We start from the raw sequence: 56,829 nt of genomic DNA on the forward strand, positions 1-56,829 counted from the left end.
CGGGGCGGCGCTGATCGCGGACTGTTCGATTACTACGGACACGTTCATCCCACCAATCACTTCAGCCGACGAGCGCATCGACGGTGGCCGACATGACGCCGAAAATCATTCCGGACGCGGTCGGCACGAAACAGATCTTGGAACCCTTGGGTATTTCGCCGCGCGAAATGTAGTCGTACAGCGCGAGGAAATGCGTGCTGGCACCGGTATTGGCGTATTTGTGCACGGTGGCCAGGCGCGGCGGCATCTCGGCCTGGTGGATCTTGCTGCCGGATTCGGCGAGTTTCTCGGTGAAGGCGACGCCGAGCTGATGGAAGACGATGAAATCGAACTTCTCCTCGGCGAAGCTGCTGCCGCGCTTTTCCAGCAGATCGCGATGCAGTTTCGCCCAGGTTTCCCGGCGCGGGGCGGCCTGCATGGTGATGTTGTCGGTCAGCATGATCATGTTCTCGCTGGCGTCGCTGGGCTTGGCGATGCACAGCGGCGAGAATTCCGCGCTGCAGATCATGTCCACGTAGTGGATGCGGTCCTGCTCGTCCTCGGCGCGGTCCACCAGGATCGCCACCGCGGCGTCGGCCAGGGTGAGCGCCGGGAACTGGAGATCGCGCGGATCCTTGGCCTCGGCGAGCGCGCCCTCGGTGACCGGGGAGATGATCTCGGAGGTGACGACCATGCCGGTGCGCACGATGCCGGCCCGAATCATGTTCTCCAGCAGGTAGATCGCGGTCATGGTGCCGCCGCAGGCATTGACCACGTCGTAGCCGGTGGCATTGTCGGCGCCGATGCGCCGGGCGATCTCGTGTGCGGCGGCGGGCTCGAAGACCATGTGGAAGCCGTCGTGCACGGTGGTGCCGGCGCTGATGATGATGTCGAGATCGGCGGCCTCGTACTTCGACCGGGCCAGGCAGTCGAGGGCGGCGCGTTCGCCCAGCGACAGCGTGTCCTCCCCCGCCGACCGGTCCACCATGCGCCGGGTGCGGATGCCGGTGATCCGCTCGACCTCGAATTGCCCGCCGCTGGACATTCTTTCCAGCACTTCGTCCGTGGTGTATTCGCGCCGGGGCAGGGCGGCTCCGAGCGCACCGAGGCGTGCAGCACTCACAATCGTGACTCCCGCTTCGTGAGTAGAAATGGCGTCGGCGAAATACGCCGTCCATGGGAAGAACCGAGGCGATCAATGGCTCGGGCTCGTATTTCACGGACGGTAGGAGCCGGAACCGTACGCTGTCAAGGAAACCGGCGGGCCGGAGCGACCCACATCACCGTGATAGCCGTATTCGTACTCCTCCGATAGCAATTGCCGCAGCGCTTTTTGGTGCGGGTGACAAAACCCTTCTCGTGGTTGCGACTTCGGCGAATCCCTGAGCTAACCTGGCCGCAACCGGACTTCGTGGCCATTCGGCTATTCGCCTGTAGCGCAGCAGATTTGGAGCTTGTTCGCGATGACACTCATTGGTACGGACACGGCACGGTCCACCACCGGATCCAGCCGCCCGGCGGCAGGATCCCCCGCCACCCGCCGGGCGCCCACCGCGCCGGGCGCGCTCCCGCTGCTGGGGCACTGGCCGCGCTTCGGCCGCCGGCCCTATCGCTTCCTGTCCACCCTGCCGGCCGTGGGTCCGGTTGTGCGCGTGCGAATTCCGGGCTACGACACCTACGTTGTCACCGACCCCGAACTGGTGCGCGAGTCGTTCGTGGCGCTCTCGGATCAGGGCATGATGATCGAACGGGCCGAGGCGCTGCTCGGCGAGGGCGTGACCGTGCTGCAGGGACAGCGGCACCGGCGGGAACGCCGCATGATCGCGCCCGCCTTCGCCAAGGCCCGCATCGCCCGCTACGCCGAGGTCATGACGAGACACGGTGCGGCGCGGGCGGATTCCTGGCGCGTGGGTCAGGTGCTGGCCGTCAACGAACAGATGCACGATCTGGCGCTGCGAACTGTCGCCGGGGCGCTGTTCAGCGGCGAGCTGGGCGCGGAGACCGCCGAGCACATCCATCGACTGCTGCCGCCCGTCATGACGTTGCTCTCGCGCCGGGTCACCCGTCCGGCCTGGATCGACCGACTCCCGCTGCCCGGCAACCGTCGCTTCACCGCCCTGGTCGCCGAGATGAAAACGGCGACGGGCACCATTATTTCGGCCTATCGCGCCGAACTGGCCGCCGACCCGGAGCTCGATCACGGCGATCTGCTCGACACGCTGCTCAAGGCCCGCGACGAATCCGGGGCCGCGCTCACCGACTCGCAGGTGCACGACGAGCTGATCAACTTCCTGGTGGGCGGCACCGAGGCCATCGGCGCCACCCTCGCCTGGGTGTTCCATGAACTGGGCGCCAACCCGGCGGTGGAAGCCGCACTGCACGCCGAGGTCGACGCGGTGCTCGACGGCGGGCGCGCGGCGGAATTCGCGGATCTGGCCCGGCTGGAGGTGACCAAGCGCATCGTGCTCGAGACGCTGCGCAAGTACTCACCGTGGTTGACGGTGCGGCATGTGCCGGAGCCCTATGTGCTCGGCGGGGTCGAGATACCCGCGGGCAGCATGCTTTTCGTGTGCCCGGTCGCGGTGCACCGGGACCCGGCCGTGCACGCCGATCCGCTGCGCTTCGACCCGGATCGCTGGCTGCCCGAACGCATGGCCGACCTGTCCAAGGGGGCGCACCTGCCCTTCGGCATGGGTGCGCGGCAGTGCCCGGGCAATATCTTCGCGCTCACCGAGATCGCACTCCAGGTGGCGACCATCAGCGCTCGCTGGCGGCTGCGGCCGATTCCCGGAATCCCGGTGCGGGAGACCGTGATCGGTGCGCTCGTGCATCCGGAGCAGCTGCCCATGCAGGTGGAGGCGCGCTGACCGTGCTGGACTTCGTAATGCGCCGGCACCGGCTGGTGCTGACGATCGCCGCCGTCTTCGCCCTGCTGGCGGGGGCGGCGGGCATGACCCTGTTCGACAGGTTGCAGGGCGGTGGCTACTTCGATCCGGGCGCGGAATCCACGGCCGCGAGTGCCGCGCTGCGTGAGCATTTCGGGCAGGGCGCACCGAATCTGGTGCTGCTGGTGGACACCGGCGGATCGGTGAACGACGCCGAAACCACCCGTGCCGCAACCGCACTCGTCGATCGACTGCGCGGTGAAGCGGATGTCACGGGGGTGATGTCCTACTGGACCTCCGGTCAACTGCCCGCGCTGCGCGACAAGCAGGGCGGCAAGGGGCTCGTCGTCGCCACCATCCTCGGCGACGAAATGCACATCGACGACCGGATCGCCGCGCTGGCACCGGAATTCGGCGGTCGCCACGACGGCCTCGACGTGCGCGTGGGCGGCTACGCCATGATGGCGCACGAGACGGTGAAACAGGGCGAGAAGGATATCGTCGCGGGTGAGGCGATCGCCTTCCCGCTCACGCTGATCGCGCTGCTGCTGGTGTTCGGCAGCGTGCTGGGTGCGGCGCTGCCGCTGCTCACCGGGACCGTCACCACCATGCTCACCATGGGTGTGCTGTGGCTGATCGCGGCGGTCACCGACCTGTCGGCCACCGCCTCGAATGTGGCCTCGCTGCTGGGGCTGGGGCTGGCCATCGACTACAGCCTGCTCATCGTCAACCGGTACCGCGAGGAGCTGTCCGGTGCGGCCGAACCGCGAGATGCCTTGCGCGCCACCATGTCCTCGGCCGGTCGGACGGTGGCGTTCTCGGCGCTCACCGTGGCGGCGGCGCTGTCGTCCATGCTGTTCTTCCCGCTGCTGGCGGTGCGGTCCATCGGGTATGCGGGCATCGCGGTCGCGGCGACCGCCGCACTCGTGTCGCTGACCGTGCTTCCCGCCGTGCTGCTGCTCGCGGGCCCGCGCATCCGGCGGTCACGCTTCGGGCGGAAAGGGCTGTCCAGCAAGGATTCCCAGACCTTGGACGAGGGATTCTGGCATCGGCTGGCGACCATGGTGATGCGGCGGCCGGTGCCGGTCGCGACCCTCACCGTAGTGGTGCTGCTGGCGCTGGGCCTGCCGTTCCTGAAGTTCCACGCCGGATTCCCGGACTACCGCTCCATGCCGGCCGACACCTCCGCGCGGCAGGTCGCCGAAACCGTGCACGACGACTTCGACGCGGCCGAGCTCAGCGGGCTGTTCGTCGTCCTGCCGGACGGCAAGGACGGCCTCGGCGCGTATGCCGCCGCACTGTCGGCGCTCGACGGCGTGCAGCGGGTCGACACCGCCACCGGGAGTTACACCGCGGGCGCACCGGCGATTCCGGCGACGCCCGCGCACGCTCGATTCCAGAACGACACGGCCGCATACCTTTCCGTCGTGCCCGAGACCGCCGACCCAGATGCGGTCGGTGCGGTCGTCCGCGAGATCCGCGACACCGCGGCCCCCTCGCGCGCACTGGTGGGCGGTGTGGACGCGGCGAACCTGGACGCCATCGACGCGCTGACCGGCCGCGCCCCGATCGCGCTCGGCTATGTGCTGATCCTCATGGCCGTGCTGCTGTTCCTGCTGACCGGAAGCCTTTTCGTGCCGGTGCTGGCGCTGGTGCTGAGCGCCTTGAGCCTGACGGCCACCTTCGGTGCGCTGGTGTGGATCTTCCAGCAGGGGCATCTGTCCGGGCTGCTGGGCTTCACCGTCACCGGCGACATCTCGGCGGTCGTGCCGGTCATGTTGTTCGCCGTGGCCTTCGGGCTGGCCATGGACTACCAGGTGTTCCTGCTGGCCCGCATCCGCGAGGAGTACGAGCTGTCCGGTGACCCGGTGGGCTCGGTCGCCATCGGACTGGAACGCATCGGCCGGATCGTCACCGCGGCCGCCATCCTCATTTCCATTGTGTTCCTGGGATTCCTGGCCTCCGACATCACCTTCATGAAGGCGTTCGGTATCGGGCTGCCGCTGGCGGTGCTCGCCGACGCCACCCTGATCCGCGGCTTCCTGCTGCCCGCCGCCCTGCGTCTCGGCGGCCGCTGGACCTGGTGTGCGCCCGCGCCGCTGCGCCGCCTGCACGACCGCATCGGGATTCGCGAAAGCGCCGCGCCGCCGGTGACGGCCGCCGTCGGCGCATGAATCCGCCTGCCTCTCAACCGTTTCGAGGAGTCGCATGACCACCGCTTCCGACCATTACGACGTCGCCATCATCGGCTCCGGCTTCAGCGGACTCGGTGTTGCGATCAACCTGCGCCGGTTGGGGATCGACAACTTCGTCATCCTGGAGCGGGCGGACACGGTCGGCGGCACCTGGCGCGACAATGTGTATCCCGGTTGTGCGGTGGACGTTCCGTCGGTCCTGTACTCCTACTCGTTCGCGCCGAACCCGGACTGGACGCGGCTCTACGCCACCCAGCCCGAGTTGCGCGAGTACACCGAGAACGTGGTCGACAGTTTCGATCTGCGCCGCCACGTGCGATTGCGCAGCGAGGTCGGCTCGGCCGATTTCGACGAGTCCGCCAAGCTGTGGACGATCCAGCTCACCGATGGCCGCGAGATTCGCGCCCGCGCCGCCGTGATGGGGTACTTCTCGCTGCACGAGGCCACCGTCCCGGATATCCCCGGCCGCATGGAATTCACCGGCCCGCAGATGCATTCGAGCCGGTGGGATCCGGCCTTCGAGCCGGAGGGCAAGCGCATCGCCGTGATCGGCTCCGGCGCGAGCGCGGTCCAGATCGTCCCGGCGCTGGCCCGCACCTCGGCCCGCGTCCTGTCCTTCCAGCGCACCGCCGCCTGGGTGCTCCCCCGCGGTGACCGCCCCATCCCGCCCGCCGTGCGCACCGTGCTCCGCCGTATCCCACCGCTGCGACTGGCCGCGCGCGCCTTCGTCTTCACCTTCCTGGAGGCGCTGCACTTCGCCGAATTCCACCCGCGCCTGGTCTCGCTCTACGCGCGGGTCTGCCTGGCGGCCCTGAAACGCCAGGTGCCCGACCCGGAAACGCGCCGCAAGCTCACCCCCGACTACAGCTTCGGCTGCAAACGGCCCATGGTCTCCGACGAGTACTACGCCGCATTCGCCCGGCCCACAGTGGATCTCGTCACGGAGAAGATCATCGAGATCACGCCGACCGGCCTGCGCACCGCCGACGGCGCCCACCACGAAGTGGACGCCATCGTCTGGGCCACCGGCTTCCACGTCCAGGACTCCATCGCCCGCTTCCCCGACTTCCGGACCCCCACCACATCGACCCGCCGCAAGTTCGCCGAAGACGGCTTCACGGCCTACCGCGGCATAGCCTTCGCCGGCCTCCCCAACCTGTTCGCTGTGACGGGCCCCAATACGGCCCTCCCCCACACCTCGCAGTTCCTCGCCATCGAGCCCACCGCCCGGCTGATCGCCCGCACCATCGCCCACATGCGCGCCCACCACATCCCCCGCTACACACCGAGTGCGGGTGCCGAGCGTGAATGGGTGACGCGCGCACGGGATCTGCTGAGTTCGCGGGTCTGGTCGACCGGTGGCTGCACCAACTACTTCACCACCGCTGACGGCACCAACACCCTCACCTACCCCGGAGGTACCTGGACGCTGCGGCGGGATCGCCGTCAGCTGCGGCTCGAAGACTGGCAGCTGGGGTAGTGCTCAGGCCAGGAGGGCGAACAGGAGGGCGGCTACCGCGAAACTGACCACGGAGAGCACTGTTTCGAGGACCGTCCAGGTTTGCAGGGTTTGCTTCACCGTGAGGTTGAAGTACTTGGCGATGATCCAGAATCCGCCGTCGTTGACGTGGCTGAGGATGATGGAGCCGGCGGCGATGGCCATGGCGATGAGGGCGAGAGCCAGTTGGGAGTAGCCCTTGTCGGCGATCAGGGGGGCCACGATGCCGCCGGTGGTGACGATGGCGACGGTGGCGGAACCCTGGGCGATGCGCAGGCCGCAGCTGATGATGTAGGCGAGGACTATGACGGGGAGGCCGGCGGCGGACATGGTTTCGGCCAGGGCCGCGCCGATTCCGGTGGCGGAGATGACCTTTCCGAAGAAGGCGCCTGCGCCGACGACCAGGAGCAGCATGCCGACGGGGCGCAGGGATTCGGCGGTGAGGGTGCTGAGTTCCTGGACCGAGGAGCCGCGGCGAACGCCGAGCACGTAGAAGGCGATCAGGACCGCGATGAGCAGCGCCACCGCCGGGGTGCCCAGGAAGGTCAGCACCTGGAGCGGTTTCGAGTTCGCCTCCAGCAGCTGGCTGCCGAAGGTGGCGCCGAGGATGAGAACCAGCGGGATCGCGATGATGCCGCCGATCAGGCCCACCGACGGGGGACGGCGGACGAGCGTGGCAGCGGTGCTGGACACGTCGGTCGCCACTCCAGCTCCGGAAGGCTGGGCCGAGACCCCGCCACCGGGCTGTGCGGCCGAATCGCTCGGGGAGCCGGTATCGGTGATGCCGTTCGCGCCATTGTCCTTGCGGACCAGGAACTCGTCGGGCACCTCGACGTACACCCGCTTGCCGATCCAGCCGCCCCACACGATGCCCGCCGCGACGAATCCCGGTAGGCCGCAGACGAATCCCATGAGGATGAGCCAGCCCAGGCTGACGCCGAGCAGGCCGCCCAGCGACACCGGGCCCGGGTGCGGCGGGAGGAAGGCGTGCGTCATGGACAGGCCCGCGAGCATGGGCATGGCGTACAGGACCAGCGAGCGGCCACCGCGTTTCGCGGCCACGTACACCAGCGGCGCGAGCACGAAGATGCCGATGTCGAAGAAGACCGGGATGCCGAAGATCAGGCCGAGCAGACCCATGGCGAGGGGTGCGCCCTTCTCGCCGAAGATGCTCAGCAGTTTCTCGGTGAGGATGTCCGCGCCGCCCGAGCGTTCCAGGATGGCGCCGAGCACCGTGCCCAGGCCGATGATGACGGCGATGTGGCCGAGGATGCCGCCGAAGCCGGTTTCCAGCAGGGATTCACCGGCTTTCAGCGGGGTGCCGACGATCTTCGACACCGGCAGCCCCGCCGCCAGCGCCAGCCCGAGGCCGGTGAGCAGCAGGGCGATGAACGGTTCCAGTTTGAACCGGATGATCGCTACCAGCAGCACGGCGATGGCGAGACCGCAGAGCAGCAGCAGTCCTGGCGTGGTGGTGCGCAGCCAGTCGACGGTGGCGCTCATGTTTACCTCTCAGAATTCAGCGATCGAACGAAAGCCGCCGCGCGAGCGGCGATTTCCGACCAGTTCCCGGCCGCGACCGCGGCGGGCGGGACGACATCGGTTCCGGCGGTGACCGCCACCGCGCCGTGCGCGAGGAAGTCGGCGGCATTGCCCGCATTGACCCCGCCGGAGGGGATCAGTCGAGCGTCGGGGAAGGGGCCGCGCAGGTCCTTCAGATAGCCGGGGCCGAGAGCGCGGGCGGGGAAGATCTTGACCGCAGCCGCGCCGAGCGTCGTGGCCCGCATCACCTCACTGGGCGTGAAAGCGCCCATGACAACCGGAATTTCATGGCGAGCGGCCACCTCGGCGACCGGCTCGGTCACACCGGGGGTCACCAGGAATTGCGCGCCCGCGTCGATGGCCGCCACAGCCTGGTCCGCGGTCAGCACGGTGCCCGCACCGATCACAGCCCGGTCGGCGCCGGACGCCTTGCGCAGACAGTCCAGTACGCCCGGCGTGGTGAAAGTCAGTTCCACAGCGCGGATTCCGGCGCCGGCCAGCGCCTCGGCCAGCGCCGCCGGATCCGGAATCTCCGGTGCGCGAACAACAGTCAGCGCACGGTCGGCCAGCACGGCCGCCATGGCGGTGGTCATCGAGTCTCCTGACGGTCGGAATCCATGCGGAGGGTGCGGCCGGCGCGAATGCCGGTGGGTTTGCCTGCGTCCAGGGCGAATTCGCCGTTGACGAGCACATACGGGATGCCGTGGGCCTGCTGCTTCGGTTGTTCGAAGGTGGCGGTGTCGCGCACGGTGGCCGGATCGAAGAGGACCAGGTCTGCGGCGTGGCCGGGCCGGATCAGGCCGCGGTCGCGGAGGCGCAGGCGTTCGGCGGGGCGGCCGGTCAGGTGGTGGACGCAGTCTTCCAGGTCGAGGACGCCGAGGTCACGGGTGTAATGGCCCAGGTAGCGGGGGAAGGTGCCCCAGGCTCGGGGGTGCGGGCGGTCGCCGACGAGGAGGGCGTCGCTGCCGCCCATATGGCGGTGGTGGCGCATGATGGCGCGGACGTTCTCCTCATGGCCCACGTGTTGCAGGATGGTGGTGGCCAGCTGATCTCGGGTCAGCAGGTCGAAGAAGACCTCCACCGGGGGCAGGTCACGGTCGACGGCAAGCTGGGCGATGGTGCGGCCGACGTGCGGGGTGAGGTCGGGGTTGGCTACGCCGCTGATCTGAATGGTCTCCCAGTCGACGGTGACGCCGTGGCAGCCGTCGGAGCCGTGCACATTCACATCGAGGGCGATGGCGAGGCGGGTGTCCAGGTCGGCGATGCGGGTCAGGGCCGCGTCGGGGCCGCCGGACATGGCCCAGCTGGGCAGCAGCGCCGACAGGGTGGTGGAGCCGGGAAGATAGGGGTAGGTGTCGAGGGTGATGTCGCACCCCTCGGCCAGGGCGGCGTCGATCATGGCCAGGAATTCCGGTGCGCGGCCGCGGTTCTCGCCGAAATTCATGGTGGCGTGGGTGAGGTGCAGGGCGCAGCCGGTGCGGCGGGAGAGGTCGATCATCTCGGCGTAGGCGTCGAGCGCGCCCTTGCCGTAGGAGCGGGTGTGCGGGGCGTAGAAGCCACCGAACCGGGCCACCACCTCGCACAGGGACGCCAGTTCGCCGGTGTCGGCGTACATTCCGGGGGTGTAGGTGAGGCCGCTGGACATGCCGACCGCGCCCTCGGTGAGGGCCTGAGCCAGGAGCTCACGCATGCGGTCGATCTCCGACGGTGTGGCCGAACGCTTTTCGGTGCCGACCACCATCAGGCGCAGGGTGCCCTGCGGGACCAGGTAGGCGGCGTTCGGGGTGATACCGGCGGTGTCCAGGCGGTCCAGGTATTCGGCGACGGTGCGCCAGGAGAAGTCGAGGTCGGCGGGATTGCCGTTCCAGCCCGCGATCTGGCGGCGCACGAGGTCGAGTGCCGTGTCGTCGATGGGCGCGTAGGACAGGCCGTCCTGGCCGATCACCTCGGTGGTGATGCCCTGGCTCAGTTTCGGGAAGTGCCCGGGTTCGGTGAGCAGGTGCAGGTCGGAGTGGGCGTGCATATCGATGAAACCGGGTGCGAGGACGAGGTTTTCGCCCTCGTCCAGGATGCGGCCGGCGGTCGCCACCGTTCCGGGGGCGGCTATCTCGGTGATGCGGCCGTCATCCACCACCACGTCCGCGCGATACCGCTGCGCGCCGGTGCCGTCGATGACGTCGATGTCACGAATGAGCAAGTCGGGCATGATGTTCCGCTCAGATGGATCAGAAGAAGGTGTGCAGGAAATCGACGACGCGGGGCCGCGCGGCCGCGGCGTCGTCGAGCACCGGGATCAAGCGCCACTTGTCGAAAGCGGTGCAGGGGTGCGAGAGACCCAGGCGCACAGTGCTTCCCACCTGGACATCCGCCGCTGACGCACCGGGCAGGCGCAGGAAGGCGTGCTGGTCGTTGAGCGCCGAGACGTGCGCACCCTCGGGCAGAGGTTGCGCCGCCGGTCCCGAAACCTGTTGCGGGACCGGCAGCCCCTCATCGAACGGGAGATCGCGCTTGCCCGCATCGAGCAGGGCGAGCTCCCCCTCCGGGCGCGACACGCATCGCGCCCAGCCGTGCATGGCCGAACGCAGGGGGCGTTCGGCACGCCCCTGCGCCAGCGGGGAGATGCTGGAGTAGAAGCCGTCGTCGTGGATCAGGTAGGCGCCGGAGCGCAGCACGACCGTGGTCGGAACGCCCTGTGCGCCGGCCTCATCCGCGAGTGGGGCCAGATGTTCCACCACGAGTTCGGGGTATGCGCTGCCACCGGCGGTGATGAGCGCGCCGCGCGTGGGACCGGACCGGGCCGAACCGGGCTCGGCCGTGGCCGATTCGGCACCGGTCGACGCGACGGCGGAAGGGGCCGCAGCGTCCTCGTACCAGTCCGCCGCGGCGAGTTGCCGGTGCAGTGCGGCGATTTCGTCGAGGTAGTGCCGGACCGCCGCCAGGCTCTCCGGGGTGCGGTCGTGGGCCAGCGCGCCCTCGTAACCGCCGATTCCGGCGAGACGCAGTCGCGGCGACTTGTGCACGGCCTCGGCGACTCCGAGCGCGGCGGTCCGGTCGCGGGCACCCGTGCGGCCGTGCGGCCCACCGAGTTCCACGAGCACCGACAGGCGCACGGCCTCCGGGGCGGCTTCGAGGTGGCGTTCCATCTCGCGCACCGAGTCGACCCCGTCGACCCAGCTGAAGAGTTCGAAGCCGGGGTCGCGGGCGATTTCGGCTGCGGCCCAGCGCAATCCGACCGGATCCAGCAGCGCGTTGGCGAGCATGATGCGGTTCAGGCCGAAGGAGCGGCCCACCTGCGCCTGCCAGCCTGTGGCCAGGGTGATGCCCCAGGATCCGGCGGCCAGCTGTTCGGCCCACAGCTGGGGTGACATGGAGGTCTTGCCGTGCGGAGCCAGGCGTACGCCGGCCGCGGCGGCCCAGTCCGCCATGACGGCGCGATTGTGATCCAGGGCGGCTCGGTCCATGGTCAGCACCGGGGTTTGCAGGTCGTCCAGACGCGGTGCGGTGGCCAGGTATTCGCGCACGGTCAGGCCCCAGGCCGCGGGCGGGAGCGATTTGTGCTCCGGTCCGAGGATCCGATCGTGCAGGGCCGCGATGAGCGCGTTGTCGATGGCCACGACGCTCCTTCCGAAATCGATTGAGCCGCGGTCGTACCGGCTCGATTGCCAACCAGCTGTGTTCAATAGCATGTCTGCATTGCATAATTTGCAACGCTTGTTGCGCAATGTGTTTCTGCTGGTTATTCTGCACACGTTGTCCGAAAGCCGCAAGCATTCGAAGGAGATTGGTGTGATCCAGCCGATCCGGCGGGCGGTGACCGTCGGGGAAGGACTCGCGGTCCTCATCGCACGGCCCGGCCCGCTCGAGGACTCACCCGTCTTCGAACGCGGAGCGGCGGGGGCGGAAGCGAATGTGGCGGGCGTGCTGAGTCAACTCGGGGTGCCCACCGCGTGGCTGTCGCGGGTGGGAGACGACGGGTTCGGGCGGTATCTGGTACGGGAACTGAGTGCGCGCGGCGTGGACACCTCCGCGGTGAGCGTCGATTCGCTGCGGCCGACCGGGGTGTACGTGAAGGAACGCGGGAGCGGCTCCGGGCGGTCCGGTGATCTCGCGGCGGGCACGAGCCGAATGCTGTACTACCGCACCGGATCCGCGGCCAGCGCGCTGTCACCGGCCGATCTCGCGGAGGCGAGCGGGCTGCTCGACGCGGCGGGATTGATCCACTGCACCGGCATCACCACCGCGCTCTCGCCGTCGGCCACCGACCTGACCGAGGCGCTGCTGACGCTGCGCAGGCCCGGGCGATTGATCAGCTTCGATCTCAATTACCGTGCCGCACTGTGGAATCGGCCCGCCGATACCGTGGCCGATACCCTGGCGCGGCATATTCGGGGCAGCGATATCGCGTTCCTGGGGGCCGATGAGGCCGACGCGGTGTTCGGGACCTCCGAGCCGGACGCGCTGCGGGCCCTGTTCCCGCAACCCCGGCATCTGGTGGTCAAGAACGACAAGCATTCGGTCACCGGGTTTCTCGGAGCCGAACGGGTCGAGGTGCCCGCATTGAGCCTGGAGGTCACCGAAAGCATCGGAGCCGGAGATGCTTTCGCGGGCGGCTATCTGGCCGCACTGCTCCAGGGGCGTCCGCATGAGCAGCTGCTGCGCTTCGGGCACCTGTGCGCGGCCGCCGCGCTCACCGGCGCCGGCGATGTGGCCGAGCTGCCGCCGGTGCGCACCCTCGAAAACCTTGCCGCCGTCGCGGCTTCCGAATGGGCGGGTATGCGCTATCGCCCGGCCGCCGTCCCCGAGAATGTGAGCTCATGAGCCAGAGCCTGCAGCGCGCCCTCACCCTGCTCGTCGAACTCGGCGAGGAGCCGAAATCCCTGGACCAGCTGGCCACCGGGCTGGGCGTGCACAAGTCGACGGTGCTGCGGCTGTTGCAGACCATGGAGGGCGAACGGTTCGTCACCCATGACAGTGAGCATCGGTATCGGCTCGGGACCCGGCTGTTCGAGCTGGCCAACCGGTCACTCGAGGGACGGGATCTGCGGACCGTGGCGCGGCCGCACCTGAGCGCGCTCAATGCCGCCACCGGGCAGACCGTGCACCTGGCCACCTACGAATCCGGCGAAGCCGTGTACATCGACAAGCTCGATGCCACCCACAGCGTGCGCATGTACTCGCGCATCGGGCGGCCGGCGGCGCTGCACTGCACGGCGGTCGGCAAGGTGCTGGTGGCCGCGCTGCCCCGCGAACAGTGGGCGGCCATCGCGGAACGGCTGGACTACCGCAAGTTCACCGAACGCACCATCCAGAGCCCCGAGCAATATCTCGCGGAGTTGGAACTCGTTGCGGCCCAAGGGTTCGCCGAGGATCACGAGGAACACGAGAGCTTCATCAACTGCGTCGCCGTCCCGATTCGCAATGGCACCGGCGCGGTCGTCGCCGCACTGTCGGTGTCGGTGCCGGACATGCTGCTCGATCACGACCAGGTGCTCGGCCTGCTGCCGCGGGCACGCGCGACGGCCGACGCCGTATCCACCGAGCTCGGCTGGAGCCCGAGCCCCGACAAGTGAAAGGCCCGTCCATGAGTGAGAAGATCGCCGTCCGCACCGAGCTGGCGCCCGCACCCGCGCACACGTTTTCGCAAGGGGTGCGCAAGGGGCCGTTCGTGCAGGTGTCCGGACAGGGGCCGGTCGACCCGGTGACCAACGAGTACCTGTACCCGGGCGATGTCGCGGCGCAGACCATTCGGACGCTGGAGAATGTGAAGGCGATCGTCGAGGCGTCGGGGGCGAGCTTCGACGATGTGGTGATGCTGCGGGTGTATCTGACCAAGCGGGAGGACTTCCCGATCATGAACGAGGCGTACGGGAAGTTCGTCGAGCAACACACGAACGGTGGGGTACTGCCCAGCCGCACAACGGTTTTCACCGGTCTGCCACGGGAAGAGATGCTGGTCGAAATCGACGGCATCGCCATCGTCGAAAACTGAGCAGCCGCCGCCCGATTCGCTCAGCCGCGGGCGGCGTTGCGGGCGGTGCCGCGATGCGGTTGCACCGTCGTGGGGTCTTCCGGCCAGGAATGCTTGGGATAACGCCCGCGCAGTTCGGCGCGCGCCTGCGGCCAGCCGGTGCGCCAGAACGACGGCAGGTCGGCGGTCACCGCGATGGGGCGCTGCGCGGGTGAGAGCAGGTGCAGCAGGATCGAGGCGCGCCCGTCCGCCAGGCGCGGCGGCTCCGTCCAGCCGAAAATCTCCTGCACCTTGACCGCAAGAACCGGCGGATCCGCCGAATAGTCCAGGCGCACGTGGCTTCCGGAGGGCACCGGCAGGCGCTCCGGAGCCAGTTCGTCGAGCCGGGCGGCCTCGGGCCACGGCAGCAGCCGGCGCAACGCCTGACCGGCGTCGATGCGTTCGAGGTCGGCGCGGCGGCGGGCGGTCCCGAGATCAGGAGCCAGCCAACGGTCGAGGGCGGCGAGCAGCGACTCGTCATCCACCGCAGGCCACGGCTCCCCCAGCGTGCGATGCAGGAAGTCCAGCCGCTGCCGCAACGACACCGCATCGGCACTCCAGCGCAGCAACGACAAGCCCAGCTCCTGCAGTCCTCGCCGCAGCGCGGCCTCCAGCAGTTCCGGCTCCGGCTCCCGAATCGGCTTCTCCGACAATACGATCGCCCCGAGCCGCTGCACCCGCCGGGCCACCACGTCCCCGTCGACCCAATCCACCTCGTCGCCGCCGGTGAGCAGCGTCGGCGCAGCCCGCCGCGCGAGCTCCTCATCCGCGATGGCAGCCAACCGAATTCGCCCTTCGGAGCGCCCCGGATCACGCGTCGCCACGGCGACGGCCAGCCACTCGGCATCCCCCAACCCGGATCCGGGCGGCAAGGTCACCGCGGTCCCGCCCGCCATCAAGTAGCTCGCCGACCCCGGTCCACGCCGCCGCGCCAACCGCTCCGGATACGCCAGCGCGACAACCGATGCCGGATCATCCGCCTGCCCCGAGAGCGCAGTCCCCCTGCGCTCTGCTGGGCCGGACTTCCCATCACCGGTGCTGGATCCGATGTTCCGGCTCCGATCTGGTTCGGCCGTCGATCCGTCGATCAGACGGGTCAGGCGGTCCACCTCTCGGAGCCAGCGCTGTGGGCGTTCGCGGCGCAGGGTTCGGAGTGCGGAAACGAGATCCACACCGGGAGAGAGGGACTCGTCGTCCAGCAGAGTCACCACCTCTGCCGCTGCGCGGGGGCCGACCTCGGCGGCGCCGTCGAGGAGAGCGCGGGACAGGCGCGGGTGCAGGCCGATCGCGGCCATGCGGCGGCCGCGCGGGGTGATGCCATTGCGGTCTTCGGCGGCCAAGGCGCGCAGGACTTCTCGGCCTGCGGCGAGACCGCCCGGGGGTGGGGCGTCCCACCAGGAGAGGGCGGAGCCGTCGGGGGTGCCCCAGCAGGCCAGCTCCAGGGCGAGGCGGGTGAGGTCGGTGGTGCGGATCTCGGGTTCGGGGTAGGCGGGGAGGGTGGCGTGCTCGTATTCGGGCCAGCAGCGCCAGGCTCGGCCGGGGGCCTCGCGGCCCGCGCGGCCCGCGCGCTGCTCGGCTACGGCGGACGAGACTCGCACTGTCGCAAGGCCGGACAGGCCACGAGCACGGTCGATGCGGGGGACTCGAGCGAGGCCGGAATCGACGACGGCTCGCACACCAGGGACTGTGAGACTGGATTCGGCTACGGCCGTGGACAATACGACCCGGCGGCGGGCGCCGGGACGCAGGGCGGTGTCCTGGGCTGCGGCGGCGAGGCGGCCGTGCAGGGGGATCACATCGATGTCGTGCAGGCCGGAGAGTTGTTCGGCGGTGCGGCGGATTTCGGCAGCGCCGGGGAGGAAGACCAGGATGTCGCCGTCGGTTTCGGCGAGGGCCGTGCGGGTGGCGCGGGCGACCTGAGTCTCGATGCGTTCGCGGGGCAGCGGCGGGACGTAGGCGATATCGACCGGGTAGGTGCGGCCGTGCACCTCCAGCACCGGAGCGGGTTCGTCACCATCGCCGAGAAGGGCGGAAAGTCGTTCGGCCGCAACCGTTGCCGAGGTCGCCAGCAGGCGCAGATCGGGTCGCAGCCCGGCGCGGGCGTCGAGCAGCAGGGCCAGCAGCAGATCCGCGTCGAGGTGGCGCTCGTGACATTCGTCGAGGACGACCACATCGACACCGGCCAGCTCGGGATCGTGCTGGAGACGGCGCACCAGCAGGCCGGAGGTGACGACCTCGACCCGCGTGTCCCGCCCCGCCTTCCGATCGCCACGCACGGCGTAGCCGACCGTGGCCCCGACCGGTTCCCCGAGCAGCGCGGCCATGCGCGCCGCCGCAGCCCGCGCGGCCAGCCGCCGGGGCTCGGCCACCAGCACCCGGCCCGTCACCCCGGCCGCCAAGGCCAGCGGCACGAGCGTCGTCTTGCCGGTGCCCGGCGGCGCGACCAGCACGGCCGTCTCACGCTCGGCCAGCGTCGCGACAATGCGGTCGAGGGCGGCACGAACGGGCAGATCGGGGAGTTCAGGCAGTTTCATTGCCGACCAGTCTGCCCGCCTGCGGCACGCGATCGAAATGCCACCACCCCGATCGCCACAACGCGGACCGGCTCCCCGAATCGCCCACCGAGCCCCCGCCCCGGGCGGAGCGGTCCCCCCAACCGGCACGAGGCTCCTACACTGGGCGGGGTGCAGATTCGACGGCTGATCGCCCTGTCCACGTTCGCGGTGCTGGTTCCGGTGGGAGCTGTGGCCTGCACGGCCGAGGGGCCGGGGAGCAAGTCCGAGTGTGATGTGAGTGGATGCACCATCACGTTCGATCGGGGGGTGAATGCCAAGGCCAGCGTGCTCGGGGTGGATGCGGAGCTGGTGGCCGTGGATGGGAACAATGTGACATTGAAGGTGGGCGGTCAGCAGGTTGTGGTGCCGGTGGGGCAGTCGCAGCCGACCGACGGGCTGAACGTGAATGTGCAGCAGGTGACGCAGGACAATGTGGTGGTGCGGATCGGGACCGGGATTCAGACCGGGAACTGAGACGCCTGCTCGGGTGCCTGACGACAACCCGGTCATTCGACAGAGGCGAGCATCGACGGGTGGTACCTAGCGTCGGTGGCATGACTACGACGTATTCCGCCGATGTGCTCGAATGGCTGCGGGCCGCGGCGCACCCTGTAACAGGTACTCGATCAGATGACACCGGGGCGGATCTCGAGTGGCTGACCGGCGGGCTCGGGGACGCCACGGTGGTCGGGCTCGGCGAGTCCACGCGCTTCTCGGCGGAGACCTTCGGCGTGCGGGCGCGGATCTTCCGGCTTCTCGTGCGGGAGTACGGATTCCGCGCGCTCGCGGTGCAGGACGGGGCTCGGGCCGGGGAGCGGATGGATCGGTTCGCGCTGGGCGGGGCGGAGACGGCCGAGGAGGCGCTCGCGCAGGCTTGGGCGCCGCTGCGGACGCGGGAAATGGCGGAGACGCTGCGGTGGATTCGGGAGTTCAATCTCACGCATGCGGCGGATCCGGTGCGGGTGTTCGGGATTCAGCCGCCGCACGCGGAACCGTCCGATTACGACGCGGTGCTCGAGTTCGCGGGGCGGGCTGCTCCGGAACGGCTGGCGGAGTTCACTTCCCGGCTCGAGACGATCCTTACGGCGCATCGGATGGACGAGCATGTGCAGCGCCACAATGGAATTCATCCGGGTCGGCCGTTCGCCGAGCAGGCGCGTGAGGTGGTCGAACTACTCGAGACGCTGCCGGTCACCGCGGAACGGGATGCCGCGCTGGCACATGCCCGATTGATCCGGGAGTTCCACGAAGGCAGCGTCGCGGGCCGGGGTGGTTTCGCCAAAGATGAACGGGCGGAGTCTGATCGGATCATCGATTGGCACGAGCGCACCGGAGCGCGCATCGCCTACTGGGACGGCATTTCGCACACCGGTGTGCTGGCCGATGGTCTGGGCGGGCACTTGCGCGGGCGGTTCGGCGATGGTTATGCGGCCGTCGCCATCGGGTTCCATCACGGAGATCTGGGCCTGACCGTGGTTCCCGAGCCCGCCGCGGATCTGGTGGACGCGCAGTTGGGTGCGGTGGGACTGGATGCCTTCGCGGTGGATCTGCGTTCTGCCGCACCGGAATCCGTCCTGGCATGGCGGGCGGGACCGGCGGCGCTGCGGGTGATCAGCGGGGTGTACGACCCGGCACAGGATGCGGCGGCACGGATGACGGTGCCCTCCCTCGCCGGGGCGTTCGATGTGCTCATCCACATTCGCGAGGCCACGCCGGTCGACTGGCTGCCGGTCGGCGAGCAGTGATCACACCGTCGCGGCGACGCGCTCCACGATCGGCCGCCACCATTCGACGGGGTGCACGGCGAGGCCGACGACCTTGCCGGCGTCGTCGGCGCGGCGCAGGTACAGGGCGGACCGGAAATCGGGATCCGCAGTCGAGATCGCCTTCATGGGCAACACTCTGGCGAATCACCGTGAACGCGGCGTGACAGGGACCGAAACACTGCGCACCGTCCCACTCGATGAATGATTGACTCTCAATCGCTCTCATCCTCCGCGCTTTCCGGTTATGGTCGGACACGTTGTCACGGTGGGAGGGAGCCCGCGGAATGGGCAGGTTCATCAAGAGTTTCGGCTGGGACGTGTCCGCGCCACTGGGCCCGGAATCGCTGACCTGGAAGCACTTCGGCGATATCCGCTCCATGTTGATCCTGGGCCGCGCCGGGACGCTGCAGAATATGCACCCGGTTCTGGACAAAGCGCTGCAGGAGCATTCGAACTTCTTCAGCGATCCAATGGACCGGTTCGATCGCTCCATCAAGCCGATTCACGCCATGATCTATCAACCGCGCGCGGGCGAGAACGCCGCCACCGTGCGGGATTTCCACAAACCGATCAAGGGCGTGGACGAGCAGGGCGAGCGGTATCACGCGCTGGATCCGGACGTGTTCTGGTGGACGCACGTCACCTTCTACGAGTCCATCATCGCCACCCAGGAGTTCTTCGGGACACCGCTCAGCGAGGACGAGAAGCGGCAGCTGATCGCGGAGGGGCTGACGTGGTGGCGGCTCTACGGGATGAGCGAGCAGCCCGCGTTCGGGGATTACGAGAGCTACCAACAGTATTGGCGGCACATGTTCCAGGAGGTACTGGGCAGCAATCGCACCACCGACTTCGCGGCGGCCATCCACCGGGCGAAAGTGCCCGCACCGCCGGGGATTCCGGAGCCGGTGTGGCGGCTGGCGCGGTTTCCGGTGATGAGTATCGGGGTGTGGATCTCGAACGCCACCATGCCCGCCGAGGCGCGGGAAATACTGGGCTGGAAGTGGACTCGCGCGGATCGAGCCGCGTTCGGGGTATTCCGGCGGGTGGTGCGGTTGACGTGGGAGATCGCGCCGAGGCGGCTGCGCTACATCCCTGATTCGTGGGCGGGCATGCGGCGCTACGACGAAGATCCTGCGGCCTACGCGGAGAGCGCCGCGGGCTGAGGACGGCGGTCCCGGGCCGACCCGGACACCGCGTTGCGGCTTCGCCGCCGACGCGACCCGCCTCCCCATCCGGTGTGACTCAGCGTTTCCGACGCCGAGACGGCATTGGTTGCTGCCAGGATGCTGTCCATGGCGCATGCAGGACGGACCGCAGCGGCCGAACCCATGACGGCTCGGCAGATCACGGTGCTGGCCATCTGCTGCACGGCCGTGCTCATGGCCTATCTGGACACCACGGCCATCAATGTCGCGCTGCCGGCCATCGGTCGCGACCTGCACGCCTCGCTGTCCGGTGCGCAGTGGACGGTCGCCGCCTACACCGTGGTGATGGCCTGCTCACTGACACTCGCGGGATCACTGGGCGATCGGTTCGGGCGGCGCACGGTATTGCAAACCGGCTTGGTCCTGTTCGCCGCGGGATCGCTGGCGTGCAGTCTCGCGCCCTCGCTGGGCTGGCTGGTGGCCTTCCGCATGGTGCAGGCGATCGGCGGGGCCACGCTGAGCCCGGTCGCCATGTCCATTCTGAGCGCGACCTTTCCGAATCCGGCGCAGCGGGTGCAGGCCATCGGATTGTGGAGCGGCACCATGGGAATCAGCATGGCCGCCGGGCCCGTGGTGGGCGGATTCCTGGTGGATGCCATCGGCTGGGAGGCCGTGTTCTGGATGAACGCGCCGATCGCGGCGGTCACGCTGGTGCTGACCGCACTGTTCGTGCCGCAGTCCCGGGCCGCGCGGGCGCGGGATCTGGATCCGGTCGGGCAGGTGCTGGTGATCGGATTCCTGGGTGCGCTGGTGTTCGCGATCATCGAAGGGCCGCACCGGGGATGGGATTCGGCGGTCACCCTCGGCTGCCTCGGGTGCTCGCTGGTCTGCCTGACAGCCCTGATTGCGTACGAGTCACGGCGGGCCGAGCCGCTCATCGATGTGCGGGCCTTCCGCTCCCCCGCCCTGCGCGGCGCGACCGCCATCGCGGTGTGCGCTTACGCGGCAATGGGCGGGTTCCTGTTTCTGAATACGTTCTTCCTGCAGGAGGTTCGCGGCGATCGGCCGTTCCGGGCCGGGCTGGAACTGCTGCCGATGGCGGCGGCCATGTTCGTGTTCAGCCCGCTCTCGGGGCGGATCGTCACGTGCTGGGGTGCGCGCACGGCGCTGGTGGCCGGGGCGGCGACGGCCGCGGTGGCGAGTGCGGTGCTGGCGTATACCTTCGACGGCGGCGGGCAGCTGGTCCTGCTCGCCGGGTACGCCTTGTTCGGCGCCGGAATCGGTTTGGTGAATCCCCCCATCACGGACGCGGCAGTGTCCGGATTACCGCCGGATCAGGCGGGTGTGGCCTCGAGTCTGGCCTCGACATCCCGGCAGATCGGGCAGTCGCTGGGTGTGGCGGTGATCGGGTCGATCCTGGCCGCACACCACGGCGCTCTCGACTCGGCAGCCGCGTTCCATACGCCGGCGCTGCTGAGCTGGCTCACCATTGCCGGGGTGAGCCTGATCGCGCTGGTAATCGCTGTGATGACCGGTCGGTCCGCTACAGCTCGTCGGTAGGTGGAAGTACAGGCAGGACAGGGTCTTCCAGATCTTCCAGCGCCGCCAGCTGGAGGTGGATGAAGGCGGCTACCCGATGCCGGGTCGATGCGGGGAATCCTTCGAGATCCGCTGCGGTGAGCACCTTTTCAGCGGACGGATAATTCTGCAGATCATCGGGCACTTCGCCGACGAGTTCTAGGTGTGGCCGCGGTGTGGACGTCGGACCTTCGGGCTCGTCCGGGTCTTCCGCGGCGACAGCGGTTCGCGCCATGGTGTGACCATAACCCCTCACCGGCCCGCTCGGGAGCCGTTGGCGCACTTGGGCCTTCATTACACCATTCGTATTTCGCACCGGCATGGGGTGGGTCACATCCGGCACGGCTCGTCAGGCGGGGCGGCGGGCGATGGTGTAGAGATCCCGGGCCGGACCGGTGGGACGCTGACCCTTCGGCCATACCGCGCGCAGCGAACGGTCCAGGTCGAGGCCGGTGACGGCGGGCGAGATCAGCGAACCGTCGGCCAATTCGCTCGCCACCGCCAGCGAACTGAGCACCGCCGGGGCGACGCCCTCGGCCACCGCGGTCTTGATGGCCGTGGTCGAGGACAATTCGAGCAGCACATTGGGTTTCCAGCCCGGAATCCCCCGAATCATGGCTTTCTCGAACGAAATTCGGGTGCCGGAACCGCCCTCCCGATAGATGAGCGCGGTGTCCGCCAGCTCCTGCGCGCTGATCTCGGAACGCCGAGCCCAGCGATGCCCCGGCCCGACCACCACCAGCAGGCGATCCCGCGCCACCACATGACTCTCCAGATCGCGTGGCACCGACGGGCTCTCCACGAATCCGATCCCGGCCCTGCCCTCCAGCACGGCCTTGCCCACCTCCGCCGAATTCCCGGACACCAGCGCGATGGAGGTGTCGGGCATGCGCGCCCGCAGCGCCATGAGCCATTTGGGGAACAGATACTCGGCGATGGTCTGGCTGGCCGCCACCCGCAGCCGCGAATCCCGCTGCGCGCGCAGGGTGTCGATACCGGCATCCAGCCGCGCCGCCGCCTCCACCACATCGCGCGCCCACTCGGCGATCAACGCTCCCGCCGCCGTGGGCCGCGACCCCAGCGTGGTGCGCTCCAGCACCGGCACCCCCACCAGCTGCTCCAGATACCGGATCCGCGAACTCGCCGACGGCTGACTGATCCCGTGCGCCTGCGCCGCCCGCCCCAGACTGCCCAGTTCGATCACCGACAGCAGCAGGTCGAGCGCACCCAGATCCGGAACCCGCGGGGACAGTGGCATAGGCCGAGTCTATGTAGCCGACCGGTCGCCATGCCCGCGCGCCGACCCGTGTCCGGAAACGTGCAGCAGTGCCACCACCGATCCGAGAACAGACCGCGATGGCTCAGCGGCGGAATTCCTCCACGGGCTGGAATTCGGCGGCGCGGTCGCCTACCTCGTTGCGGTACCACTGTTCTCTTCGACGGCGTTGGACGCGGTCGGCGACGGTGTTCAGGGCGGGGAGGGTGCGGCGGAGGGTTTCGGCGGCGAAGACGACGGGGGCCTGGGCGAGGGGGTGCAGGATCCAGGGGAAACGGGTGGGCATGCGGTGGCGGGCATAGGTTTTCGGAGGAAGCCAGAAGGCGGTGTAGCCGATCTGGACGCGGTAGTTGAATTCGTCGCGGATGCGCTTGGGCCAGGGGGTGTTCGGGGCCGGGGCGAAGGCGGGGAGGTAGGACTCGACCAGTTCTTCGCCGTCGGGGCCGGCGGTGTGGGCGCGTTTGACGAAGGCGGCGAACATGAGCTGCACCGCTTCGCGGAAGTCGCGGGGGTACCAGGCGGGCTGGACGCCGAGCAGATGGCCGACATAGCGCCAGAAGTGCAGGGTGGCTTCGATTTCGGGCTTGGTGGTCTGGTGGCCGACGCTCCACAGGGCCAGACCGGGGACGACGCTGCCGCCCATGAGGGTGAGGGTGGCGTCGCCGACACTGATGGGGACACCCCAGGCGTCGTAATCCCATTCGGGGCGCTGCATGAGCTTGCGGCGGATGAAGACGTGCATGATGCGCACCCGCATGGCGGTCTGGCGACCGCGCGCGCCGGGAGCCAGGCCACCCGGATCGGAGACGTCGATCCAGAAGCGGACGGTTTCCAGTTGCCGCTTGTGCGCCTTGTCGCCGGCGTAGCCGCCCGCATAGGACAGCGGCTTGGCGATCGAGCTCTCCGAATACATTTCGAGGGTGCTGGTGGTGGCGAAGCTGAACACCGAGGTGCCCCAGCGACGGAAGACTCGCGCGCCCTGCTCGACCAGGTCCAGGTCGAGCCAGTCGGGGGCGGTCTCGAATTCCTCGAACAGGCGGATGAGCGAGGGCGGGGCGTCGGGCACCGAGTCCACGCCGTGCGCCAGGGCCTGATCCAGCATGGCGCGACCGGCTTTGGGGCCGATGTCGCCGAGGTACACCTCGTCGACGAACGCCTCGGCCACCGGATCGGCCTGGTAGTAGGCGGCGGCGAAGGAGTCGACGAGTTCGCCGGAGGGCTGCGGATCGAAGCCGAAGGCCAGGCGCGCCGCGCGGCGGGCCCATTGCACGCGTGGGTCCCAGACCTTCTCCCAGTAGCGGAACTCCGTCGGAATCTTGCCTGCCGCAGCCGTTTCCAGCGTCGCGGGCGCCTTGCCACTCATGTCTGCGGAGCCTAGGCGAGCCGGCGCAATTTTGGCAGGGGTTCTTGCCAGATTTGCTCGGCGAATTCCCCGCTCGCCGGTCCGCCCTACACCGAAAGGGTTAGCCGATCGTGTGCTGTCGGCCGATGGCCGCGGCACCCGAACCCGGCATCGTCGGTACGGACAGCGTCACCACCGGCGCGATCCACGAACGAGGGGAACGAGAGATGATCCAGGCGCGCGGCCTCAGCAAGCACTACGGCGACGTCCGCGCCGTCGGCAATCTGTCCTTCGATGTCCAGCCCGGTGTGGTCACCGGATTCCTCGGGCCCAATGGCGCGGGCAAGTCCACCACCATGCGGCTCATGCTCGGACTCGACCACGGCGGCGGACGGACACTGTTCGACGGGCACACCTACGGCGAACTCACCGACCCGCTGCGCTCGGTCGGCGTCATGCTGGACGCGCGGGCCGTGCATCCCAAGCGCACCGCACGCGGGCACCTCCGAATGGTCGCCGCCGGCGCGGGAATCGACCACGGCCGGGTGGACGAAGTGCTCGATACCGTCGGCCTCACCAGCGCCGCCGGCAAGCGCGCGGGCGGCTTCAGCCTCGGCATGCAGCAGCGGCTCGGACTCGCCACCGCCCTGCTGGGCGATCCAGCCACCATCATCCTCGACGAACCCGCCAACGGGCTCGACCCCGAAGGCGTGCGCTGGCTGCGTGACACCCTCAAAAAGCTGGCGCAGCAGGGCCGCACGATCTTCGTCTCCTCGCATCTGCTCAATGAGATGGCGCACCTGGCGGATTCGCTGATCGTCATCGGCACGGGTGAACTCATTGCCGCGGAATCGGTCCCGGAGTTCGTGAACCGGAATACCGCGCAGCGCATCGTGGTCCGGTCGGACCGGCCGCGTGAACTCGCGGACGCGCTGTCCCGCAATGGTTTCCAGGTGGCGCTCGAACCCGATGGCACGGTGGTGGTGCGCGGGCACGACCGGCAGGCGGTGGCCGCGATCGCCATGCGAGCCGGACTGCTGATCACCGAACTCACCCAGGCGCAGTCCAGCCTCGAGGAGGCGTTCTTCCGCGCCACCGCGGGCGCCGCCCAGTACCGCGGTCACGTCACCGCCTGAACCGGAAGGAATCCGACTCATGACCAACGCGATTCGCTACGAACTGACCCGGCTGCGCACCGTGCGGTCGACCTGGGTGCTGCTGGGCAGTGGCCTGGTCCTGCAGGCCCTGATCGCCCTGATCGTCATGAACAAGACCGATCTCACGCCGGGCGCACAACTCACCATGGCCTTCGACGGGCTGCCGCTGCTGCTGGTCTCGCTGTTCAGCACCGCCGTGGCGGTGAGCGCGTTCGGGCACGAATACCGTTACGGCACCATCACCACCACCATGCTGACCCTGCGCGCGCCCGGGAAGGTCCTGGCCGCCAAGGGGCTCACCTGCGGCGCGCTGGCCGCGGCGACGGGGGCCGCGCTGGTGGCCGTCACGCTGGCGGTGCAGGCGGCGGTCTCCTCCGTGCCGGGTGAGACCGCGCTCATCGCACGGACTTTCGCAGCGGTCATGGTGTACACGACGCTGGCCGCACTGGTGGGACTGGCCATTGCCGCACTGGCCCGCAATGCCACCTTCGCCATGGTCGCGGCCATCGGACTGCCTACCGTGGTGGAGATGCCGGCCATGCTGGCCGGAGTCAGCCCGAAGCTCATGCCGTTCACCGCGGCAGGACGGCTGGTGGATCCGAGCGTGGGTCATCCGGCGCTGACGGCACTGCCGCTGCTGGGACTCACGGCTGGTTTGCTGACAGTTGGCGGAATCATGCTTGCGCGCCGTGACGTGTGATCAGGGCCGCATGGCTAGGGTAGCCAGGGTGAGCAGGCATCGGATACGCACCGTGATCCTGGATGTCGTGCTCGCCCTGGCTTTCGGCCTGTTCGCCGTCGACCAGGTCAATGGGTCGCCCATCGGCGTGCTGCCCGCCGCCTGGGGACCGCCGCTGGCGGTGGCGGCCGGTGCGGCCCTGCTGTTCCGGCGATCCGCGCCGATTCCCGTGCTCGTCGCCTGCGTGCTCGCCGATATCGCGGCCGGCGCGAATCTGCCTTCGGCGCTGGCGCTTTACACGGTGGCCAATCGGTACGGCAATACCGCGCGAACCTGGGTGTCCACCATCGCTAGCATGGTCGCGGGGGCGGTGCCGTGGGGTGTGTGGACGAAATACCAACTGACCAACAGCGCACCGATCTCCGTGCTGTTCTTCCTGGTGCCGGCGCTGCTCGGACTGTGGATCAATCAGCGCAGGCAGGTGCTGACCGGCCTGCGCGAACGCGCCGAACAGGCCGAGCGGGAACGTGATCTGCGCGCCGCGGCCGCGGTGGAAGCCGAGCGCCTGCGCATCGCGAGCGAGCTGCACGATATTGTCGCGCATCGTATTTCGCAGGTGACGGTGCTGGCGGGCGCGCTCGAGGTGTCCGCCGACGGGAAGCCCGCCGAGATCGCGGGCACCATTCGCGATACCGGAGCGCGGGCGCTGGCCGAGATGCGGGAACTACTGGGTGTGCTGCGCACCGACGCGCCACTGCGGCCCGCGCCCGACCTCGCGGCCGTGCGCGAACTGGTTTCCGACGCGGTCACCGCCGGGCAGCGCATCGAACTCGTTGCGCCCGAACAACTTCCGGAAGTCACGGGGCCGGTCGGGCGCGCGGTGTACCGGCTGGTCCAGGAAGCGCTCACCAATGCGGCCAAACATGCCGCCGGAGCCGTGGTCCGGGTGCAGATCTCGGCGGGCGACACGGTCGAGGTCGATGTGCGCAACGGTGCGGGCGAACGCACTACCCTGGCTGCCGAGGGCTCGGGATTCGGCCTGATGGGGATGCGTGACCGAGTCGAACTGGCGGGTGGCACACTGCATTCCGGCCCGCTGGCCACCGGCGGCTTCGTGATACACGCGAGTTTCCCTTCGCGATCACACGAACAACAACCCCACGACAAGGAGAACACATGACAGCAGGAGATTCCGCACGGTCGGCGACCGGGGGTCTCACCAGCGCAGCACGCGATGCCCGCGAACTCGTCTCGGGACCGGCCGGGGGTCTGGTCGTGCACGCGCATATCCCCGCCGATCACAGCACCCGCGCGGCGAGCGCCGCAGCGGCCCGCGCTCCGGGTTTCGTTGTGCATGTGCGCATCCCGGCCGAGCGCAAGCGGGCCATGGTCGAGAGCGGTGCCGTAGGGGAACGTCGCGCGGTCGGGGAAGACCGCGCGGCGGGAGCCACCGGCACGGCCGGGCCGGGCCGTGCGCCGAAGGGCCGCGGCAGGGCGGCGAAGACCCCGGAAAGTGCCGCCGTGCGGGCGGTTTCGTGATCCGCGTCGTCCTGCTCGACGACGAGGAACTGGTGCGCTCGGGGATCGCCATGATCCTCGAGGCGGGCGGCGGCATCGAGGTCGTCGCCCAGGGCGGGGACGGGCGCGACATCGTCGACCTGGTCGCCAAGCACCGGCCCGATGTCGTGGTCACCGACATCCGGATGCCGCACATGGACGGGCTCGAGGTGACGCGGCGGGTACGCGCGCTGCCGGATCCGCCGGCCGTGGTCGTGCTCACCACCTTCGGGCTCGACGAATACGTCTACGCCGCACTGGAAGCCGGGGCGGCCGGCTTCCTGCTCAAGGACACGCCCCCGCGCGAGCTCGCGCACGGGGTGGAGGTGGTGGCGCGCGGTGACGCCATCCTCGCGCCCGCCATCACCAGACGCATGCTCACCGCCTTCGCCACCGGCGCCCAGCAGCCCGAGGCGCGGGCGCAGCTCGAACAGCTCACCGAGCGCGAGGGCGAGGTCGCGCTGGCGGTGGCCACCGGGGCGGGCAATGCGGAAATCGCGCGCACCCTGCACATGAGCGAATCCACGGTGAAGGTGCACATCAGTCGCATCATCGCCAAGCTCGGGCTGGAGAACCGCACCCAGATCGCCATTCTCGTGCACCGCGCCGGGCTCGCGTGACGCGCTGAGCGGGGCCCGCCGCAATCCTTGATTCTTGGCTCAGCGGATCCGTGAACTGCCACAATGGATCCGCGACGAGGAGCCGAGGGACGCGCCATGACCAGTCCGCACCACCCGCTCACCGTCGGATCGCGGTTCGGGCCGTACCGGCTGGACCGGCTGATCGGACGCGGGGGCATGGGCGAGGTGTATCAGGCCTACGACACGGTCAAGGACCGCACGGTGGCCATCAAGGTGCTGCCCGAACGGCTCGCACAGGATCCCGTGTACCGGCAGCGGTTTCAACGCGAATCGCACGCGGCGGCCCGGCTGCGGGAAGCGCATGTCATTCCCATTCACGATTACGGGGAGATCGACGGGCGGCTGTTCATCGATATGCGGCTGGTGGACGGCGAGAGCCTGCGGGAACTCGTCGATCGGACCGGGCCCGGCCTACCCGAGCGAATGGTCGGCTGCGTCGAGCAGGTGGCGGCGGCGCTGGATGCCGCGCACGCCGACGGGCTGCTGCACCGGGATGTGAAGCCGGACAATATTCTCGTCACCCGCGACGGGTTCGCGTACCTGGTGGATTTCGGGATCGCGCAGTCCAGCACCGATCCCGGCCTCACCAGCGACGGGTCGGCGGTCGGCTCGTACCGGTACATGGCCCCGGAGCGGTTCTCCTCCCGCGACTTCGGGCCCGCCTCGGATGTGTACGGGCTGGCCTGTGTGCTGTACGAAGCCCTCACGGGCGCGCGGCCGTTCACCGGGGAGACCGACGGGCAGATCATGCGCGCGCACCTGTTCGATCCACCGCCCAAGCCCAGCCGGGTGCGCGACGGGCTGCCGGAATCGTTCGATCCTGTCATCGCACGCGGCATGGCGAAGAATCCGAACGAGCGATACCGCACGGCGGGGGAACTCGCCGCCGCCGCACGCGCCGCGCTCTCGGGCAGGCACGACGATGCCACGGTGGTGACCGGCACGGTGGATTCGGCTCGGGCACACACGGAACCGGAGCACGCCGTCGCAGCGGCCGGAGCCACTCCGCCACCGCAGCATTCGGCCGCCGATGCGGCCCCGCTCGGCGGAGCTGCGGCCCTGGGCAATGTGGGCGGGCTCGGCAGGGCGGGCGACCCGGTGCCGCGACACCGTCCGAACCGGCTGCTGCGCGGTGCGGCGCTGGTCGCCACGCTCGTGGTGGTGCTCGCGGCGGTGACTTTCGCCGGGTGGGCGGTGGCGCTGGGCAATCGAACCGACGGTGTGGCGGTGGCGGGGGAAACCGCGTTGCGCCAGGCCGATATCGAACTGCTGTCGCTCGTCGGGCCCATCGGGTATCAGCGGTCGAACTGCTTTCGCGAGCAGGGGGACTCGTCGATGGTGGCGTTGTTCGGCTGCCAGGCGAATCCGGCGGCGTCGGCACCGTATGCGCGGTTCTTTCGGTTCCGCAGCATCGATGCGCTGACCACCTACTACAAGACGGTGGTGCTGGAGGGACTGAAGGGCACGAGTTGCGCGGGCGATCCGGTGGGCAGCGACGCCGCCTCGGTGGTCGACGGGAAGACGCTGGGGCGCAAGACCTGTGTCGAGAGCAAGGTGGACAACCCCGGCTCCCCCAAGCCAACCCTGGTGCTGACCAATGAGAATGCCGTCGCCATGGCCGTCTACGTGTGGGCGGACCCGACCGAGAAGGCGCTGCGGGACTATCGCGCCGTGATCAATGCGGGTCAGTTCCGGACCGCCGAGAACGCGCAGGACCCGGACGAGAAGACCCAGGACGACCGGCAACTGCTGGCGCACACCGGCGACGCCTTCCGCAAAGGCAACTGCCGCCATGTCGATCCGCCCGGCGCGTCCATCGTCGCCGCGCTGGACTGCGCCACCGAACTGGGCAAACCCGCGGTCAGCTGGATGGGCTTCGCGGATCGACGCGGCGCGAACACCCTCTACCAGGGCAATATCGCGCAGTTCGGCGGCCGGGCGTGCGGGGGCGGCGCGGGATCGGACGCGGTGTGGCGCAAGACCAGCGGCGTGGTCGGACGGTTCTTCTGCTTCGACTCCACATCCATCGTCGGCTCCCCCATCGCCTGCCTGATGGCGGTGCACGACGAATTCATGCTGGTGCTCATCGCCTGCACGGCCCCGGCGGAGAGCCCGGAGGGCGGGCCGAAAACCGAAGCGGCACTGGCCGCCTACTTCGAGGAGGACTTCGGGTAGGTCCGCCGTTAACGGTCGCCGCGCGCCCGGCAATCACAAGCAGTGTGGCGGATATCCATCCGGTCACAGTGGATCCCTGACGAGGAGCCGAGGGGGCTTATGGCCAGCCAGCAACAGCCGCTGACGGTCGGGTCGCGGTTCGGGCCGTACCGGCTGGACCGCTTGATCGGGCGCGGCGGCATGGGCGAGGTGTTCCAGGCCTACGACACGGTCAAGGACCGCACCGTGGCGATCAAGGTGCTGCCCGAACGGCTCGCGCAGGATTCCGTGTACCGGCAGCGATTCCAGCGCGAATCGCATGCGGCGGCCCGGCTGCGGGAAGCCCACGTCATTCCGATCCACGACTACGGGGAGATCGACGGGCGGCTCTATATCGACATGCGACTCGTGGAAGGCGACAGTCTGCGAGAACTGCTGCGGCGCTTCGGGGCCGCGACCCCGGAGCGCTCGGTCATGGTGGTCGAGCAGGTGGCGGCCGCCCTGGACGCCGCGCACGGTGAGGGGCTGCTGCATCGAGATGTGAAGCCCGACAACATCATTCTCACGCGAGACGATTTCGCCTATCTGGTGGATTTCGGTATCGCGCAGTCGGTCTCGGACGAATCGCTCACCAGTGACGGGTCGGCGGTCGGGTCGTTCAGCTACATGGCCCCGGAGCGTTTCTCCTCGCGCGACTTCGGGCCCAGCTCCGATGTGTACGCACTGGCCTGCGTGCTGTACGAATCCCTCACGGGCACAAGACCGTTCACCGGCGGCACGGACGCGCAGATGATGAGCTCGCATCTGTTCGACGCGCCGCCGCGCCCCAGCCGGGCGCGGGCGGGCGTGCCCGAATCCTTCGATCAGGTCATTGCCACGGGCCTGGCCAAGAATCCGAACCAGCGCTACCGCTCGGCGGGCGATCTGGCCGCCGCGGCGCGCGCCGCACTCGATCAGCCGCGCACCGATTCCCCTGGTGTCCAGGCCGATTCGCGCCAGACGACGATGACCGGGCCCACCGCGGTCACCACCCCCGCGCCGCCCGTGCAGGTCAGCACGCCACCGCCGACGCAGATCCCCACCCCGCCGCCCACGCCGATACCCGATCCGGTGGAGTCGCCGCGCCAGGGACGCCACCGGGCACGGTCCGCATCGATCATCGCGGCGTGCCTGATATTGATCGCCGCCGCAACAGGTTTCGCGGCCTGGGCCTACACCCAGCAGACGACTCCGGGCACCCCCGTCGCCGATTCCCTGGCCTTGCGCGGCGCCGACATCGAACTGCTGTCCCTTGTGAACGCCTACGGCCACAAACGCAACAACTGCAGGCACATCGATACCGACTCGACCACTGTCGCGGTGATCACCTGCTACTACAACCCGCTGACCGACGAACCGCTGACGGTATACCGCAAGTTCCGGAGCGCGCAGGACCTGCAAACGTTCTACAAGACCTACGTCCTCGGCGTCTTCACAACCGATGCCTGCGGCGTCAACTCCACCGACCGCGACATTCCCTCGAAGATCGACGATCGCGAGGTCGGCCGTATGGCCTGCTGGGACGACCTCACCGTGGACCCTTCGTCGCCGATACCCACCCTGGCGGTCACGAACACCGAGCTGCTCACCATGGCCGTCCACTTCTACGAGTCACCGAATCTGCGGCCGATCCGCGACTATCTCGCCAAGAACGATTACGTGCAGTTCCGCACCCAGCAGAACACTCAGGACCCGGACGCCTACACCGACGAGGATCGCGCCCTGTTCAGCCGCCTCGGGTCGGACTACACCTATCGCAACTGCATTCACTTCGAGCCCGCCGCAGGCGATCCCATGAACGCTCAGCTCGGCTGCGGCACCACCCGGGGCAACCCGGCCGTGTACTTCCTGGGCTATCCGGACCAGAGCTCGGGCTCGCTCGCCTATCAATCCCACCTCGCCCAATCACCGGGGCACGCGTGCGGGGGCGCTGCCGGGTCCGACGACGTCTGGCGTTTGAACGGTGAGATTGTCGGCCGTTTCACCTGCTACACCAACAAGATCCGCACCCCGCCGCGGCACTGCATCATGGGCCAGCACGACAGTGCCAAGCTGTCGGTCATCGTGTGCTCACTGGACCCCGACTCACCGGAGAACGGACCCAAGACCGAAGCCGAGCTGCTCACCTGGTTCAAGAAGAAGTTCGGCTGACGTACTTCGACTGACGAAAGGGGTGCGCCGGGTTCCCTCCGCAGCTGGGAACCCGGCGCGGTCGGCACCGGTGTGGGCGGTGACCGACGGTGGTGCGCCCGCGTGGGGGGCGGGCACGATCTGGGTGCGGTTCAGTGAGTGTCGCGCACGATCTCCACACTGCGAGTGAGAATGCCCAGTCCGTGGGAAATCTCGTCGTCGGTGATGGTGAGCGGGGGCAGCAGCTTCACGACTTCGTCGCGGGTGCCGGAGGTTTCGACCAGCAGGCCCAGTTCGAAGGCGGTGCGGCAGACCTTCGCCGCCTGCGAGGCGTCGTCGAACACGATGCCGTGCACGAGCCCGCGCCCGCGGGTGGTGATGCCGGGCAGCTCGGCGGTGAAGTCGGCCAGGTGCTTTCGGATGCGCTCGCCCTTGGCGAGGGTGGCCGTCTCCAGGCGGGAGTCCGACCAGTAGTGGCGCAGCGCCACCTCGGCGGTCACGAAGGCGGCATTGTTGCCGCGGAAGGTGCCGTTGTGCTCGCCCGGGGCCCACAGGTCCAGTTCGCGGCGCATGAGCACCAGGGCCATCGGGAGGCCGTAGCCGCCAATGGATTTGGACAGGGTCACGATGTCGGGGGTGATGCCGGCGTGTTCGAAGGAGAAGAACGGGCCGGTGCGGCCGCAGCCCATCTGCACGTCGTCGACGATGAGCAGGATGCCGCGATCGGTGCACAGCCGGGATAGTTCGCGCAGCCATTCGGGGCGGGCGATGTTCACACCGCCCTCGCCCTGCACGGTCTCGACGATGACGGCTGCCGGCTTGTCCAGGCCGGAGGAGCTGTCGTCGAGGGCCTTGCGCATCCACGAAAGGTCGTCGGCGGACTCGAGGTAGCCGTCGTAGGGCATGGGGGTGGTGTGCACGAGCGGGACGCCCGCGCCCGCGCGCTTGGCGGCATTGCCGGTGACCGACAGCGCGCCGAGGGTCATGCCGTGGAAGGCATTGGTGAAGTTGAGGACCGCGGTGCGGCCGGTGGCCTTGCGCGCCAGCTTGAGTGCGGCCTCCACGGCGTTCGCACCGGTCGGTCCGGGGAACTGCACCTTGTAGTCGAGGCCGCGCGGTGCGAGCAGCACATCGCGGATGGTCTCCAGCAGCGTGCGTTTGGCGACGGTGGACATGTCCAGCCCGTGCGTGATGCCGTCGCCGGTGAGGTAGTCGAGCAGCGCCTGCTTGAGCAGCGGATTGTTGTGCCCGTAGTTGAGCGCTCCCGCGCCCGCGAAGAAGTCGAGGTAGTCCTTGCCGTTCTCGTCGGTCAGCCACGCGCCGCGGGCGGTGTCGAAGACAGTGGGCCAGGACCGGCAATAGCCGCGCACGTTGGATTCGAGCGCCTCGAATACCGTGGTCTCGGCAATGGTCATCGGTCGTTCCTAGCGTAGCGGGCAAGTGAAACGAGACCGTTTCTATCATTGCCGAGTCTGCTCCGGGGTCGTTTTCGCGATTTCTGGAGCAGCCCTGCTCCCCCCGGCCGGAATACACAGCTCCCCCATCGCACGAGAGCCGATGCGAGCGTAGCGCCGAATCCCAGGTGGGAAAACAGTTTTCAGCACATCCGGGTAATCGTTTGCCGCCCATGGGACTCGCACGTAGTGTCAAACTCTTGTGCGCGCTGACATGGGGGTGTATTGGCAGCTGGCCAGAGCGGGGTTTCGCAGGCAATCCACCTACCGCCTGGCCATGATCGCCGGACTCGTCACCAATCTGGTCTTCGGCTTCGTGCGCGCCGCCGTACTCACCTCGGCGGTCGAAGCCAACGGCAGCTTCGGCGGCTACGACCGCGGCACCATCGGGGCCTACACCTGGCTGTCACAGGGACTGCTCGGGGCCATCGCCTTCTGGGCCCTGCCCGACATCGTGGAACGCATTCGCACCGGGGACGTCGCGGTGGACTTCCTGCGGCCCATCGACATCCAGTTCGCCCATCTGGCCGAATATCTCGGCCGCGCCACCTGCACGCTCATACCGCGCAGCCTGCCCAGCGTGCTCATCGGCGCAGCCACCTTCGGCATGGTCATCCCGAACACGCCCGCGCCCTACCTGCTCGGCGCGATCAGCCTGCTGCTGGCCATCGCGGTGTCGTTCCTGTCCATGTTCGCCGTCTGCCTGGCCGGGTTCTGGCTCGTGGAGACGCGCGGACTGCGGGCGCTGCACATGATCCTCGGGACCTTCCTGGCCGGGCTGTTCGCGCCCGTGCACCTGTTCCCGGACTGGTTGAAGGCCATCGCCTACGCGACGCCGTTCCCGTCCATGCTGCAGTGGCCCATCGACGTGCTGTCCGGGCGCACCCTCGGCATGGCCGCCGTGCAAGTCGTTGCGGTGCAGTGCTTCTGGCTGGTCGCGCTGGCCGGCGTGGGGCAGCTGCTGCTGCGCGCCGGACGCCGCAAACTGGAGGTGCAGGGTGGCTGAACCGCGACCCTCCCGGCTCGCGCCCTACCGCGCCGTGCTCGCCTCCCGACTGCGCACCCAGCGTGCGTACCCGCTGTCCTTCGCCACCGACCTGCTCAGCGCCTTCCTCATCGGACTGCTCGAATTCGCCGAAATGTGGGTGATCTTCAGCAATGTGCCGCAGCTGGGCGGACTCGACCTCGATGGAATGCTGCTGCTGTACGGGCTCAGCAATACCTCCTTCGCCGTGGCCGACATGCTCGTCGGGCACGCCGACACGCTGCCCACCTATATTCGGCTCGGCAGACTGGACGCGTTCTACCTGCGCCCGCAACCATTGCTGTTACAGCTCATGACCAGCGACATAGCCTTACGCAGGGTGGCGCGCATCGCCGTGGCGGCCACCGTGCTGGGACTCGGCGTCATGCGGAACGACATCGACTGGACCGCAAGCCATCTCGCGCTGTTCGGCATCACCCTGCTCTCCGGCATCGCCATCTTCGCCGGGCTGTTCATCTGCGCGGCCGGAGTGCAGTTCTTCCTCATCGACGGATCCGAGCTGACCAATGCCTTCACCTACGGCGGGTCCTACGCGTCCATGCAGCCGACCTCGGTGTTCCCGACGCCGATGAAGCTCATCTTCGGATTCCTGGTACCGGTCGCCTTCACCTCGTACCTGCCCGCCATCGCACTGCTCGGGATACCCGGGCCGGCACTGCTGCCGGGCTGGCTGGCCTGGGGTTCGCCGCTGGCGGCGCTATGGGTGTGGGCGGCAGCACTGTTCTCGTGGCGGGTGGGCACTCGGCACTATCAGGGAGGCGGAGGATGACGGCGATAGTCGATGTACAGGGGCTGACAAGGACTTTCGTCATCAACCGCAAGGATGGGCGGTGGCGGCGACGGCGCGAAGTGCTGACCGCGGTCGATGATATGAGCTTCCGCATCGAGCGTGGGGCGGCGGTCGGGTACATCGGGGCCAATGGGGCGGGCAAGTCCACCACCATCAAAATGATCACCGGGATTCTGGTGCCCAGTGCGGGCACGCTGCGCACCTGCGGACTCGATCCGGTGCGGCAGCGGCGTGAGCTGGCCGGGCGGATCGGGGTGGTGTTCGGGCAGCGGTCGCAGCTGTGGTGGGATCTGCCACTGCGCGAATCGTTTTCGATTCTGGCGGCCATTCATCGACTGCCGCCGGGTGCGGCGGCGCGGCGCACCGCGGAACTGGTGGACCAGCTCGAGATGGGCGGCACCCTGGACACGCCGGTGCGGCAGCTGTCGCTGGGGCAGCGCATGCGCGCGGAAGTGGCTGCGGCACTGCTGCATTCACCGGAACTGGTGATCCTGGACGAGCCCACCATCGGGCTGGATGTGCTGTCCAAGCAGCGATTACGCGAATTTCTGCGGCACGAGCGCACCGAACGCGGGACTACGCTGCTGCTCACCACGCACGATATGGGCGATATCGAGCGGCTGTGCGAGCGGGTGCTGGTGGTCGATCACGGGCGGCTGGTGTACGACGGCTCGCTCACCGGCCTCGCCGCCACCGTGGGCGAATATCGGGTGCTCACAGTCGATCTCGTGGAACCCACGCCCGATCTCACCGATCTCCCGGGCGCGAAACTGCTCGGCAGCGAAGGCTCCGGCATGCGGCAGCGGCTCGCCTTCGACACCGAGATCACCACCGCCGCACAGCTTCTCGCCGCCGTCTCGGCGCGCGCGGAGGTGCGCGACCTGTCCATCGAGGAACCCGATATCGAGGACGTGGTGCGGCGCATCTACGAGTCGGCGGCCAATCCGCTGCGCTGAGCGGACGACACGTAGCGTTTGTTCACCCCATTGTTTCCGATATGTCCCGGCGATCACATCTCGATATCACCCGGAGTGAGCATATTCGGCGTGAGCATTTTCGTGATAGCGCATGCGCCAAGGAGTTCCACAGACCACACCATCCGGCTTCGAATTGCGGACCTCTCCAACCTGTGCAACGTTTGCTGATAGTTCATTTCGCACCCGGGAAAATACCGGAGCGACAGCGTTTTCCAGGAGAGAGTGGTGTATTTGCGTCCGGCAGATTTGTTGCCACGCGGTAACAAGAAGCTCACTCCGGCAACGGGACTCAGCGCCCGGCCGCGCACGATCCGGGTGCGGCTACGGCGAATTCTGATCTTCTCGGTGGCCTTGGTGCTGGCCCTGCTCACGGTAATCGTCCTGCGCGAGGCGGAAAGCTACCGGCACACCGGGTCCACGGCGCGATCGGTGGAATTGACATTGGCCGCGCAGGATCTCGTACATGAAATGCAGCGGGAACGCGGACTCACCAATGGCATGCTCGGTGGTGACGAGAGCCTGCGGCAATCGGTCTCCGATCAGCGGGCCGCCACCGACTTCGCGCTGCAGGCGCTCAACCGCACACTGGCCGACGCTCCGCCGGGCGCCGAGGAGGTGCGGACCGCACTGGGCCAGTTCTCCGGCATCACCGCCAACCGCGGTGATGTCGATACCCGGCGCATCGATCGGGCCACCTCGTTCCAGTTCTACTCCAATGCCATTGCCGCGCTGAATCGGACGCGACCCGGCATGAACGGGGCACAGGACGCCACGCTCTGGCACGGATTGCAGGCGCTGCACGCACTCGGCGACGTGAAGGAATACACCGCCCAGGAACGCGGATTCCTCAACGGCGTCTTCGCCGCGGGCGGCTTCGGGGCCGGAGAGTACGTGCAGTTCCTGGACATTCGCGCCGCCAAGCAGGCCGCCCTCACCGCCTTCGAACGCGACGCCACCTCCGCACAGCGGTCCCAGCTGTACGCGGCCATGCGCACCGAGGACTCGCTGCGCGCCGCCGAAGCCGAGGCCACCGCCGTCGAATCGGTGAGCGGGCCGCTGGCGCAACCGGTGCACCCGGCCGACTGGTGGCGGCAGATGACCTCGGTCATCGACTCCGAGCGCACCGTGCAGCGTGCCGTCGGCGACCAGATCCGCGACCGCGCGGACGAATTGCGCGCCGACGCGGCGGTGAGCCTCGCCCTGTACCTCCTGGCCGCGCTGGCGGCGCTGGCCGCACAGGTGGGCCTGATCCTGGCGGCCGTGCGCGCCATCGTGCGACCGCTGGCGCGGGTCGCCGCCGACGCCGACGACATCGCCTCGCAGCGGCTGCCGCGGCTCATCGCCGACTGGAACGACACCACCGCCGGCGATCCGGAACCACCGGAACCCGTACGCGCCGACCACACCTCGGGTGAGGAGATCATCTCGGTGGCGCGCGCGCTGGACCGGGTGCAGACCACCGCCTTCGAACTCGCCTCCGCGCAGGCGCGGCTGCGGCGCAATACCAGCGAGTCCATGGCGAATCTGGCGCGGCGCAATCAGAACCTGGTGCGCCGCCAACTCGGACTGATCAGCGATTTCGAGAGCGAGGAACTCGACCCCGACGCGCTGTCCAAACTGTTCGAACTCGACCACCTGGCCACCCGCATGCGGCGCAATGCCGAAAGCCTGCTGGTGCTGGTGGGCGAGTCCAGCCCGCGCCGCTGGTCGACGCCCATTCCGCTCAATGACGTCATTCGCGCGGGACTGTCCGAAGTGGACGATTACCGCCGGGTGGTCCTACGCCGCATCGACGATGTCGCCATCGCCGGCGCGCACGTCAGCGAGATCGCGCACATGCTCGCCGAACTCATCGAGAATGGATTGTCCTTCTCGCCACCGGATCTGGAAGTCGAGATCTACGGCCGCAAACTCGGCTCGCGCTACATGCTCGCCGTCGTCGACCACGGCGTCGGCATGCCGCCCGACCAACTCGCCACCGCCAACGCCCGGCTGCGCGGCGAAGCCGACTTCCTCGTGGCCCCCACCCGCTTCCTCGGTCACTACGTCGTCGGCCGCCTGGCCCGGCGCCTGAAAATCGAAGTGGAGCTGACGGTCTCGCCGACCAGCGGCGTGGTGGCCCGCATGCTGTTGCCCGCCGACCTCCTCGGCGACCCCAAGGCCCCGGCTCCGGCCGTGCCCACCAGCGACGCCAAACACGCTGCCGGACCGCAGATTCCGGAGCCCGTCCGGGGCGAGGAGGGCAGCGCGGGACGACACCGGCCCGCGCACGCGGCGCAGTCGTCCGACCCGGCGGCCGCGGATGCGACCGCCGGTGGAACCGATACCGGCAGCTGGCTTTTCGGACCCGCGGCCGGGTCGGCCATCGGCGCTGTGGTCAATGGCGTAGCCGCCGTACCCGCCCGCGAGCGCGACGGTGTCGGCACGCCGGTTGACAGCCGGGCATCCGTCCATGAGCGCGACGGCGGCCCGCCGGTCCGGCCGTTCGACAGCCAATCCCGCACGCGCGGTGGCAAGAACACCGATCGGCAGGATGGCCGGGTTCGGCCGCCCATCAGACTGGTTCCGCTCGACGAGGCCCCGATCCCCGCAGGCACCGCCGGAGCCGGGCCCGCCACGAGTGGGCGGGCGTATTCCACTGCCGGGCACCATGGTCCGGGTGGGGTGCCGCCCGCGCACGCGACAGGACAGAACGGTCATCGAGGTCCGGTGGACGGGGCGGTGTCCAACCCTTCGGCGACCGGCGGACCGTCGGTCGCGGTGGGGGCGAAGGCATCTCACAGCGTGGAAATCGACGGCGCTGCGGGAGGTGTACCCGCGGTGCAACGTACGCGAAACGGTCTCGTCAAGCGGACCCGCAAGACTAGGGGCACTGTGGGCGGCGGGCCGGCCGTCACAACCAATCAGCCAGTCGCGCCGCTGGCCGATCGGTCGCCGGATGAGGTGCGCAGCATGTTGGCCGGATTCCGGGCCGGGCATCAGCGCGGTGCGGACGGGGGGCCGACACGGCCCGGATCGAAGTCAGAGGAGAAGAACAGGTGACCACCCACTACACCGACACCGACCCGCACACCTTCAACTGGCTGGTGGCCGACTTCGTGCGCACCACCGACGGGGTGCGCGATGCCGTCGCGGTTTCTTCCGACGGATTGCTCATGGCCATGTCCGAGGGCTTGGACCGGACGGGCGCGGATCGGCTCGCCGCGGTTGTGTCCGGGCTCACCAGTCTGGGTCGAAGCGCCGCGCGCAGTTATGCTTTCGACGGACTGAAGCTGATCATGATCGAAATGGGGAGGGGATTCCTGCTCGTGTCGTCCATGGCCAACGGCAGTTGCATCGGCGTCATCGCGGACAACAGCGCGGACGTGGGCCTGGTCGGCTATCAGATGGCCGTGCTCGCCGAGCGGGCCGGCGCCCTGCTCACCCCGGCGTTGATCACCGAATTACGAGAGTCGTTGAGCCGATGAACGATTCACCACGACTACCGGATCCGCGCATGATCACCCCGCACCGGACCGAGAGCTGGGGCACGGCGCCGCAGCCGACGGAACGGCCTCGGCCCTATATCGCGCCGCTTCGTTCGGCGGCCGAACCACAGTCCGCGTCAACACATTTCGATGAGCAGGTGGTGCGGCCGTTCATGGTCACCGCGGGCCGCACCACACCGCTGATCGACGGGCTGCGAATCGAGACGCTGGTGCGCACCACGCCCGCCGCCCTGTCCGCACCGCTACGCTTCGAATCGGAACGGGTGGTGCGGCTGTGTCAGCAGCCGCACTCCATCGCCGAAGTCGGTGCGGCCCTGCGCATTCCAGTCGGCGTGGCGCGGGTGCTGGTCAGCGATCTGGTGAGCGCGGGCCACGCCTCGGTCAGCCGGTCCGACGAATTGTCCACCGCCGCCCTCGAAAGGATTCGGGATCTTGTTCGGGCACTCTGAGAATCCCAGCCCCGCCGCCGCCCCACTGGCCTCCTCGGTGAAAGTGGTGATCAGCGGCGGCTTCGGCGTCGGCAAGACGACCTTCATCGGCGCCATCTCCGAAATCGAGCCGCTCGCAACCGAAGCGGCCATGACCGAACTATCGGTGGGCGTCGACCACCCCGGCCTGGCGAGCGGGAAGACCACCACCACGGTGGCCCTGGACTTCGGCCGCGTCACCCTCGACAAGAGCCTGGTGCTGTACCTGTTCGGAACCCCGGGCCAGGAGCGCTTCGAGTTCCTGTGGGACGACCTGCTCGACGGCGCGCTGGGCGGGGTGATCATGCTCGACACCAGCCGCATCGAGGACTGCTATCCGGTGCTGGACTTCTTCGAACAGCGGCGCACGCCATTCGTGGTGGCGGTCAACCGATTCGACACCGCACCCGGCTTCGACCTCGAGGAGGTCCGGGAGGCGCTGGATCTCGATCCCGGCATCCAGATCCTGGATTGCGATGCACGCGAACGGAACTCGGTCAAGCTCGTACTCGTCGCACTCTTGGAACAGATCTTGCTGGCCCGCCGCTCCCCCGCCCTGGTGGGCTGAACACCCAACAAACCGAAAACCGCAAAAAACCCCGGCCCCGTAACGGGGGCCGGGGGCAGCGCCCCCGATACCGGGGGTCCGGGGGCAGCGCCCCTGGGAAAAACTCAGCCGAAGGAACCTGTGAACAGGGTGTTGAGAATGCCACCGAGGGCCGCGCTTCCGGTGTTGACCACACCGCCGAGCGCCGCGGAACCGGTGTCGATGGCAACCTGGGCAGAACCGAAGATAAGCGGGATCATTTTTCAACCTCTCTGTCGGAAAGCCACCGGGCGGGATCTCCACTCGGCGACGAGACCCACAGTGCAGGGCCAGCCTTACACGGCCCTGGTCGATAGCTAAGAGGTTGCTGAGATGCCTTGTGGCACCGGCCACTTCAATGCACAGCGGCTATGACTAGCGCGGCGCCTGTCCCTCGGCCGAATAGAGGCTCACCTCGCCGTCCTCGCCGAGAAACGCGTTGACCAGCATCGTTCCGCTGGAACGCAATTCGTCGGCGTCCGGCGCGGCCGTCGTGATGGAAATCTGCGGCACGGCGGCCCAGTTGACGACATACCGTTCCGGCGGGCCGCTGTCGTCCGACAGGTGCGCCAACCGGAACACCGACACACTCCGGCGAACGATCAGGTTGCGCACGACTTCCGCGATTCGCTCCGGGTCTTCCAGCGCGAACATGAAACCGAAGCGCAACTCCGGCGAGGATGCGTATGCGGGCACGAATACCGAGGCTAACGGACCGCAGCGCGTGTCGGCCCCGGCACGCCGCACCGATTGCTATTCATAAGCCTCAGTAATCTGATTCATGACCGATTCGGTGGGAACCGCCGGCATACCGGCGCCCGGCGCCCCGCACGCAGGTGTCGATCCGCCTCGAACCGCACCCCCCACGTGACCGTCTTGTAATGCTGTATAACGATTTTCCGGCAGGTTCCCCGATCACGCGCCGGATGGTTGCGCCCGTTCGACTATCGCGCTTTCCTGAATATGTCCCGTATTTCGGACAGTCTCCCATCGCATCGTCGCGAAAATTTCCCGGTTTTTCCCGTGCCGTCGTGGTGGGCTGTTGCGTTCCGCAAGTACGAGACTGCGCCGAGGCCGAGGGGAGCCCCTCCCCGAAACCCCCTCGGCCCTGGCGCATCCAAAACTGTGAACAGCACAAGGGTGGGAATATGGCAACCGACTACACCGGAGCGGGATTCGGGGCCGAGCTCCCGTCGCCGTCAACGTTGCTGCGCGCCTTCAGGGAACCCGTCACCATCGACCGTCGCGATCGCGACGTGCTCGAATCCGCACATGAACTGGCTCTGTGCCACGAACGCCGCCGCAACGCACTGCAGGCGGCCCACGCTGCCGACGCCACCGCGCAATCCGTACTGGCCTGTGGGCAAACCGTGGAAGAAATCGACGAACGACGAACGCACCTGATCGCCCGCATCGACGACTGGGTGGCGGGCAACATACCGAATCATCGCAACGGGGCGTCCCTGCACACCGAGACGCTCGGGGCCGTCATCGACCGAATGGCGGCGAAATGGGTTGCCGCGCAAGAGGCGTTGGGCGGACCGACACCTCCCGCGCGGCCTACGAAAAGCCCCGACGCACGGGCGCGGCGACGCGGAGTGGTGGCGTCACGGCACATCGTGGACAGCGAGGCGCACCTGCAGTGGTATCGCCTCGCCGAACTCGCCGACGGGTACAAGGATCTGATCACCGAAGTGGCGCAGCATCGCCGACGCCTGCCTACTTGGTAATCACGGCTCGCGCGGGTAGACGACCTCGGCGTCGATGACGTCGGCGGTCGGGTACTCGGCCGTCTTGACCACCGGGTCCGGTTGCGGGGCAACGGGATCCGGGGTGTCGTCGATGTCGTCGTCCGCGGCGTCGAGGTCGTCCGCGGCGCGCTGGGCGGCGGCGTCCTTGGCGGCGGCCGCGGCGGCCTCGCGCATTTCGATGGCGTCGGTGATCCAGTCACCGATCTCGCGGGTCACCTCGGCCACGGTGCCGGTGATGATGGTCGCGATATTGCCGACGTGCCGGGCGCCCGACGACGTCAATTCCTGGATCAGATCCTTGTTGCTTTCGAATTTCCCGATCATTTACACGCCCACTTCGCTAGCCTGCCCCCGGCGCATCACGATAACACCGGCCTGCTGGCCATTCTTCATGAGGAACGGGGGCAGGGCCAGTTTGAAGAGCTTGCCCCACACCGAACCGATCTGCTTGGAGAAACGGCCGGTGTTGTAGGGCAGGCCGTGCTTTTTGCACAGCGCCTCCACCTCGGGGGCGATTTCCGGGTAGCGGTTGGCCGGCATGTCCGGGAACAGGTGGTGCTCGATCTGGTGCGACAGGTTGCCGGACATGATGTGGAAGAGCTTGCCGCCGGTGATGTTCGCCGAGCCCAGCATCTGGCGCACGTACCACTCGCCCTGCGTCTCGTCGGCGGTCTCCTCCTCGGTGAACGTCTGTACGCCGGTCGGGAAGTGCCCGCAGAAGATGATCGAGAACGTCCACAGGTTGCGCACGATGTTCGCGGTGAAGTTGGCGGCCAGCGTGGACAGGAACAGCGGGCCGGTCAGCGCCGGGAACACCACGTAATCCTTGAGCACCTGCCGACCGGCCTTGCGCGCCTGGCCCTTGACCAGCGCCTTGATCTCCGGCCACTTCTTCTTGCCGCGCAGGATGTTCTCGACCTCGAGGTCGTGGCCCATCACGCCCCACTCGAAGGCGAGCATGAGGATGAACGCGTAGAGCGGATTGCCCAGCCGCAGCACATTCCACGACTGCGCCTCGTCCACCCGCAGGATGCCGTAGCCGATGTCGCGGTCCATGCCGTGGATATTGGTGTAGGTGTGGTGCATGTAGTTGTGCGAGTGCCGCCACTGGTCGCCCGGGCAGACGGTATCCCACTCGAACTCGCGGGAGTTGATGCCGGGCTCACGCATCCAGTCCCACTGGCCGTGCATGACATTGTGGCCGATCTCCATATTGTCGAGAATCTTGGAGATGCTCAGCGCGGCCACGCCGGCCAGCCAGAACGGCGGCAGGAAGCCGAGATACAGCAGGCCGCGGCCCGCGATCTCGAAGCCGCGCTGCGCCTTGATGACCGAGTAGATGTATTCGCGGTCGCGGTCGCCGAGTTCGGCGGTGATGCGGGCGCGCAGGGCGTCGAGCTCGCGGCCGATCTCCTCGACCTGCTCGATGGACAGGACCAGCGGGCCCTCTTTGGTTTCGGTAAGGATCGCCATGATGGTTCTCTCCTGAATTCAGCGTGGCGTGTCAGATTGCGATGTCGACGTCGCCGACCGGCGCGTTGATGCAGAGCTGGATGGGCTGATCCGGATCGGCGTCCAGCTCGCCGGTGCGCAGATTGCGGGTGCAGCCGCTGCGCTTGACGGCCGTGCAGGAGAAGCAGATCCCCATGCGACAGCCGTATTCGGGGCTGAGACCGGCGGATTCGGCCTGCTCGAGCAGGCTCGCGCCATTGTTCTCGTGGGTGATGCCGCTGCCGGAGAAGGTGACCGCCCCCTCCGCGGTGGCCGGATCGGCCGGCGCGAGGCTGAGCGTGAACTCCTCCGAGTGCAGGCGATCGGTCAGGTTCTCCGCCTCGTAGACCGTGCGCACCGCCTTCATGAGTCCGGGCGGGCCGCACAGGTAGGTCTGCGCCTGCGCGAACCACGGTGCGAGGCTTTCCAATTCGTCGTAGCCGAAGTGCGGATCGCGCTGCAGCTCCGGATACCGGAATTCGATGCGGAAGTTGCTGTGCTGCATGGCGATCGCCTCCAGTTCGGTGCGATGCGGCACCCATTCCGGAGAACGGTTGTAATGCAGGAACAGCAGCTGCCCGCGGTAGCTCTCATTGGCCAGGGTGCGCAGCATGGACAGCGTCGGCGTGATGCCGCTGCCGCCGCTGATGAGCACGATGTGGTCGGGCCGATGCTCGGGCAGGTGGAAGACCCCGGCGGCAGGAGTCAGGTCCACCACCATGCCCGGCACAGCCTCCTCGTTGAGGTATTGGGAAACCAGGCCGCCGGGGTGGGCCTTGATCGTCAGTTCGATGTGCCGATCCCGGCGGCCCTGCGCGTGCACCGGTGAATAGCAGCGGGTATGGCGCACGCCGTCGATGACCACGCCGATCTGCACGTACTGTCCGGCCAGGTGCGCCGCCGCCCATTTCCGATTGGGGCGCAGCGTGAGCGTCACCGAGCCCACGGCGCTGCGGCGCACGTGGGTGATCTCGGCGCGCAGCGCGCGCACGGTCAGGGTCGGGTTGATCAGCTCCAGGTAGCGGTCCAGTGGATGCGGGGTGGTCAGGGTCTTGGACACCAGATCTGCGAGTCCAGCCATGGGGGCCTCCTGTCACGTCGCCGGGCTGTCGGCGACGCCCTCACTACTGCTTGCGTGTGTGCCGAAATTCATTTCGGTGCACATCTGTACACTGAGTTAGTCTGCCGGGAGGAGCCCCTCCAGTTCAACCTGCAGTTCGTGTGACCCACACGACATCTTTGAAACGGACCGAATGTGAACGGATGTATGCTCATCGAGATGAGCGAGCACGCAGCAACCCGAGTCGAACGCAAGGAGCGCACCCGCGCAGCCCTGCTCGAAGGCACCCTCGCCCTCGCCGCGGACCGCGGCTTCGCCGCCCTGTCCCTGCGTGAGATCGCCCGCTCCGCCGGCATCGTGCCCACCGCCTTCTACCGGCACTTCACCTCGCTCGACGAACTCGGCACCACCCTCGTCGAAGAGGGCGTACGCCAATTGCGTTTGGCGCTACGGGAAATGCGGCGGACCCCCGAGGCACGGCTGGCCGACACCGTGCGATTCGTCTTCGATCAGGTCGACGAACAGCGCGACCTGTGGGGCTTCCTGATTCGCGAACGGCACGGCGGCTCCGCACCCCTGCGCGGGGCCATCGCCGTCGAAATGCAGCTCATCGTGCGGGAACTCGTGGTCGACCTGTCCCGCGTGCGAGCCCTGGACTCGTGGTCGCCGGACGATCTGGAACTGGCGGCGGACCTCATCGTGTCCACCGTCGCGGACCGGATCGCGGACTACGTGGTCGCCGAGAAGCGCGAACGCGCCCGCATCGTGGACCGCGCGGTGCTACAGGTCCGGCTCATCGCCCTCGGAATGGGTACGTGGCGAACGTAATTCAGGACGCGGGCAGGTCGGCTCCGCGGGCGGGCAACTCCGGGGCACGGACCGGAAGCAGCACGACCAGGCCCACCGCCAGCACCAGCAGAATGCCGACAATGCCCGCACGATCGGCATCGAAAAGCCAAACGAACACGCCGAACAGGCTGGGCGCCAGGAAGGATACGGCGCGCCCCGTCGTGGTGTAGAGACCGAACAGCTGCCCCTCCCGCCCGGGCGGGGCGATGCGCGCCAGAAACGACCGCGCGGAAGCCTGTGCGGGGCCGACGAATACGGTCAGCGCCAGGCCGAAGATCCAGAACATGAGCGGGCCCGACACCACCAGCAGCAGTATGCCGCAGCAGATCATGGCGGCCAGCGACGCGATGATCACCCGCTTCGGGCCGATGCGGTCGTCGAAGCGCCCCGCGACCAGAGCCGCCAGTGCCGCAACAACATTCGCGGCCACACCGAACAGCAGCACGTCGGAATCGGCGATGCCGTAGACGCTCACGGCCAGCACGGCCCCGAAGGTGAACACACCCGCCAGCCCATCCCGGAAAACCGCACTGGCCACCAGGAATCCGACCGTGCGGCGATCGACCCGCCAGAGGTCCCGCAGGTCTCGCCACAGCACCCGGTAGGAGGTGATCAGCGCGCGGTACCAGCCGGTGAGCGCACGCCCCTGCTCCCGAACATGCACCGCCGCACCGGGATCGGCGGTGGTGCGCGGCACCTCCGGAACCAGGAACAGCACCGGCAGCGCGAACGCCGCGAACCACACCGCGGCCAGCACCGCCACCAGGCGGATGTTCAAACCCTCATCCGTGGGCACCCCGAGCAACCCCCGGTAATCCCCCTTGCCGCTGATGAACCCGAAATAGCAGATCAGCAGCAGGAAGATGCCACCGAAATACCCCATGGCCCAACCGAACCCGGAAACCCGCCCCACGGTCGCGGGCGTGGACACCTGCCGCAGCATGGCGTTGTAGGGCACATTCGCCAGCTCGAAAAACGTCGACCCGATCGCCAGCAGCACCAACCCCAGCCACAGGAAGTGGTAGTCGTCGCGAACGAAGAACATGCCCGCCATGGCCAGCACCGTCAGTCCGGTCAGGAAGCCCAGGGACAGTTTGCGTTTCGCGGTGGCGTCGAACCACTGCCCGCTCACCGGCGCGGTCAGGGCCACCACCAGCCCCGCGATCCCCAGTGCCCACCCCAGCCAGGCACTGGCCGAAATCCCGCCCGGCAACTCCTCCCCCACCTTGTCGGTCAGATACACCGAGAACACGAAGGTGAGAATCACGGCATTGAACGCCGACGACCCCCAGTCCCACAGCCCCCACGCCGCCACCTGCCGCCGACCGGTGGCCTGCCCGATCGTCGCCTGCCCCGGAACCTCGGTCATGCTGCGCAGACTATGCGACGAATCTCGCCCGGGACAGCCGAAACGACCGTCCACGCTCGGCGAGATCGAGTCGGCCGCACCCGGACGCGCCGTCCCATGCGGGCTCTATGCACTAAGTTGCATAGTACGGGGCGTCTCAATTAATCTGAGGGCATGGCCCTCGAACATGCGCTGCTGGTATCGCTGACCGAACGTGCCAGCTCGGGATATGACCTGGCGCGGCGGTTCGACAAGTCGATCGGGTTCTTCTGGAACGCCACCCATCAGCAGATCTATCGCGTATTGAAGCGGATGGAGGAGCAGGGGTGGGTTTCGGCGGAGGCGGTGGCGCAGGAGGGCCGGCCGGACAAGAAGGTCTATACGGTCAGCGATGCCGGACGAGAAGAACTCGTGCGGTGGATCGCGGAGCCGATCGAGATCGCGCCCATGCGCAATGAGCTCGGGGTGAAGTTGCGGGCGGCCTCCCTGGGGGACGTGCCCGCGCTCACCGCCGAAGTGAAGCGGCACCGGGATCAGCACGCGCATCGGCTGGATCTGTACCGGACCTTCGAGAAGAAGGACTTTTCCACTCCGGAGGAATACACCGGGTGGAAGCTGCACCAGTACCTCGTGCTGCGCGGAGGCATCCGCGTGGAGGAGGGATTCGTCGACTGGTGCGACGAAGTACTCGACGCCCTGCAGCGCGACACAGCCCGGTCGCGCGCGTCCGAACCGAAAGGCACTCAGGGATGAGCGCATACCCGCACCTCTTCGAACCCCTGGATCTGGGATTCACCACGCTGCGCAATCGCGTGGTCATGGGTTCCATGCACACCGGTCTGGAGGATCGGGCGTGGAACACCAACAAGCTCGCCGCCTACTTCGCCGAGCGGGCCAAAGGCGGTGTGGGCCTGATCATCACCGGCGGCTACTCGCCCAACCGGACCGGCTGGCTGACCCCGTTCGGCGGCAAGCTCACCAACAAGACCGAGGCGTACCGGCATCGCGTGATCACCAAGGCGGTGCACGACGAGGGCGGGAAGATCGCGCTGCAGATCCTGCACGGCGGGCGCTATTCCTATATGCCCAACAGTGTTTCGGCATCGGCCATCAAGGCGCCGATCAATCCGTTCAAGCCGCGGGCGCTGTCGTCCAAGGGCGTCGAGGACACCATCGACGACTACGCGCGCTGCGCCTACCTGGCCAAGTTCGCCGGGTACGACGGCGTCGAAATCATGGGCGGTGAAGGGTATTTCATCAACCAGTTCCTGACGCCGCGGGTCAACAAGCGCAAGGACAAGTGGGGCGGCAGCTCCGAGAACCGTCGCCGCATCGCCGGGGAGATCGTGCGCCGGGTGCGCAAGGCGGTCGGGCCGGACTTCATCATCGTATTCCGGCTGTCCATGGCCGATTTCGTGGAGGACGGCCAGACCTGGGCCGAAATCGTCGAGGTCGCCAAGGATGTCGAGGCCGCGGGCGCGACCATCATCAATACCGACATCGGCTGGCACGAGGCGCGGGTGCCCACCATCGTGACCTCGGTGCCGCGCGCGGCGTTCGTGGAATGGACCGCGAAAGTCAAAGACGTGGTGAGCATTCCGGTCTGCGCGTCCAACCGCATCAATATGCCGGAGACCGCCGAGGAGATCCTCACCCGCGGTGACTCCGACCTGATCTCGCTGGCCCGCCCGCTGCTCGCCGACCCGGAATGGGCGCGCAAGGCACAGCAGGCCCGCGCCGACGAGATCAACACCTGCATCGCCTGCAACCAGGCCTGCCTGGACCACGCCTTCCAGTACAAGACCGTGTCCTGCCTGCTGAATCCCCGTGCGGGACACGAGACCGAGCTGAAACTGCTGCCCACCCGGCGCACCCGCAAGTTCGCGGTCGTCGGCGCGGGACCGGCCGGACTCTCGGCCGCGGTCAGCCTGGCGCAGCGCGGGCACGTCGTGGACCTCTACGAAGCCGACGACAAGATCGGCGGCCAGTTCGACATCGCGCGCCGCATCCCGGGCAAGGAAGAGTTCAACGAGACCATCCGCTACTTCTCCCGGCAGATCGAAATCAGCGGCGTGCGTTTGCATCTCAACACCAAGGCCACCGCGCAGCAGCTCATCGACGGGCGCTACGACGAGGTGATCCTGGCCACCGGCGTGAAGCCGCGCATCCCGAACATCCCCGGCATCGACCACCCGAAGGTGCTCACCTACGCCGAACTCGTGCGCGACGGGAAGCCGGTCGGCAAGAAGGTGGCCGTCATCGGTGCGGGTGGCATCGGCTTCGACGTGAGCGAATTCCTCACCGTCGAAGGACATCCCAGCCTCAAGCTCGACGAGTGGAAGGAAGAGTGGGGCGTCACCGACGATCCCGACGTGCGCGGCTTCGTCACCACCCCCAAGCCCTCCCCCGCCGCCCGCGATGTGGTGCTGCTGCAGCGCAAGTCGTCCTCGTTCGGCAAGGATCTGGGCAAGACGTCGGGCTGGGTGCACCGTGCCGCCGTCAAGGCCAAGGGTGTGGAGCAGATCGGCGGCGTCAACTACGAGAAGATCGACGACAAGGGCCTGCACATCAGCTTCGGCGAGAAGCGGCAGCGGCCGCGCGTCATCGAATGCGACAACGTGATCCTGTGCGCCGGACAGGAATCCGTGCGCGATCTGCACGAGCCACTGCAGAACGCCGGCGTCAAGGTGCATCTCATCGGCGGCGCGGATCTGGCGTCGGAACTCGACGCCAAGCGCGCCATCAACCAGGGCACCCGGCTGGCGGCGGAACTGTAATGCCGCTGCTCACCCGCCTCGGCCTGCCCGGCGACGAGCAGGCTTGGGCGGCACTGGGATTCACCGTCGACGCCGGGCGGATCCGGATCGGACAGGTCACGTGCAGCCTCGGCGAGGCGGCGTGGGGGTTCGACGAGGTGCAGGCCGACCCGGCGGTGCTCGGCGTGGCCACGCTGCCGGAGAGCACCCCGGACGGACCTGCTTCCGCCTCGGATCCCGCTACCGCGCCGCACGCCAACGGCGTCACCTTCATCGATCACGTCGTGTACTGGGTGCCCGATCTCGACCGGGCCGTCACCGATCTCGGTGCCGTGCTGGGCATTCCGCCGCGCCGCCGGTTCTTCCCGCGCGGCCCGGAAGGCCCGGAGATGGCGTTCCACCGCGTCGGCGAACCCTTCATCGAGACGGTCGGCGCGGGGCTGCCGCCCGCGCTGGTCGGCGTCGCCTTCATGGCCTCGGACCTGGATGCCACCGTGGCCGCCGTCCGCGCGGCCGGCGGTCCGATCGGCGATCCGAAACCGGCCGTGCAGGGCGGACGCATCGCGAGTGTCTGGCGCGGGCACGTGAATTGGGGCATCGCATTCATGGAACCGAAACCCCGCGGCTGAATTCGACTGATTAACCGACGGATTCGAGAATTCCCAGCCCCCGGAACCTGCACTGGATCATGTCGGTCCGATCTGCCATGATCACAGCGCATTTGTCGATCGAAGTGGGAATTCTCAATGTCACTGTCTCGTAAGGCCGCCTTCGGCATCGTCGCGGCGGGCGCCGCCGCACTGATCTCCGGCGGCATGGGCACCGCCAACGCCGCCAGCTACTACGGCTCCATCGCCGTCGGCGACCTGGGCGACCGCTGGGCCATCGGCGTCACCTGGAACTACCAGGACCAGGGCCGCGCCGACGACGAAGCCCTCGACCAGTGCGGCTGGACCAACTGCCGCGTCCAGGTGCGCTTCGTGAACGGCTGCGGCGCGGTCGCCGACCGCGACGGCCGCCTGTACTCCGGCACCGGCGCCACCCTGGCCGAAGCCGAGCGCAACGCCCTCGCCGCCTCGGGCCCGGACCCGAACCCGCTGCTGGTCAGCCTGGGCAGCGCGCAGAAGAGCGAGGCCGGGATCATCGCCTCGCAGTGCACCTAGGCCGCCGAGTTCCACGCAGGCGTGAATATCCGTTCGGGGACGGATATTTCACGGCCTGTGAGCTATATCCCAATCCCCCTGCCGTGCTTTGAATTCCGGCGCACGCCTGATGATCATCGTCGAGATCATTGTTTCCTAGCAGGGGAGGAACCTCTCGATGACTCAGCTCTCGAAATCGTTGTCCCGCAAGTTCGCCGCCATCGCATTCACCGCATCCGCCGGTGCGCTCACCCTCACCGGAGCGGGCAGCGCACACGCGAGCGGCGACCTCTACGGCGCGATCGCCTATCGCCTCGCCGCCTCGAACGTCTACACCTTCTCCGCCGTCAACCAGTCGTCTCAGGAAGCCGCGGACGAACTGGCCCTCGCCATCTGCAACGAGGGCAAGGGCGCCACGGAAACCTGCAAGGTGCAGGTGCGATTCGTGAACGCGTGCGGCTCGCTCGCCGAACGGTCGGTCTCCTTCGCCGGCGGCACCGGCGCCACCCGTCAGGAAGCCGAGGGAGCCGCACTGACGGCCGCCAACAACGCGCCCACGATCCAGGACCTCACCGGCAGCTCCTCGGGCCGCGTCAGCGCACGGATCCTCCTCACAGCCTGCAACCGCAACGCGGGCTGACGGTAGGCTCCCGGTCGTGAGTCTTCCTCTCCCCACCGCCGACAATCGTGCCGTCGTCACCGGAGCCTCCTCCGGCATCGGAACCGCCCTCGCCGAGGAACTCGCCTCGCGCGGCTACTCGCTCATCCTCGTCGCCCGGCGCGAGGATCTGCTGAACCAGCTGGCGCAGCGGCTCAGCGCGCGGTACGGCATCACCGCCGAGGTGCGGGCCGTGGATCTCTCCGACCGGGAGGCCCGGCAGCCCCTGGCCAAGGAACTGGCCTCGCGCGATATCGCCATCCTCGCCAATAACGCCGGTGTGGCCACCTTCGGCCCGCTGGCCAAGCTGGACCTGGACTTCGAGCGCGACATCATGGAATTGAACGCCGTCGCCGTGCACGATCTGACGCTGGCGGTGCTGCCCGGCATGCTGGAGCGGCGCACTGGCGGCATCCTCATCACCGGGTCGGCGGCCGGCAATATGCCGATCCCGAACAACACCACCTACGCCGCGAGCAAGGCGTTCACCAATACCTTCTCCGAGTCGCTGCGCGGGGAGCTCAAGGACACCGGCATCCATGTCACGCTGCTCGCCCCCGGGCCGGTGCGCACCGACAATCCGGACCAGGACGAGGTCGGCAACAAGATCCCGGAGTTCATCTGGGTCACCGCCGCGCACACCGCCAAGATCACCATCGACGCGCTGGCGCGTAACAAGATGCGCGTGGTCCCGGGCCTGATCAGCAAGGGCATGAGCCTGGCCGGACAGTTCGGCCCGCGCTCCATCACCTCCCTCGTGGCGGGCGCGGCCTACAAGAAGCTGGGCGAGAACTAGCTCGTCAGGAAGCCGTCAAGAAAAGACGGGAGCACGTCAAAGCCGCGTAGCCGGAGGTTCCGGGTGCGCGGTTTCGGCGTAGTCCTGAGGGTGGCCCCGCATAAGAGAAAGCGGGGACGCCCACACAGGAGAGTTCGTGACGCTTGCCGACATATTCCCGTCGCTGCTGTCGGGAACACCGCCTCGCCTGGACTCGGCGATCTGGCCTCGGGAAACCCACTACGACGAGGAAGGCCGGATCACCGTCGGCGGAGTGGCGCTGGCGGATATCGCCGACCAGTACGGGACACCCACCTATGTTCTCGACGAGAACGAGGTGCGGGATCGGTGCCGGGCCTACCGGAAGTACTTCCCGGAGGCCGAGACCATCTACGCGGGGAAAGCCTTGCTGACCCGCGCGGTGGCGGAATGGGTTGCCGAAGAAGGACTTTCGATCGATGTATGCTCGGCCGGGGAACTGGCCGTGGCGCTGTCGGCGTGGGTGGATCCGCGGCGCGTCGTGCTGCACGGCAATGGAAAACCCTTCGGGGAGCTGGAAACCGCGATCGGCTCGGGAGTCGGGCGCATCGTGCTCGACTCGCTCAGCGAGATCACGCTGGTGTCGGCGCTGGCCACCACGCCGCAGCGGGTGCTGCTGCGGGTGACGCCCGATATCGACGTGCATGGGCATCCGGCGGTCCGCACCGGGGTGGCCGATCAGAAGTTCGGGTTCCCGATCGGCAGCCACATGCTCGACGAGGCCGTGGAACGCATTGTGCGGCAACCGAATCTGGAGTTCGCCGGGCTGCACTGTCATATCGGCTCACAGATCTCGGACACGTTCCCCTACGGGGAGGCGGTGCGCCGGATGATCGCGGCCATGGCGCGCATTCGCGACGAGCACGGGGTGACGCTCACCGATCTCGACCTCGGGGGCGGGCACGCGGTCGCCTACCGCAGCGGTGACGCGGAGATGAACCTGCCGGAGCTCGCCGACATCATCGAGGATTCACTCGACGCCGCCTGCGCCCGGCACGGATTCCCGCGCCCGCGAATCGCTTTGGAGCCGGGACGGGCCATAGTGGCGCGCGCCGGGGTGACGCTGTACCGGGTGCTGACGGTCAAGCACATCGACGACGGGCAGACCTATGTGACCGTCGACGGCGGCATGTGCGACAACCCGCGCGTGGCGCTGTACGGGGCGCGCTACGACGCGGTGGTGGCCAACCGGCATCCCACCGGGCCGCACATGACGGCCACCATCGCGGGACGCTACTGCGAGGCGGGCGACATCCTGGCACGAGACGTCCGGCTCCCGGTCGACCTGCGGCCCGGCGAAGTGCTGGCCGTGCCGTGCACCGGCGCGTACCACCACAGCCTCGCCTCCTCCTACAACGGCGTCGGCCGCCCGCCGATAGTCGCTGTGCGGGAGGGACATACGCGGGAACTGGTGCGCCGCGAAACCCTCGAGGATCTGATGCGGCGCGACGTCGGACGCTGACGCTCCCCCGTCAGCCCGGCATGCCACCCCGTCATCCCGGCATGCCACCCCGTCATCCCGGCATGCCACCCCGTCAGCCCGGCATGCCACCCCGTCATCCCGGCATGCTTTTGGCCGGGATCCACAGCAGGGAGGTGGATCCCGGCCAAGAGGCACACCGGGATGACGGGCTTCCGGCCGCCGCCACGCAGCGTTTTACAGCTCAGCGCTTACGCGTACCGAAGATGCTGCGGCCGATCTCGCGTCCGGCGACGGTGGCCGCCGAGCGCAGGAAGTTCTTGAAAGCCGTATTGTTGACGATCTTCTCGGCCATCGATTCCTCTTCCGGGGCGGGCTTGGACGAGCGGGAGCGCGACGGCGCGGGCTCCGGTTCCTTCTCCGCCGCAGCCGCCAGCTTCTCGGCCAGGATCTCGTAGGCCGAATCCCGGTCGATGGTGGTCCCGTACTTCGAATACAGCGAGGATTGCTGTGCGCGCGAACGGATTCCATCATCCCCGATGGTGTCCATGAGTGAGCGCGGCGGCTGCATGCGCGCCCACGCCACCGGCGTCGGCGCACCCTTCTCCGACAGCACCGTCACGACGGCTTCACCGATACCCAGTGAGGTGAGCGCCTTTTCGAGATCGTAGGTCTTGGTCTTCGGGTAGGTGCGCACCGTCTTCGACAGTGCCGCTTGATCTTCCGGCGTGAAGGCGCGCAGTGCGTGCTGAATGCGCGCACCCAGCTGGGAGAGCACGGCATTCGGGATATCGGTGGGCAGCTGGGTGCAGAAGAACACGCCCACCCCCTTGGAGCGGATGAGCTTCACCGTCTGCTCCACCTGCTGCAGGAACGCCTTGGACGCCCCGTTGAACAGCAGATGCGCCTCGTCGAAGATGAACACCAGCTTCGGCTTGTCCATATCGCCGATCTCGGGCAGCGTCTGGAACAGGTCCGCCAGCACCCACATGAGGAATGTGGAGAACATCTGCGGGCGCGACGCCTGCGCGCCCAGCTCGAACAGCGTGATCACGCCCTGCCCGCCCGCGGTGCGCATGAGATCGGCCGGATCCAGTTCCGGCTCACCGAAGAACGTGTCGCCGCCGTCGGCCTCGAGGTTGACCAGCGCGCGCAGAATGACCCCGGCCGTCTGCGCCGAGACGCCGCCGATGCCCTTCAGATCCTCCTTGCCCTCCGGGCTGGTGAGGAACTGGATGACCGAGCGCAGATCCTTCAGATCCAGCAGCGGGAAGCCGTTCTGATCCGACCAGTGGAAGATCAGCCCCAGCGTCGACTCCTGGGTTTCGTTGAGCCCCAGCACCTTCGACAGCAGAATCGGCCCGAACGAGGTGATGGTCGCGCGAATCGGGATCCCGATCCCCTCGGTGCCCAAAGACACGAATTCGCAAGGGAATCCGGTCGGCTTCCAGTCCGGGTCGCCGGTTTCCTGTGCGCGCGTGAGGATCTTGTCATTGGACTGCCCCGGTTGCGACAGCCCCGACAGATCCCCCTTGATATCGGCCACCACGACCGGCACCCCGGCCGCCGACAACTGCTCGGCGATGCCCTGCACGGTCTTGGTCTTACCGGTGCCGGTCGCGCCCGCGATGAGCCCGTGCCGGTTCATGGTCTTCATCGGAATCCGCACCCGCGCATCGGGATGCACCACACCGTCCACGATGACCGTGCCCAGTTCGAGCGCGAGCCCCTCCATGGCGTATCCGGCCGCGATCTCCGCCGCCGCGCCGCCCTCCCCCGAATCCGCTTTCCCGGCGGCGCTCGGCGCGGCCGCGGCCTGTGCGGCGGCTGCTTTCTCCGCAGCCTCCTGTTCGGCCGCTTCCTTCTCCGCGGCCTCCGCCGCCGCTGCCGCCTCCGCCGCCATGCGCGCGGCGTCCTCCGCAGCCTTGCGGGCTGCCGCTGCCTTTTCCTGAGGGGTGGTCATCGCGCTGTCCTCCGTGTTGCTCTGCCGAACTACCTGGGGAGTGCACTGCAAACCGTGCCGACCGGCCGGTCACACACGGATATGAGAGGAACCATACTGCCGGGTCGCGTGCGATCCGAGCCCCGACGCGGCCGGGTGACCCGGACGACAGCGCCGAAACGGCTAACCTTTGCCGGGTGAGCGACAAATACGTGGTGTGGATGGATTGCGAGATGACCGGCCTACGCCTCGACAGCGACAAGCTGATCGAGGTCGCCGCCCTCGTCACCGACAGTGACCTCAATATCCTCGGCGAGGGCGTGGACATCGTCATCCACGCCGATGACGCCGCCCTCGCCGCCATGCCCCCCGTGGTCACCGAGATGCACGCCCGCTCCGGCCTCACCGAAGAGGTCCGCCGCTCCACGGTCACCATGGCCGAGGCCGAACAGCAGATCCTCGACTACATCAAGCAGTACGTCCCCACCCCGCGCACCGTCCCGCTGGCCGGCAACTCCATTGCCACCGACCGCGGCTTCATCGCCCGCGACATGCCGACCCTGGACGCCCACCTGCACTACCGCATGATCGACGTCAGCTCCATCAAGGAACTGGCCCGCCGCTGGTACCCGCGCATCTACTTCGGTCAGCCCGAGAAGGGCCTGG

Annotated in this window: 53 protein-coding genes (2 of these 53 only partly in view); 34 read left to right on the plus strand and 19 right to left on the minus strand. The window is 68.1% G+C overall.

Features of this window, described 5'->3' with window-relative positions; translation table 11 throughout:
- Together H0264_RS35205 and H0264_RS35210 are read right to left on the minus strand one after the other, a co-directional pair.
- Positions 1-42, minus strand: the 5' portion of a protein-coding gene (locus H0264_RS35205; protein ID WP_181581522.1) for a beta-ketoacyl-[acyl-carrier-protein] synthase family protein. 864 nt of this gene lie to the left of the window's left edge; the window shows 42 of its 906 coding nt (coding positions 1-42); the start codon lies at positions 40-42; its stop codon lies beyond the left edge, outside the window.
- Between the two features lie 19 nt (positions 43-61).
- Positions 62-1,102: a 3-oxoacyl-ACP synthase III family protein gene (locus H0264_RS35210; RefSeq protein ID WP_181581523.1), complete on the minus strand. Its 1,041-nt coding sequence runs from the start codon at positions 1,100-1,102 to the stop codon at positions 62-64.
- Positions 1,103-1,442: 340 nt separating this feature from the next.
- Between H0264_RS35210 and H0264_RS35215 the strand changes: the two genes are divergently transcribed.
- The 3 genes from H0264_RS35215 to H0264_RS35225 are packed head-to-tail and all read left to right on the plus strand — an operon-like array spanning position 1,443 to position 6,539.
- On the plus strand, positions 1,443-2,846 hold the full coding sequence (locus H0264_RS35215; protein ID WP_181581524.1) for a cytochrome P450: 1,404 nt from the start codon (positions 1,443-1,445) through the stop codon (positions 2,844-2,846).
- Between the two features lie 2 nt (positions 2,847-2,848).
- Positions 2,849-5,038, plus strand: a complete 2,190-nt coding sequence (locus tag H0264_RS35220) for an MMPL family transporter (protein ID WP_244976043.1) — start codon at positions 2,849-2,851, stop codon at positions 5,036-5,038.
- Positions 5,039-5,072: 34 nt separating this feature from the next.
- Positions 5,073-6,539, plus strand: a complete 1,467-nt coding sequence (locus H0264_RS35225; RefSeq protein ID WP_181581525.1) for a flavin-containing monooxygenase — start codon at positions 5,073-5,075, stop codon at positions 6,537-6,539.
- Between the two features lie 3 nt (positions 6,540-6,542).
- On the opposite strand, the gene H0264_RS35230 is transcribed toward H0264_RS35225, so the two are convergent.
- The 4 genes from H0264_RS35230 to H0264_RS35245 are packed head-to-tail and all read right to left on the minus strand — an operon-like array spanning position 6,543 to position 11,707.
- The gene (locus H0264_RS35230) at positions 6,543-8,060 is read right to left on the minus strand and encodes a GntP family permease (protein ID WP_181581526.1); all 1,518 of its coding nucleotides are present in this window, start codon (positions 8,058-8,060) and stop codon (positions 6,543-6,545) included.
- A gap of 2 nt (positions 8,061-8,062) precedes the next feature.
- Entirely contained in the window at positions 8,063-8,692 is a 630-nt protein-coding gene (locus H0264_RS35235; RefSeq protein WP_181581527.1) for a bifunctional 4-hydroxy-2-oxoglutarate aldolase/2-dehydro-3-deoxy-phosphogluconate aldolase, read from the minus strand.
- Complete coding sequence (locus tag H0264_RS35240; RefSeq protein WP_181581528.1) at positions 8,689-10,305, minus strand: N-acyl-D-amino-acid deacylase family protein; 1,617 nt, start codon at positions 10,303-10,305, stop codon at positions 8,689-8,691. The genes H0264_RS35235 and H0264_RS35240 overlap by 4 nt, the downstream gene beginning before the upstream one ends.
- 19 nt (positions 10,306-10,324) lie before the next feature.
- Positions 10,325-11,707 (minus strand): type III PLP-dependent enzyme domain-containing protein, encoded by a 1,383-nt coding sequence (locus H0264_RS35245; protein WP_476703701.1) that lies wholly within the window; start codon positions 11,705-11,707, stop codon positions 10,325-10,327.
- Between the two features lie 178 nt (positions 11,708-11,885).
- On the opposite strand from H0264_RS35245, the gene H0264_RS35250 reads away from it, so the two are divergent.
- The 3 genes from H0264_RS35250 to H0264_RS35260 are packed head-to-tail and all read left to right on the plus strand — an operon-like array spanning position 11,886 to position 14,088.
- The gene (locus H0264_RS35250) at positions 11,886-12,917 is read left to right on the plus strand and encodes a sugar kinase (RefSeq protein ID WP_244976045.1); all 1,032 of its coding nucleotides are present in this window, start codon (positions 11,886-11,888) and stop codon (positions 12,915-12,917) included.
- Positions 12,914-13,669, plus strand: coding sequence for an IclR family transcriptional regulator (locus H0264_RS35255; RefSeq protein ID WP_181581531.1), 756 nt, complete (start codon positions 12,914-12,916; stop codon positions 13,667-13,669). Before H0264_RS35250 ends, H0264_RS35255 begins: the two co-directional genes overlap by 4 nt.
- A gap of 11 nt (positions 13,670-13,680) precedes the next feature.
- A complete protein-coding gene (locus tag H0264_RS35260; protein ID WP_181581532.1) occupies positions 13,681-14,088 on the plus strand; it encodes a RidA family protein in 408 nt (135 codons plus the stop codon).
- A gap of 20 nt (positions 14,089-14,108) precedes the next feature.
- Here the strand turns inward: H0264_RS35260 and hrpB are convergent, their stop codons facing one another.
- A complete protein-coding gene (gene hrpB / locus H0264_RS35265; protein WP_181581533.1) occupies positions 14,109-16,640 on the minus strand; it encodes an ATP-dependent helicase HrpB in 2,532 nt (843 codons plus the stop codon).
- 150 nt (positions 16,641-16,790) lie between these two features.
- Here hrpB and H0264_RS35270 point away from each other — a divergent pair, with 150 nt between their 5' ends.
- Together H0264_RS35270 and H0264_RS35275 are read left to right on the plus strand one after the other, a co-directional pair.
- On the plus strand, positions 16,791-17,135 hold the full coding sequence (locus H0264_RS35270; protein WP_181581534.1) for a hypothetical protein: 345 nt from the start codon (positions 16,791-16,793) through the stop codon (positions 17,133-17,135).
- A gap of 80 nt (positions 17,136-17,215) precedes the next feature.
- Entirely contained in the window at positions 17,216-18,406 is a 1,191-nt protein-coding gene (locus tag H0264_RS35275; protein WP_181581535.1) for an erythromycin esterase family protein, read from the plus strand.
- On the opposite strand, the gene H0264_RS35280 is transcribed toward H0264_RS35275, so the two are convergent.
- Positions 18,407-18,553, minus strand: coding sequence for a hypothetical protein (locus H0264_RS35280; protein ID WP_244976046.1), 147 nt, complete (start codon positions 18,551-18,553; stop codon positions 18,407-18,409).
- Between the two features lie 158 nt (positions 18,554-18,711).
- On the opposite strand from H0264_RS35280, the gene H0264_RS35285 reads away from it, so the two are divergent.
- The gene (locus H0264_RS35285) at positions 18,712-19,590 is read left to right on the plus strand and encodes an oxygenase MpaB family protein (protein ID WP_181581536.1); all 879 of its coding nucleotides are present in this window, start codon (positions 18,712-18,714) and stop codon (positions 19,588-19,590) included.
- 129 nt (positions 19,591-19,719) lie between these two features.
- Positions 19,720-21,132, plus strand: coding sequence for an MFS transporter (locus H0264_RS35290; RefSeq protein ID WP_181581537.1), 1,413 nt, complete (start codon positions 19,720-19,722; stop codon positions 21,130-21,132).
- Here the strand turns inward: H0264_RS35290 and H0264_RS35295 are convergent.
- From H0264_RS35295 to H0264_RS35305, 3 genes are all read right to left on the minus strand, one after another.
- Positions 21,116-21,385, minus strand: coding sequence for a hypothetical protein (locus H0264_RS35295; RefSeq protein WP_181581538.1), 270 nt, complete (start codon positions 21,383-21,385; stop codon positions 21,116-21,118). The genes H0264_RS35290 and H0264_RS35295 overlap by 17 nt on opposite strands.
- A gap of 114 nt (positions 21,386-21,499) precedes the next feature.
- Positions 21,500-22,408, minus strand: a complete 909-nt coding sequence (locus tag H0264_RS35300) for a LysR family transcriptional regulator (protein ID WP_181581539.1) — start codon at positions 22,406-22,408, stop codon at positions 21,500-21,502.
- A 103-nt stretch (positions 22,409-22,511) separates the two neighbouring features.
- Positions 22,512-23,789: an oxygenase MpaB family protein gene (locus tag H0264_RS35305; RefSeq protein WP_181581540.1), complete on the minus strand. Its 1,278-nt coding sequence runs from the start codon at positions 23,787-23,789 to the stop codon at positions 22,512-22,514.
- 125 nt (positions 23,790-23,914) lie between these two features.
- Here H0264_RS35305 and H0264_RS35310 point away from each other — a divergent pair, with 125 nt between their 5' ends.
- The 7 genes from H0264_RS35310 (at position 23,915) to H0264_RS35340 (ending at position 32,146) form a co-directional block, all read left to right on the plus strand.
- Positions 23,915-24,904, plus strand: coding sequence for an ATP-binding cassette domain-containing protein (locus H0264_RS35310; RefSeq protein ID WP_338040115.1), 990 nt, complete (start codon positions 23,915-23,917; stop codon positions 24,902-24,904).
- Between the two features lie 19 nt (positions 24,905-24,923).
- On the plus strand, positions 24,924-25,625 hold the full coding sequence (locus H0264_RS35315; protein WP_181581541.1) for an ABC transporter permease: 702 nt from the start codon (positions 24,924-24,926) through the stop codon (positions 25,623-25,625).
- Between the two features lie 28 nt (positions 25,626-25,653).
- Positions 25,654-26,784 carry a sensor histidine kinase gene (locus H0264_RS35320; protein ID WP_181581542.1) on the plus strand — a complete coding sequence of 377 codons (1,131 nt, stop codon included), beginning with the start codon at positions 25,654-25,656 and terminating at the stop codon, positions 26,782-26,784.
- Positions 26,781-27,143 carry a hypothetical protein gene (locus H0264_RS35325; RefSeq protein WP_181581543.1) on the plus strand — a complete coding sequence of 121 codons (363 nt, stop codon included), beginning with the start codon at positions 26,781-26,783 and terminating at the stop codon, positions 27,141-27,143. The genes H0264_RS35320 and H0264_RS35325 overlap by 4 nt, the downstream gene beginning before the upstream one ends.
- The gene (locus tag H0264_RS35330) at positions 27,140-27,781 is read left to right on the plus strand and encodes a response regulator (RefSeq protein ID WP_181581544.1); all 642 of its coding nucleotides are present in this window, start codon (positions 27,140-27,142) and stop codon (positions 27,779-27,781) included. Before H0264_RS35325 ends, H0264_RS35330 begins: the two co-directional genes overlap by 4 nt.
- A 96-nt stretch (positions 27,782-27,877) precedes the next feature.
- The gene (locus tag H0264_RS39410) at positions 27,878-29,977 is read left to right on the plus strand and encodes a serine/threonine-protein kinase (RefSeq protein WP_181581545.1); all 2,100 of its coding nucleotides are present in this window, start codon (positions 27,878-27,880) and stop codon (positions 29,975-29,977) included.
- Positions 29,978-30,076: 99 nt separating this feature from the next.
- Entirely contained in the window at positions 30,077-32,146 is a 2,070-nt protein-coding gene (locus H0264_RS35340; protein ID WP_181581546.1) for a serine/threonine-protein kinase, read from the plus strand.
- 131 nt (positions 32,147-32,277) lie between these two features.
- On the opposite strand, the gene ectB is transcribed toward H0264_RS35340, so the two are convergent.
- Complete coding sequence (gene ectB / locus H0264_RS35345; protein WP_181581547.1) at positions 32,278-33,540, minus strand: diaminobutyrate--2-oxoglutarate transaminase; 1,263 nt, start codon at positions 33,538-33,540, stop codon at positions 32,278-32,280.
- Positions 33,541-33,781: 241 nt separating this feature from the next.
- Between ectB and H0264_RS35350 the strand changes: the two genes are divergently transcribed.
- The 7 genes from H0264_RS35350 to H0264_RS35380 all read left to right on the plus strand — a co-directional run bounded on the left by H0264_RS35350 (position 33,782) and on the right by H0264_RS35380 (position 40,914).
- Positions 33,782-34,585: an ABC transporter permease gene (locus H0264_RS35350; RefSeq protein WP_231084358.1), complete on the plus strand. Its 804-nt coding sequence runs from the start codon at positions 33,782-33,784 to the stop codon at positions 34,583-34,585.
- Positions 34,578-35,393: an ABC transporter permease gene (locus H0264_RS35355; protein ID WP_181581548.1), complete on the plus strand. Its 816-nt coding sequence runs from the start codon at positions 34,578-34,580 to the stop codon at positions 35,391-35,393. The genes H0264_RS35350 and H0264_RS35355 overlap by 8 nt, the downstream gene beginning before the upstream one ends.
- On the plus strand, positions 35,390-36,370 hold the full coding sequence (locus H0264_RS35360) for an ABC transporter ATP-binding protein (protein WP_181581549.1): 981 nt from the start codon (positions 35,390-35,392) through the stop codon (positions 36,368-36,370). Before H0264_RS35355 ends, H0264_RS35360 begins: the two co-directional genes overlap by 4 nt.
- A 246-nt stretch (positions 36,371-36,616) precedes the next feature.
- Positions 36,617-39,433, plus strand: a complete 2,817-nt coding sequence (locus H0264_RS35365; protein ID WP_244976047.1) for a sensor histidine kinase — start codon at positions 36,617-36,619, stop codon at positions 39,431-39,433.
- The gene (locus H0264_RS35370; protein ID WP_181581550.1) at positions 39,430-39,858 is read left to right on the plus strand and encodes a roadblock/LC7 domain-containing protein; all 429 of its coding nucleotides are present in this window, start codon (positions 39,430-39,432) and stop codon (positions 39,856-39,858) included. Before H0264_RS35365 ends, H0264_RS35370 begins: the two co-directional genes overlap by 4 nt.
- A complete protein-coding gene (locus tag H0264_RS35375) occupies positions 39,855-40,328 on the plus strand; it encodes a DUF742 domain-containing protein (protein ID WP_181581551.1) in 474 nt (157 codons plus the stop codon). Before H0264_RS35370 ends, H0264_RS35375 begins: the two co-directional genes overlap by 4 nt.
- The gene (locus tag H0264_RS35380) at positions 40,309-40,914 is read left to right on the plus strand and encodes a GTP-binding protein (protein ID WP_476703702.1); all 606 of its coding nucleotides are present in this window, start codon (positions 40,309-40,311) and stop codon (positions 40,912-40,914) included. Before H0264_RS35375 ends, H0264_RS35380 begins: the two co-directional genes overlap by 20 nt.
- 104 nt (positions 40,915-41,018) lie before the next feature.
- Here H0264_RS35380 and H0264_RS39115 read toward each other — a convergent pair whose 3' ends face one another.
- Complete coding sequence (locus H0264_RS39115; protein WP_276313969.1) at positions 41,019-41,153, minus strand: hypothetical protein; 135 nt, start codon at positions 41,151-41,153, stop codon at positions 41,019-41,021.
- Positions 41,154-41,307: 154 nt separating this feature from the next.
- Positions 41,308-41,628: a hypothetical protein gene (locus H0264_RS35385; protein ID WP_181581552.1), complete on the minus strand. Its 321-nt coding sequence runs from the start codon at positions 41,626-41,628 to the stop codon at positions 41,308-41,310.
- A gap of 452 nt (positions 41,629-42,080) precedes the next feature.
- Between H0264_RS35385 and H0264_RS35390 the strand changes: the two genes are divergently transcribed.
- Positions 42,081-42,662: a DUF4254 domain-containing protein gene (locus H0264_RS35390; RefSeq protein ID WP_181581553.1), complete on the plus strand. Its 582-nt coding sequence runs from the start codon at positions 42,081-42,083 to the stop codon at positions 42,660-42,662.
- Here the strand turns inward: H0264_RS35390 and H0264_RS35395 are convergent, their stop codons facing one another.
- From H0264_RS35395 to H0264_RS35405, 3 genes are read right to left on the minus strand one after another with little or no spacing between them, the layout of a single operon-like run.
- Entirely contained in the window at positions 42,663-43,007 is a 345-nt protein-coding gene (locus tag H0264_RS35395; protein ID WP_181581554.1) for a hypothetical protein, read from the minus strand. It abuts the gene before it with no gap.
- Positions 43,008-44,156 carry a fatty acid desaturase family protein gene (locus H0264_RS35400; RefSeq protein WP_181581555.1) on the minus strand — a complete coding sequence of 383 codons (1,149 nt, stop codon included), beginning with the start codon at positions 44,154-44,156 and terminating at the stop codon, positions 43,008-43,010.
- A 31-nt stretch (positions 44,157-44,187) separates the two neighbouring features.
- Positions 44,188-45,255 (minus strand): ferredoxin reductase, encoded by a 1,068-nt coding sequence (locus H0264_RS35405; RefSeq protein ID WP_181581556.1) that lies wholly within the window; start codon positions 45,253-45,255, stop codon positions 44,188-44,190.
- Positions 45,256-45,453: 198 nt separating this feature from the next.
- Here H0264_RS35405 and H0264_RS35410 point away from each other — a divergent pair, with 198 nt between their 5' ends.
- Positions 45,454-46,062, plus strand: coding sequence for a TetR family transcriptional regulator (locus tag H0264_RS35410; RefSeq protein ID WP_181581557.1), 609 nt, complete (start codon positions 45,454-45,456; stop codon positions 46,060-46,062).
- 1 nt (position 46,063) lies between these two features.
- Here the strand turns inward: H0264_RS35410 and H0264_RS35415 are convergent, their stop codons facing one another.
- On the minus strand, positions 46,064-47,452 hold the full coding sequence (locus tag H0264_RS35415; RefSeq protein ID WP_181581558.1) for an MFS transporter: 1,389 nt from the start codon (positions 47,450-47,452) through the stop codon (positions 46,064-46,066).
- A 153-nt stretch (positions 47,453-47,605) separates the two neighbouring features.
- Here H0264_RS35415 and H0264_RS35420 point away from each other — a divergent pair, with 153 nt between their 5' ends.
- From H0264_RS35420 to lysA, 7 genes are all read left to right on the plus strand, one after another.
- Positions 47,606-48,184: a PadR family transcriptional regulator gene (locus H0264_RS35420; protein WP_181581559.1), complete on the plus strand. Its 579-nt coding sequence runs from the start codon at positions 47,606-47,608 to the stop codon at positions 48,182-48,184.
- Entirely contained in the window at positions 48,181-50,208 is a 2,028-nt protein-coding gene (locus H0264_RS35425) for an NADPH-dependent 2,4-dienoyl-CoA reductase (RefSeq protein WP_181581560.1), read from the plus strand. Before H0264_RS35420 ends, H0264_RS35425 begins: the two co-directional genes overlap by 4 nt.
- Complete coding sequence (locus H0264_RS35430) at positions 50,208-50,816, plus strand: VOC family protein (RefSeq protein WP_181581561.1); 609 nt, start codon at positions 50,208-50,210, stop codon at positions 50,814-50,816. Before H0264_RS35425 ends, H0264_RS35430 begins: the two co-directional genes overlap by 1 nt.
- 117 nt (positions 50,817-50,933) lie before the next feature.
- Complete coding sequence (locus H0264_RS35435; RefSeq protein ID WP_181581562.1) at positions 50,934-51,350, plus strand: DUF4189 domain-containing protein; 417 nt, start codon at positions 50,934-50,936, stop codon at positions 51,348-51,350.
- 157 nt (positions 51,351-51,507) lie between these two features.
- Positions 51,508-51,969: a DUF4189 domain-containing protein gene (locus tag H0264_RS35440; RefSeq protein WP_181581563.1), complete on the plus strand. Its 462-nt coding sequence runs from the start codon at positions 51,508-51,510 to the stop codon at positions 51,967-51,969.
- A gap of 16 nt (positions 51,970-51,985) precedes the next feature.
- Positions 51,986-52,783, plus strand: coding sequence for a mycolate reductase (gene cmrA / locus H0264_RS35445; protein ID WP_181581564.1), 798 nt, complete (start codon positions 51,986-51,988; stop codon positions 52,781-52,783).
- A 136-nt stretch (positions 52,784-52,919) separates the two neighbouring features.
- Positions 52,920-54,263, plus strand: a complete 1,344-nt coding sequence (gene lysA / locus H0264_RS35450; protein WP_181581565.1) for a diaminopimelate decarboxylase — start codon at positions 52,920-52,922, stop codon at positions 54,261-54,263.
- Positions 54,264-54,465: 202 nt separating this feature from the next.
- Here lysA and H0264_RS35455 read toward each other — a convergent pair whose 3' ends face one another.
- Positions 54,466-56,184 carry a helicase HerA-like domain-containing protein gene (locus H0264_RS35455; RefSeq protein WP_181581566.1) on the minus strand — a complete coding sequence of 573 codons (1,719 nt, stop codon included), beginning with the start codon at positions 56,182-56,184 and terminating at the stop codon, positions 54,466-54,468.
- A gap of 176 nt (positions 56,185-56,360) precedes the next feature.
- Here H0264_RS35455 and orn point away from each other — a divergent pair, with 176 nt between their 5' ends.
- On the plus strand, positions 56,361-56,829 hold the 5' portion of the coding sequence (gene orn, locus H0264_RS35460) for an oligoribonuclease (protein WP_181581567.1). 182 nt of this gene lie beyond the right edge of the window; 469 of the gene's 651 nt are visible here — the first part of the coding sequence; it begins with the start codon at positions 56,361-56,363; the stop codon falls past the right edge of the window.

Origin of the sequence: Nocardia huaxiensis, from assembly GCF_013744875.1 — a bacterium.
Taxonomy (GTDB): domain Bacteria; phylum Actinomycetota; class Actinomycetes; order Mycobacteriales; family Mycobacteriaceae; genus Nocardia; species Nocardia huaxiensis.

What these genes read in the sequence shown, in the direction of transcription:
- H0264_RS35300 (WP_181581539.1), bottom strand. Translation starts at nt 22,408, where the DNA reads ATGCCACTGTCCCCGCGGGTTCCGGATCTGGGTGCGCTCGACCTGCTG.
- H0264_RS35390 (WP_181581553.1), top strand. Translation starts at nt 42,081, where the DNA reads ATGGCAACCGACTACACCGGAGCGGGATTCGGGGCCGAGCTCCCGTCG.
- H0264_RS35305 (WP_181581540.1), bottom strand. Translation starts at nt 23,789, where the DNA reads ATGAGTGGCAAGGCGCCCGCGACGCTGGAAACGGCTGCGGCAGGCAAG.
- H0264_RS35285 (WP_181581536.1), top strand. Translation starts at nt 18,712, where the DNA reads ATGGGCAGGTTCATCAAGAGTTTCGGCTGGGACGTGTCCGCGCCACTG.
- H0264_RS35230 (WP_181581526.1), bottom strand. Translation starts at nt 8,060, where the DNA reads ATGAGCGCCACCGTCGACTGGCTGCGCACCACCACGCCAGGACTGCTG.
- H0264_RS35440 (WP_181581563.1), top strand. Translation starts at nt 51,508, where the DNA reads ATGACTCAGCTCTCGAAATCGTTGTCCCGCAAGTTCGCCGCCATCGCA.
- H0264_RS35430 (WP_181581561.1), top strand. Translation starts at nt 50,208, where the DNA reads ATGCCGCTGCTCACCCGCCTCGGCCTGCCCGGCGACGAGCAGGCTTGG.
- H0264_RS35360 (WP_181581549.1), top strand. Translation starts at nt 35,390, where the DNA reads ATGACGGCGATAGTCGATGTACAGGGGCTGACAAGGACTTTCGTCATC.
- H0264_RS35260 (WP_181581532.1), top strand. Translation starts at nt 13,681, where the DNA reads ATGAGTGAGAAGATCGCCGTCCGCACCGAGCTGGCGCCCGCACCCGCG.
- H0264_RS35395 (WP_181581554.1), bottom strand. Translation starts at nt 43,007, where the DNA reads ATGATCGGGAAATTCGAAAGCAACAAGGATCTGATCCAGGAATTGACG.
- H0264_RS35275 (WP_181581535.1), top strand. Translation starts at nt 17,216, where the DNA reads ATGACTACGACGTATTCCGCCGATGTGCTCGAATGGCTGCGGGCCGCG.
- H0264_RS35315 (WP_181581541.1), top strand. Translation starts at nt 24,924, where the DNA reads ATGACCAACGCGATTCGCTACGAACTGACCCGGCTGCGCACCGTGCGG.
- H0264_RS35375 (WP_181581551.1), top strand. Translation starts at nt 39,855, where the DNA reads ATGAACGATTCACCACGACTACCGGATCCGCGCATGATCACCCCGCAC.
- H0264_RS35405 (WP_181581556.1), bottom strand. Translation starts at nt 45,255, where the DNA reads ATGGCTGGACTCGCAGATCTGGTGTCCAAGACCCTGACCACCCCGCAT.
- H0264_RS35240 (WP_181581528.1), bottom strand. Translation starts at nt 10,305, where the DNA reads ATGCCCGACTTGCTCATTCGTGACATCGACGTCATCGACGGCACCGGC.
- H0264_RS35255 (WP_181581531.1), top strand. Translation starts at nt 12,914, where the DNA reads ATGAGCCAGAGCCTGCAGCGCGCCCTCACCCTGCTCGTCGAACTCGGC.
- H0264_RS35340 (WP_181581546.1), top strand. Translation starts at nt 30,077, where the DNA reads ATGGCCAGCCAGCAACAGCCGCTGACGGTCGGGTCGCGGTTCGGGCCG.
- H0264_RS35280 (WP_244976046.1), bottom strand. Translation starts at nt 18,553, where the DNA reads ATGAAGGCGATCTCGACTGCGGATCCCGATTTCCGGTCCGCCCTGTAC.
- H0264_RS35410 (WP_181581557.1), top strand. Translation starts at nt 45,454, where the DNA reads ATGAGCGAGCACGCAGCAACCCGAGTCGAACGCAAGGAGCGCACCCGC.
- H0264_RS35235 (WP_181581527.1), bottom strand. Translation starts at nt 8,692, where the DNA reads ATGACCACCGCCATGGCGGCCGTGCTGGCCGACCGTGCGCTGACTGTT.
- H0264_RS35225 (WP_181581525.1), top strand. Translation starts at nt 5,073, where the DNA reads ATGACCACCGCTTCCGACCATTACGACGTCGCCATCATCGGCTCCGGC.
- H0264_RS35455 (WP_181581566.1), bottom strand. Translation starts at nt 56,184, where the DNA reads ATGACCACCCCTCAGGAAAAGGCAGCGGCAGCCCGCAAGGCTGCGGAG.
- hrpB (WP_181581533.1), bottom strand. Translation starts at nt 16,640, where the DNA reads ATGAAACTGCCTGAACTCCCCGATCTGCCCGTTCGTGCCGCCCTCGAC.
- H0264_RS35400 (WP_181581555.1), bottom strand. Translation starts at nt 44,156, where the DNA reads ATGGCGATCCTTACCGAAACCAAAGAGGGCCCGCTGGTCCTGTCCATC.
- ectB (WP_181581547.1), bottom strand. Translation starts at nt 33,540, where the DNA reads ATGACCATTGCCGAGACCACGGTATTCGAGGCGCTCGAATCCAACGTG.
- H0264_RS39410 (WP_181581545.1), top strand. Translation starts at nt 27,878, where the DNA reads ATGACCAGTCCGCACCACCCGCTCACCGTCGGATCGCGGTTCGGGCCG.
- H0264_RS35290 (WP_181581537.1), top strand. Translation starts at nt 19,720, where the DNA reads ATGGCGCATGCAGGACGGACCGCAGCGGCCGAACCCATGACGGCTCGG.
- H0264_RS35415 (WP_181581558.1), bottom strand. Translation starts at nt 47,452, where the DNA reads ATGACCGAGGTTCCGGGGCAGGCGACGATCGGGCAGGCCACCGGTCGG.
- H0264_RS35310 (WP_338040115.1), top strand. Translation starts at nt 23,915, where the DNA reads ATGGCCGCGGCACCCGAACCCGGCATCGTCGGTACGGACAGCGTCACC.
- H0264_RS35215 (WP_181581524.1), top strand. Translation starts at nt 1,443, where the DNA reads ATGACACTCATTGGTACGGACACGGCACGGTCCACCACCGGATCCAGC.
- H0264_RS35420 (WP_181581559.1), top strand. Translation starts at nt 47,606, where the DNA reads ATGGCCCTCGAACATGCGCTGCTGGTATCGCTGACCGAACGTGCCAGC.
- H0264_RS39115 (WP_276313969.1), bottom strand. Translation starts at nt 41,153, where the DNA reads ATGATCCCGCTTATCTTCGGTTCTGCCCAGGTTGCCATCGACACCGGT.
- H0264_RS35325 (WP_181581543.1), top strand. Translation starts at nt 26,781, where the DNA reads ATGACAGCAGGAGATTCCGCACGGTCGGCGACCGGGGGTCTCACCAGC.
- H0264_RS35425 (WP_181581560.1), top strand. Translation starts at nt 48,181, where the DNA reads ATGAGCGCATACCCGCACCTCTTCGAACCCCTGGATCTGGGATTCACC.
- H0264_RS35435 (WP_181581562.1), top strand. Translation starts at nt 50,934, where the DNA reads ATGTCACTGTCTCGTAAGGCCGCCTTCGGCATCGTCGCGGCGGGCGCC.
- H0264_RS35295 (WP_181581538.1), bottom strand. Translation starts at nt 21,385, where the DNA reads ATGGCGCGAACCGCTGTCGCCGCGGAAGACCCGGACGAGCCCGAAGGT.